The organism is Streptomyces sp. NPDC001393 (assembly GCF_053597455.1).
On sequence record NZ_JBSFIH010000008.1, the window covers coordinates 166288 to 223217 of the forward strand.

At 73.4% G+C, this 56930-nt stretch carries 48 protein-coding genes (2 of these 48 only partly in view); 24 read left to right on the forward strand and 24 right to left on the reverse strand.

Annotation, left to right across the window (positions count from 1 at the left end):
• On the reverse strand, window positions 1-267 hold the 5' end (the start) of the coding sequence (locus ACWC2T_RS12665) for a polysaccharide lyase 8 family protein (protein WP_450670346.1). 2151 nt of this gene lie to the left of the window's left edge; the window shows 267 of its 2418 coding nt (coding positions 1-267); it begins with the start codon at window positions 265-267; its stop codon lies off the left edge, out of view.
• Window positions 268-415: 148 nt separating this feature from the next.
• On the opposite strand from ACWC2T_RS12665, the gene ACWC2T_RS12670 reads away from it, so the two are divergent.
• On the forward strand, window positions 416-1072 hold the full coding sequence (locus ACWC2T_RS12670) for a peptidoglycan-binding domain-containing protein (RefSeq protein ID WP_450670347.1): 657 nt from the start codon (window positions 416-418) through the stop codon (window positions 1070-1072).
• A 180-nt stretch (window positions 1073-1252) separates the two neighbouring features.
• Entirely contained in the window at window positions 1253-1726 is a 474-nt protein-coding gene (locus ACWC2T_RS12675; RefSeq protein ID WP_450670409.1) for a flavin reductase family protein, read from the forward strand.
• A 282-nt stretch (window positions 1727-2008) separates the two neighbouring features.
• Here the strand turns inward: ACWC2T_RS12675 and ACWC2T_RS12680 are convergent, their stop codons facing one another.
• The 6 genes from ACWC2T_RS12680 to ACWC2T_RS12705 form a co-directional block, all read right to left on the reverse strand.
• Complete coding sequence (locus ACWC2T_RS12680) at window positions 2009-4432, reverse strand: SpoIIE family protein phosphatase (protein ID WP_450670348.1); 2424 nt, start codon at window positions 4430-4432, stop codon at window positions 2009-2011.
• A gap of 158 nt (window positions 4433-4590) precedes the next feature.
• Window positions 4591-4971, reverse strand: a complete 381-nt coding sequence (locus ACWC2T_RS12685; protein WP_450670349.1) for a hypothetical protein — start codon at window positions 4969-4971, stop codon at window positions 4591-4593.
• A 444-nt stretch (window positions 4972-5415) separates the two neighbouring features.
• The gene (locus ACWC2T_RS12690; RefSeq protein WP_450670350.1) at window positions 5416-6333 is read right to left on the reverse strand and encodes a MurR/RpiR family transcriptional regulator; all 918 of its coding nucleotides are present in this window, start codon (window positions 6331-6333) and stop codon (window positions 5416-5418) included.
• Between the two features lie 78 nt (window positions 6334-6411).
• Window positions 6412-8415: a phospholipid carrier-dependent glycosyltransferase gene (locus ACWC2T_RS12695; protein WP_450670351.1), complete on the reverse strand. Its 2004-nt coding sequence runs from the start codon at window positions 8413-8415 to the stop codon at window positions 6412-6414.
• A gap of 92 nt (window positions 8416-8507) precedes the next feature.
• Window positions 8508-10415: a phosphatase PAP2 family protein gene (locus tag ACWC2T_RS12700; RefSeq protein WP_450670352.1), complete on the reverse strand. Its 1908-nt coding sequence runs from the start codon at window positions 10413-10415 to the stop codon at window positions 8508-8510.
• Window positions 10416-10637: 222 nt separating this feature from the next.
• Complete coding sequence (locus ACWC2T_RS12705; RefSeq protein ID WP_450670353.1) at window positions 10638-11561, reverse strand: N-acetylglucosamine kinase; 924 nt, start codon at window positions 11559-11561, stop codon at window positions 10638-10640.
• 269 nt (window positions 11562-11830) lie between these two features.
• On the opposite strand from ACWC2T_RS12705, the gene ACWC2T_RS12710 reads away from it, so the two are divergent.
• The 5 genes from ACWC2T_RS12710 (at window position 11831) to ACWC2T_RS12730 (ending at window position 18515) form a co-directional block, all read left to right on the forward strand.
• Window positions 11831-12994 carry an ROK family protein gene (locus ACWC2T_RS12710; protein WP_450670354.1) on the forward strand — a complete coding sequence of 388 codons (1164 nt, stop codon included), beginning with the start codon at window positions 11831-11833 and terminating at the stop codon, window positions 12992-12994.
• A gap of 296 nt (window positions 12995-13290) precedes the next feature.
• Complete coding sequence (locus tag ACWC2T_RS12715) at window positions 13291-14622, forward strand: ABC transporter substrate-binding protein (protein WP_450670355.1); 1332 nt, start codon at window positions 13291-13293, stop codon at window positions 14620-14622.
• Window positions 14623-14803: 181 nt separating this feature from the next.
• The gene (locus tag ACWC2T_RS12720; protein WP_450670356.1) at window positions 14804-15781 is read left to right on the forward strand and encodes a carbohydrate ABC transporter permease; all 978 of its coding nucleotides are present in this window, start codon (window positions 14804-14806) and stop codon (window positions 15779-15781) included.
• Window positions 15782-15801: 20 nt separating this feature from the next.
• Window positions 15802-16680, forward strand: coding sequence for a carbohydrate ABC transporter permease (locus ACWC2T_RS12725; protein WP_450670357.1), 879 nt, complete (start codon window positions 15802-15804; stop codon window positions 16678-16680).
• A 5-nt stretch (window positions 16681-16685) separates the two neighbouring features.
• On the forward strand, window positions 16686-18515 hold the full coding sequence (locus ACWC2T_RS12730; RefSeq protein ID WP_450670358.1) for a hypothetical protein: 1830 nt from the start codon (window positions 16686-16688) through the stop codon (window positions 18513-18515).
• Window positions 18516-18521: 6 nt separating this feature from the next.
• On the opposite strand, the gene ACWC2T_RS12735 is transcribed toward ACWC2T_RS12730, so the two are convergent.
• Window positions 18522-19184, reverse strand: coding sequence for a nucleoside/nucleotide kinase family protein (locus ACWC2T_RS12735; protein ID WP_450670359.1), 663 nt, complete (start codon window positions 19182-19184; stop codon window positions 18522-18524).
• Between the two features lie 85 nt (window positions 19185-19269).
• On the opposite strand from ACWC2T_RS12735, the gene ACWC2T_RS12740 reads away from it, so the two are divergent.
• A complete protein-coding gene (locus ACWC2T_RS12740; protein WP_450670360.1) occupies window positions 19270-20010 on the forward strand; it encodes an HAD family hydrolase in 741 nt (246 codons plus the stop codon).
• The gene (locus ACWC2T_RS12745) at window positions 20007-22388 is read left to right on the forward strand and encodes a glycoside hydrolase family 65 protein (RefSeq protein WP_450670361.1); all 2382 of its coding nucleotides are present in this window, start codon (window positions 20007-20009) and stop codon (window positions 22386-22388) included. Before ACWC2T_RS12740 ends, ACWC2T_RS12745 begins: the two co-directional genes overlap by 4 nt.
• Window positions 22389-22557: 169 nt before the next feature.
• Here the strand turns inward: ACWC2T_RS12745 and ACWC2T_RS12750 are convergent, their stop codons facing one another.
• Entirely contained in the window at window positions 22558-23451 is an 894-nt protein-coding gene (locus ACWC2T_RS12750) for a M48 family metalloprotease (protein WP_450670362.1), read from the reverse strand.
• Window positions 23448-23831 (reverse strand): BlaI/MecI/CopY family transcriptional regulator, encoded by a 384-nt coding sequence (locus tag ACWC2T_RS12755; protein WP_450670363.1) that lies wholly within the window; start codon window positions 23829-23831, stop codon window positions 23448-23450. The genes ACWC2T_RS12750 and ACWC2T_RS12755 overlap by 4 nt, the downstream gene beginning before the upstream one ends.
• Window positions 23832-23997: 166 nt before the next feature.
• Between ACWC2T_RS12755 and ACWC2T_RS12760 the strand changes: the two genes are divergently transcribed.
• From ACWC2T_RS12760 to prcB, 3 genes are all read left to right on the forward strand, one after another.
• A complete protein-coding gene (locus ACWC2T_RS12760; protein ID WP_450670364.1) occupies window positions 23998-25485 on the forward strand; it encodes a hypothetical protein in 1488 nt (495 codons plus the stop codon).
• The gene (locus ACWC2T_RS12765; protein ID WP_450670365.1) at window positions 25482-26462 is read left to right on the forward strand and encodes a lysylphosphatidylglycerol synthase domain-containing protein; all 981 of its coding nucleotides are present in this window, start codon (window positions 25482-25484) and stop codon (window positions 26460-26462) included. The genes ACWC2T_RS12760 and ACWC2T_RS12765 overlap by 4 nt, the downstream gene beginning before the upstream one ends.
• Window positions 26463-26535: 73 nt before the next feature.
• The gene (prcB, locus tag ACWC2T_RS12770; RefSeq protein WP_450670366.1) at window positions 26536-27390 is read left to right on the forward strand and encodes a proteasome subunit beta; all 855 of its coding nucleotides are present in this window, start codon (window positions 26536-26538) and stop codon (window positions 27388-27390) included.
• 168 nt (window positions 27391-27558) lie between these two features.
• Here the strand turns inward: prcB and ACWC2T_RS12775 are convergent, their stop codons facing one another.
• Genes ACWC2T_RS12775 through ACWC2T_RS12790 form a run of 4 tightly spaced genes read right to left on the reverse strand, consistent with a single transcriptional unit; the run spans window position 27559 to window position 30209 of the window.
• Window positions 27559-28230, reverse strand: coding sequence for a response regulator transcription factor (locus ACWC2T_RS12775; protein ID WP_450670367.1), 672 nt, complete (start codon window positions 28228-28230; stop codon window positions 27559-27561).
• The gene (locus ACWC2T_RS12780; protein WP_450670368.1) at window positions 28184-28939 is read right to left on the reverse strand and encodes a phosphatase PAP2 family protein; all 756 of its coding nucleotides are present in this window, start codon (window positions 28937-28939) and stop codon (window positions 28184-28186) included. The genes ACWC2T_RS12775 and ACWC2T_RS12780 overlap by 47 nt, the downstream gene beginning before the upstream one ends.
• The gene (locus ACWC2T_RS12785) at window positions 28936-29547 is read right to left on the reverse strand and encodes a phosphatase PAP2 family protein (protein WP_450670369.1); all 612 of its coding nucleotides are present in this window, start codon (window positions 29545-29547) and stop codon (window positions 28936-28938) included. Before ACWC2T_RS12785 ends, ACWC2T_RS12780 begins: the two co-directional genes overlap by 4 nt.
• Window positions 29547-30209, reverse strand: a complete 663-nt coding sequence (locus tag ACWC2T_RS12790; RefSeq protein WP_450670370.1) for a DedA family protein — start codon at window positions 30207-30209, stop codon at window positions 29547-29549. The genes ACWC2T_RS12785 and ACWC2T_RS12790 overlap by 1 nt, the downstream gene beginning before the upstream one ends.
• 213 nt (window positions 30210-30422) lie before the next feature.
• Here ACWC2T_RS12790 and efeU point away from each other — a divergent pair, with 213 nt between their 5' ends.
• The 5 genes from efeU (at window position 30423) to ACWC2T_RS12815 (ending at window position 37342) form a co-directional block, all read left to right on the forward strand.
• Complete coding sequence (efeU, locus tag ACWC2T_RS12795) at window positions 30423-32453, forward strand: iron uptake transporter permease EfeU (RefSeq protein ID WP_450670371.1); 2031 nt, start codon at window positions 30423-30425, stop codon at window positions 32451-32453.
• Between the two features lie 56 nt (window positions 32454-32509).
• On the forward strand, window positions 32510-33781 hold the full coding sequence (gene efeB, locus ACWC2T_RS12800) for an iron uptake transporter deferrochelatase/peroxidase subunit (protein WP_450670372.1): 1272 nt from the start codon (window positions 32510-32512) through the stop codon (window positions 33779-33781).
• 101 nt (window positions 33782-33882) lie between these two features.
• Window positions 33883-35040 carry a HoxN/HupN/NixA family nickel/cobalt transporter gene (locus ACWC2T_RS12805; protein WP_450670373.1) on the forward strand — a complete coding sequence of 386 codons (1158 nt, stop codon included), beginning with the start codon at window positions 33883-33885 and terminating at the stop codon, window positions 35038-35040.
• Window positions 35041-35655: 615 nt separating this feature from the next.
• Window positions 35656-36159 (forward strand): nucleoside deaminase, encoded by a 504-nt coding sequence (locus ACWC2T_RS12810; protein WP_450670374.1) that lies wholly within the window; start codon window positions 35656-35658, stop codon window positions 36157-36159.
• 49 nt (window positions 36160-36208) lie between these two features.
• Window positions 36209-37342 carry a molybdopterin-dependent oxidoreductase gene (locus tag ACWC2T_RS12815; protein WP_450670375.1) on the forward strand — a complete coding sequence of 378 codons (1134 nt, stop codon included), beginning with the start codon at window positions 36209-36211 and terminating at the stop codon, window positions 37340-37342.
• Between the two features lie 113 nt (window positions 37343-37455).
• Here ACWC2T_RS12815 and ACWC2T_RS12820 read toward each other — a convergent pair whose 3' ends face one another.
• Window positions 37456-37662: a hypothetical protein gene (locus tag ACWC2T_RS12820; RefSeq protein ID WP_388625588.1), complete on the reverse strand. Its 207-nt coding sequence runs from the start codon at window positions 37660-37662 to the stop codon at window positions 37456-37458.
• Window positions 37663-37815: 153 nt separating this feature from the next.
• On the opposite strand from ACWC2T_RS12820, the gene ACWC2T_RS12825 reads away from it, so the two are divergent.
• Complete coding sequence (locus ACWC2T_RS12825) at window positions 37816-39666, forward strand: glycoside hydrolase family 15 protein (protein ID WP_450670376.1); 1851 nt, start codon at window positions 37816-37818, stop codon at window positions 39664-39666.
• 91 nt (window positions 39667-39757) lie between these two features.
• Complete coding sequence (locus ACWC2T_RS12830) at window positions 39758-39991, forward strand: hypothetical protein (protein WP_450670377.1); 234 nt, start codon at window positions 39758-39760, stop codon at window positions 39989-39991.
• 256 nt (window positions 39992-40247) lie between these two features.
• Here ACWC2T_RS12830 and ACWC2T_RS12835 read toward each other — a convergent pair whose 3' ends face one another.
• The 5 genes from ACWC2T_RS12835 to ACWC2T_RS12855 form a co-directional block, all read right to left on the reverse strand.
• Window positions 40248-42986: a SpoIIE family protein phosphatase gene (locus ACWC2T_RS12835; protein WP_450670378.1), complete on the reverse strand. Its 2739-nt coding sequence runs from the start codon at window positions 42984-42986 to the stop codon at window positions 40248-40250.
• Between the two features lie 82 nt (window positions 42987-43068).
• Window positions 43069-45579 (reverse strand): SpoIIE family protein phosphatase, encoded by a 2511-nt coding sequence (locus ACWC2T_RS12840; RefSeq protein ID WP_450670379.1) that lies wholly within the window; start codon window positions 45577-45579, stop codon window positions 43069-43071.
• A gap of 266 nt (window positions 45580-45845) precedes the next feature.
• Complete coding sequence (locus tag ACWC2T_RS12845) at window positions 45846-46559, reverse strand: 2-phosphosulfolactate phosphatase (protein ID WP_450670380.1); 714 nt, start codon at window positions 46557-46559, stop codon at window positions 45846-45848.
• A gap of 29 nt (window positions 46560-46588) precedes the next feature.
• Entirely contained in the window at window positions 46589-46876 is a 288-nt protein-coding gene (locus ACWC2T_RS12850) for a DUF1232 domain-containing protein (RefSeq protein WP_450670381.1), read from the reverse strand.
• Between the two features lie 2 nt (window positions 46877-46878).
• Window positions 46879-48126 (reverse strand): hypothetical protein, encoded by a 1248-nt coding sequence (locus tag ACWC2T_RS12855; protein ID WP_450670382.1) that lies wholly within the window; start codon window positions 48124-48126, stop codon window positions 46879-46881.
• Between the two features lie 335 nt (window positions 48127-48461).
• Here ACWC2T_RS12855 and ACWC2T_RS12860 point away from each other — a divergent pair, with 335 nt between their 5' ends.
• A complete protein-coding gene (locus ACWC2T_RS12860) occupies window positions 48462-48845 on the forward strand; it encodes a PadR family transcriptional regulator (RefSeq protein ID WP_450670410.1) in 384 nt (127 codons plus the stop codon).
• Complete coding sequence (locus ACWC2T_RS12865; protein ID WP_450670383.1) at window positions 48842-49843, forward strand: hypothetical protein; 1002 nt, start codon at window positions 48842-48844, stop codon at window positions 49841-49843. Before ACWC2T_RS12860 ends, ACWC2T_RS12865 begins: the two co-directional genes overlap by 4 nt.
• 274 nt (window positions 49844-50117) lie before the next feature.
• Here ACWC2T_RS12865 and ACWC2T_RS12870 read toward each other — a convergent pair whose 3' ends face one another.
• The gene (locus ACWC2T_RS12870; RefSeq protein WP_450670384.1) at window positions 50118-51482 is read right to left on the reverse strand and encodes an FAD-dependent oxidoreductase; all 1365 of its coding nucleotides are present in this window, start codon (window positions 51480-51482) and stop codon (window positions 50118-50120) included.
• 129 nt (window positions 51483-51611) lie between these two features.
• On the opposite strand from ACWC2T_RS12870, the gene ACWC2T_RS12875 reads away from it, so the two are divergent.
• A complete protein-coding gene (locus ACWC2T_RS12875) occupies window positions 51612-51740 on the forward strand; it encodes a hypothetical protein (protein ID WP_450670385.1) in 129 nt (42 codons plus the stop codon).
• Between the two features lie 33 nt (window positions 51741-51773).
• Here ACWC2T_RS12875 and ACWC2T_RS12880 read toward each other — a convergent pair whose 3' ends face one another.
• Window positions 51774-53408, reverse strand: coding sequence for an NlpC/P60 family protein (locus ACWC2T_RS12880; protein WP_450670386.1), 1635 nt, complete (start codon window positions 53406-53408; stop codon window positions 51774-51776).
• A 368-nt stretch (window positions 53409-53776) separates the two neighbouring features.
• Between ACWC2T_RS12880 and ACWC2T_RS12885 the strand changes: the two genes are divergently transcribed.
• Window positions 53777-55735 carry a DUF1996 domain-containing protein gene (locus tag ACWC2T_RS12885; RefSeq protein ID WP_450670411.1) on the forward strand — a complete coding sequence of 653 codons (1959 nt, stop codon included), beginning with the start codon at window positions 53777-53779 and terminating at the stop codon, window positions 55733-55735.
• Here ACWC2T_RS12885 and ACWC2T_RS12890 read toward each other — a convergent pair.
• Entirely contained in the window at window positions 55729-56463 is a 735-nt protein-coding gene (locus ACWC2T_RS12890; RefSeq protein WP_450670387.1) for a GNAT family N-acetyltransferase, read from the reverse strand. The genes ACWC2T_RS12885 and ACWC2T_RS12890 overlap by 7 nt on opposite strands.
• 36 nt (window positions 56464-56499) lie before the next feature.
• Window positions 56500-56745 carry a hypothetical protein gene (locus ACWC2T_RS12895; protein WP_450670388.1) on the reverse strand — a complete coding sequence of 82 codons (246 nt, stop codon included), beginning with the start codon at window positions 56743-56745 and terminating at the stop codon, window positions 56500-56502.
• 105 nt (window positions 56746-56850) lie between these two features.
• Here ACWC2T_RS12895 and ACWC2T_RS12900 point away from each other — a divergent pair, with 105 nt between their 5' ends.
• Window positions 56851-56930 carry the start of a flavodoxin family protein gene (locus ACWC2T_RS12900; RefSeq protein WP_450670389.1) on the forward strand. 379 nt of this gene lie beyond the right edge of the window, so 80 of the gene's 459 nt are visible here — the first part of the coding sequence; the start codon lies at window positions 56851-56853; its stop codon lies beyond the right edge, outside the window.

Consider the following 56930-nt stretch of genomic DNA (forward strand, 5'->3'; position numbering starts at 1 on the left):
GGCGTAGACCAGGTCGGGCCACAGGGAGCCGGGGGCGGGGGCCATCGTGGCCCGGTACCGGCCCGCCGTCGCGCCCAGGTCGGCGAGCCGGCTCCGGAACGGTTCGGCGGCGGGGTCGAAGCCCTCGCCGAGGATCAGGGTGCGCCACCTCGCCCGGAGCGTCGCGAACTCGTCCGACGCCGCGAACGCCCGGGTCCTGAGACCCAGGGCGACAGCGGTTCCCGAACAGACGGCCAGAAAACCACGGCGGGACCAAGGAGTCGTCATGACGGCGCTTTCTAGCACGCGCTTTCTCAAACGCTCAACACTCCTTTCGGAGTTGCGCGTTTCGATCGTTTCGGTGTGGCCGGTCGACCCTGAACGGTGCCACCCGCGTCGCCGTATCTCAGTGCGGGGACGACGGAAGGAGAGCCAGGTGCCGACACCGCCCGATCCTGAACGGCCGCGTCCCGGACCGGTCCTGGAACCCGTCCGGGTGCTGCGGCCCCGCCGCCTCGACGGACTGGCGGAGCTGATGCGCGAGATGGAGAGCGCCCCGGCGCGAGCGGCGCACGCCGACGAGGCGGAGACGCAGGAACTGCCGCCCGTGCCGCCGGCCCGCACTCCGCCGCACGCCGACGGCCGGCCCCGCGTCCTGCGCCGGACGGCCGTCGCCGGGGCCGTGGCCGCCGCGGCCCTCCTCGGGTTCGGCTGTGCGCTGCTCCTGCCCGGCCGCGAGCAGGCCGCGGCGACCGCGCCCGCGCACCGCCCGGCCGCGACCGCACCGCCCACCACCGCACCGGCACCCACCCCCACCACATCCCCCGCGCCCACCACTGCCACCGACCCCGACGGCCCCGGCACGCTCCGCCAGGGCGACACCGGCCCCGGCGTCACCGAACTGCAGAAACGGCTGCTCCGCATCCCGGACGTCTACCGCGACGGCTCCACCAGCGGCACCTACGACGCCGGCCTCACCGCGGCCGTGGCGCGGTTCCAGCTCTGGTACGGCATCAGCGGTGACGAGACCGGCGTCTACGGCGACGACACGCGCCGCGCGCTGGAGTCGCGGACCGGCCCGGGCGACGATTGATGAGAGGCACGCGGGGAACCCCGGGAGAGCGGCGCGGACCGTGCCCGGGGCTCCCTGTGCACGCCGAGGCCGGGCCGTAGCGGCGGACGGGAGCGCGGTGCCATGACGGACGTGGACAGTGCGGCGAGCGTGGCCGGAGCCGGCCCGGAGGAAGCCATGGACGGCCAGGTGGACGGCTCCATGGACGGCTTCTTCGAGCGGCTGAATCCCGACATGTGCGTGGTGACGGCCGTGGCCGACGGCGAGCGGGCCGGGTGTCTGGTCGGCTTCGCCTCGCAGTGCTCCATCCGGCCGCCCCGGTTCACGGTCTGGCTGTCCAAGGCCAACCACACCTACCGCGTCGCCCGGGCCGCACAACACCTCGCCGTCCATCTGCTCACCCGCGACCAACGGGACCTCGCGGAACTCCTCGGCGGCCAGACCGGCGACAGGATCGACAAGTTCGCGTGCCTGGACTGGGCGGAGGGCTACGGCGGCGCGGTGGTGCTGCGGAACACGGCGGCCTGGTTCGTCGGCACCATCCTCCACCGCACCGACGGCGGCGACCACGTCGGCTTCGTCCTGGACCCGGTGCAGTGGGGCGGGGGGCGCGGCGGGCCGCTGCTGCGCCTGTCCGACGCGGCCGGCATCCGCGCAGGTCACCCCGTGGACTGAACGGGTTCGAACACCGGGCAATGCCCTGACGAAAGGCATTGCCTGTGCGGTGGCCCGGGCCCATCATGGGCAGCCCCGCGGCCGAGTGCCGCGCGTCCCACCGCACCACGACCGAAGGCCACCCCGATGACCGCCTCCCGCATCCCGGGCCTGCTCGTGCCCGCCGTCTTCCTGTTGGCCCTGGTCGTCGGGGTGTGCTGGTACTTGCGGCACCGGAACGACGACTGATCCGCGGCCCCATCCCCGCGCACCGTCACCGGGCCCCGGTACCGCCGCCCGGCCCTAGCCGTCCCTGTCCGGCGCGTCCGTCCCGGTGGTCATGTCGTCCAGCGGCATCCTGATGTCCACCACGCACACGTCGTCCCGCCCCTCCTCCGCGAGCATCGTGGTGAGCAGTGCGTCCAGTGATCCGCAGTCGCCGCAGCCCTGGGCGCGCACCGCTTCGGCCAGCCGGTCCAGGCCTGCGTCGAGGCTCTCGCCGGGTCGCTCCACCAGGCCGTCGGTGTACAGCAGCAGCCGGTCCCCGGGCTCCAGACGGAGTTCCGCCGCCTCGAAGAGCGGAGCCGCGGTCGCGCCGAGCAGCATGCCGCCGGGCCGGTCGAGATAGCGCACCTCGCCGCGGCGCACCAGCAGCGGCGGCAGATGCCCGGCCTGCGCCCAGCCGAGGACGCGCCGGCCGGGGTGGTAGCGGGCGAGCACCACGGTGGCGGTGGCCTGGCTGTCGCGGGAGTGCAGCAGCAGGTAGTTGAGCCCCGCCAGTGCCTCGGTCAGCGAGGAGCCGGTGCTGACCATCCCCTTCGCGGTGAACCTGAGCTGGGCCATCGTGGCCACCGCGTCGACGCCGTGGCCCGCCACGTCCCCGACCACGAACAGCGCGTCGTCGTCAGGGAGTTCGACGGCGCTGAACCAGTCACCGCCCACATGGATGCCGGACTGCGCGGGCAGATACGCGACCTCGACACGCAGCCCCGACCGCCGCACCGGCTTGCTCGGCAGCGGCAGCAGCGCATGCTGCAGCCGGGCGGCCAGGGCCCGTTCGGCCTGCAGGACCCCGCGCTGCAGCAGCATCGCCCGCTCGCTCTCCACCAGCGCCAGTTCCGCGCTCCGCTGCCGGGTGAGGTCCTGGACGAAGCCGCGCACCTCGACGGCGGTGCCGTCCGGCGCCGTGACGGCCTCCGCCACCAGCCGCAGATGCCGGACACCCCCGGTCGCCGCGATGCGGAACGGCACGTCGAACGGCCGGGCGTGGCGGACCAGTTCGGCGATCGCGTGGGTGAGCGGGCCCGCGTCCTCCGGCAGCGCGAGGTCCGGGAGCCGTTCGAGAGCGAGCGGCTGCTCGGCGGCGGACCGGCCGAGCACGGCGTAGGTCTGCTCGGACCACGAGATCTCCCGGGTGATCAGGTTCCAGTTGGCCCAGCCGAGGTTGCCGAGCCGCTGCACATCGGCCAGGCGCCGCTCCTGCCGCTGTGCGGGGTCCTGCCGCAGCCAGGTGACCAGCAGGCCCTCGCCCATCGGGGCGGCCCGCACCGAGTAGGTGGCGGTCACGGGCACCTCGCCGGCCACCTCGTGGTGCACGAACGGTTCGCTCTCGAACGGCACGCCCGCCTCCAGCGCCCTCAGACAGCCGTGCCACAGCGCCTCGCCCGCGACGGACGGACAGCTCTCCAGGACCCCTCTGCCGACCATCTCCCGGCCGGACCGGCCGAACACGTCGACCGTCTCCGAGGTGGCGGCCTCGATGCGGTAGTCCTCCACCTCGCCGGAGGCGGCGCGCAGCGGAGTCAGCAGGATCGCCGCGCCCGGCAGCGCGTCGAACACCGCCTGCACGGTCCGGGAGTCGGCGTCACCGGGGCGTTCCCGGGGGGAGTCGAAGGCGCGCAGCCGGCCCGCGCAGAGCCGGGCGACCGCCAGCAGCAGGTCCCGCTCGCGCGGCTCGAACGACCCGGCGCGCCTGCGCAGCACGCCCAGGGCGACACGGGCTCTCTCGCCGTCGGGCACGGGCACCGGCAGCCAGGCCCTGCTGGGCCAGCGCTCCGGCGACTCCCCGATCATCAGGTACCGGTCGCGGTCCCCGGTGTGGTCCTCCAGCCACCGCGGCTCACCGGACCCCAGGGCTTCGAGCGGGGCCACTCCGCGGACCGGGGGGACGTACCGCCACTGGGCGGCGAGGGTCGTGTCGACCCCGGCATGCCCGACCAGTTCGAGCCCGCCCTCGGGCAGCCGCTCGTACAGCATCACCGCGTCGGCGTCGGTCTCGGGCGCGATGTGCTCCAGCAGACACCGGGCCAGCTCGTGCACGGTGCCCGCCCGGACCAGGTCCCGGCCGATGCGCCCGAGTGTCGTCGCGAGGTCTGCGGTGCCGGCGGGCGCGGCGTTCCAGGTGCCGGCGACCGGCGGTTCGGCGGGGGCCGCGGACGTGCCGGACGGTCGCTCGTTCGGCGGCAGCAGGGCACCGAGGGTGAGCCAGCACTGCTCGAGGAGCGTGCGGTTGCCGTCCCCGGCGCACTGCTGCAACTCCTCGTGCGCGGCTTCCGCGGTGCACCCTGTGACGGCCATCAGCACGCCCTTGGCCCGCTCCAGGACCGCCGAGGTCGCGGCGAGGTCCCGCAGCCGTTCCAGCTCGGCGCGCTGACGGGCCACGATCCTGGCCAGTGCGACAAGATCGTCGCCGGCGGGGTCCACCGGGTGCGCGCGCTCGCTCGTCACGCGACGAGCATGGCACACCGGGGCCGTTCGATCACTCGCCCGCCGGAGACGGTTTTCATACGACCTTCACACCGGCTTCGCGCGACGGTCCACACCGGCACCGTACGACCGTCCGGAAGCAGAGCGAGCCGTCGGCGGCCCGGTGCGGGCCCGGTGGATCAGCGGCCCGTGCCGCGTGCGGCCAGGGCCTCGCTGACCGCGCGCACGCTGCGGGCGATGTGCTGCAGCTGCATCACCTCGGCGGCGTACAGCTTGATCGTGTGCTCGATGACCGACTCGGGCAGGCCGAGCATCGGCAGCTCGGCCCGTGCGGTCTGCAGGGCCGTCCGGGCGACCCGTATCTCCTGCTGGACCTGCAGCTGGGCGTGCCGGGCGAGCAGGACGGGGTGGCGGATGAGGGCCGGATAGCTGGCGTAGCGCGCGGGGATCAGGTCGCGCAGCCACCTGGCCGCCGAGCGCTCCCAGTCGTACGAGCCCGGTTCCTTGACCTGGCAGGGCCAGTCGGGGCTGATACGCGTGCTGGTCAGAGGCATGATCATCGCTTCCGGTGTGCGGCGTCGTGAGGGTGGTCGACGGGGTGCGGGGCGGCCCCGGCCTAGGGGATGGCCGGGGCCGCCACGGGCGCGTCGCGCAGACGATGCGCCCCGGTACACCCCGCGCGCCGACGTGGGTAGGGGACGGCGGCGGGGGGTGTCCGTGCAGGGGCCCCGGGCGTCGGTGACCGGCGCTGCGCGGTGACGTGCGTACGCATGGGCGGTCCGTCGGCTTTCTCGGGGCGGTGTGCGAGCGGTGAGTCCGCTGGTGCGGAACGTGCCAGGAGTGGGCCGGGCGCGATCCGTGAGCAGTATTTATATATGCCGTCCGGTTTGCAAGACGTATGAAAACATTCATGCGTGATTTGTCGTGGATGATCCCCGTCCGTGGCTTGGGAGACCGCAGGATCTTCACCGCACCCGGGGCACGGGCGCACAAACGTGCCCGATTCAGTCCTTCAGGAAGAACTGGTGCTGGTCGGAGAGGTGCTCGTACTTCTCCAGGCGGGCCTGGGTGCGCTCCGGATCGGCGTCGGTCATGGCCTGCAGCAGCGCGGCGGCCATCACGCCCGGCGCGGCGTAGGAGTCGAACACCAGCCGTGAGCCGGTGCCGGTGGCGAAGGTGACGTCGGCCTCGTCGGCCACCGGCCCGAGGGCGAGGTCGGTCACCAGGGCGACCTTCAGACCGGCGCCGCGGGCCACCCGGACGGCCTGGAGCGTCTCCTGGGAGTGCCTGGGCATGGCAAAGGCCAGCACCCAGGTGCCGCCGGCCTCACGGCACTGCAGCAGCGCGTCGTAGGCCACGCTGCCGCCCCGGGTGACCAGCCGCACGTCGGGGTGGATGCGGCGGGCGGCGTAGCCGAAGTACTCGGCGAGCGACTCCGAGATGCGCAGGCCCAGCACCGTCAGCGGGGTGGAGCGGGACAGCTCGCGGCCGACGCGGATGATCTGGTCGGGGTTGGCGAAGTCGCGCCGCAGGTTCTCCAGGTTCTCGATCTCGGCGTCGACGGCCGCCTGCAGTTCGTTGGCCCGGTTCTCCTCGCCCGGCCCGCCGGCCAGGGTGCTCAGCGCGATCGCCTGCAGCCGCTCGCGCAGGGCGGGGTAGCCGCTGAAGCCGACGGCGCCGGCGAAGCGGGTGACCGAGGGCTGGCTGACCCCGACCCGGTCGGCCAGTTCGGTGATGGACAGGAACGCGGCCTCGGTGATGTGCTCGATCAGGTACTGGGCGATGCGCCGCTGCCCCGGCGACAGACGGGGGCCGTCGAAGAGTTCCCTGAGCTGCGAGGTCGGGGCGGCCTCGGCCGCGGGCACGGTCTTGCCGGACGTGATCGCTGATGCCTGTGCGCGTGCCTGCTGCGGCGAGGGCACCGGTCCGCCTCCTTTGTCTGCCACAAGCACTCAACATAGCTCACCCACCGTCAGGAACAGCGGGTTGAGCAGGAGGTTTCAGCGCCGGAAGAGGCTGATCGAATGGCCCACGTCACCGGCCGGCCGGCTGCTGCCGACCAGCTCGGCGAGCCGTCCGCGCGCCTTGGCGAGGGCGGAGTCGGACACCACCAGCAGTCCGTGCACCCGCTCCGGCGGCACCGTGCGCGGATCGGCGGCGTGGATGCCGTAGTACGACGGCACACCACTGCCCTTGTACACCAGCCACACCCGCTCGCCCTGGTGCCGCTGCCGGAGCCGGTCCGCGAGCCGGCCCAGGTCCTGTCCCCAGTCCACGTTGGAGTCGTGCAGCAGCCGGTGGGTGCGGGCGGGGCCGCCGAAGGCCTCGTTGGCGTACGGCAGGTAGTACGGGAAGGTCCGCAGCGAACTCAACCCCGTCAACAGCACCAGCGCGGCCGCCACGGCGGCCGTCCACCGCCGGCCGGGCCGGGGCACACAGGCCGCCGCCACCGCGAGGAACATCGGCACGAACAGCGCGTACCGCGTCCCGAAGTCCCGCGAGCCCGTCATGGCCGCCGCCAGCAGCACCCCGGGCGGCAGCAGCACATACGGCGCCGCCCGCCGCAGCCGCCGTACCGCCACGACCGCCACCGCACCCGCCGCGCCCAGCGCCAGCAGCCCGAGCGGCGTCTTCACCAGCAGGGCGACCGGCAGGTAGTACCAGCGCGAGCCGGTGTACAGGTGCCCGAACAGATACCCCTGCCACGGCTGGTCCTCCAGCCCGAACTGCACCCGCATGCCCGCCTGGTAGGCACCGGGCACCGGCAGCAGATCCACCAGCCGGCCGCGCAGCCCGTGCAGGGTCGGCACGGGTTCGGCGGGAGAGAACCGCAGGCCGGGGTCCACGACGAGATACGCGGCCCAGACGACGGCGACCGCGACCACCGCCACGACGACCGCGCCGCCCAGCGCCGACAGCGCCTTCCGGCGCCGGCCGCCGGGGGCACCCGCGAGGACGGACAGGAACCGTCGGGCCCGGCCTGAGCCGGCATGGGGCTCAGCGGGCGGACGGCTGCCGTGTTCCCGGCCGTGTCCTGTGCCCGAGCGGCCGGTCTGCGGTGCCTGCCCCTCTCGGCCGTCGCTCCGGTGCGGCCTGCTGTTGGTGTGCGGTGCCTCCTGCTCCCGGGCGGCGCCCGTGTCCGGTCGCGCGCCGACCGGGTGCATGTCCCGTTCCCTGTCGGTGTCCGCGTGCGGTCCGCCTCTCGGGTGCGTGTTCGCGTCCGGCCCATCCCCCGGCCGCAGCCCCGACCCCCGGCGCGCAGCCAGGACCGACAGTGCGGCCAGGCTCATCAGCACCGGAACCGCCGGCAGCGCGCTCATCTTCGTCGCCACGGCCGCGCCGAGAGCCGCCCCGGCGAGCGGCAGATACCGCCGGGGCCGGCGCCGTGCCCGCCACACCAGCCAGGCCGAGGTCAGGACGAATCCGGCCATCGGCACGTCCAGTGTGGCCAGGGAGCCGTGGGCGATCAGATCGGGCGAGAAGGTGTACAGCGCGAGCGCCACCAGACCGCCCACCGGACCCGTCAGGTCACGCGCGAACGCGAAGGCGACCAGCCCGAACAGCAGGGTCAGCACGATCACCGGCAGCCGCGCCCACACCATCACCCGCCAGGGGTCGTTGCCCGACTCGTAGAGCAGATGCCGGCCCACATCCCCCTGGGTGCCGGTGTACGAGGGGGCGTAGTGCGGGTCCGCCACCGCGACACCGGCCGCGATCAGCAGCTTGCCGAGCGGCGGGTGTTCGGGGTTGTAACGGATCCGGTGCTCGTGCAGATAGTCGGTCGCCGTCGCGACGTACACCGGCTCGTCGATGGTCGGCGTCTGCTGGACGGCCGTGGTGACCATCGCCGCGGCCATCTGGGCGAGCAACACCGCGGCCAGCAGGGGAACCAGCCATCGCCGGTGGCGACGCAGCCAGGCGTACGGGCGGCCGGGGGCCGGCCGTGCCAGCCCCTCGGCGGCAGCCGCACGGGTGAGGAGCAGGTGCTGTTCGCGCGCCATCATCCGCCCCGCGGTGGCACCGGCCGGGGCGCGGCGGGAACGGTCGTGGGCCGGATCATGGCCCTACTGTCGCACCGCTCACGCCGCCGCAGGCGTCACCGCTTCACGAGTCGTACCGACAGACCTTCTGCCGTGTACACGGGTACGGCCCGCAGCCGGTCGGAGTTCACCTCGATCCGGGTGAACCGGCCGCGCAGCCGGGGCGCGTCGAGGACCCACAGGGTGCTGCCCTCGGCCGGCGGCCGCTCGGGGTCGAGGTGCAGCGCCAGCACCGCGGAGCCGCCCAGCACGGCCAGGTGCTGCACCGTCAGCGGCGCCTTGCGGCCGGCCCGCAGGGTCACCTCCAGCGTGCCCGCCTCCTGCGCGTACGCGCCGCGCACCCGCAGCCGCCGGGCCACCCGCAGGGTGCCGCCCGCGACCCGCACGTCCCCGTGGCCGAGGGCGTCCTCGCCGCCGGCGACCAGTGTGCCCTCGGCCAGCACCGTCCCGCCCGTGTAGCGGTTGCGGCCGGCCAGCGTCAGCGAGCCGGTGCCGCGCTTGGTCAGGCCGCCGCGCCCGTCGATGTCGTTGCGCCAGGCGTCGGCCGCCGAGAAACCGCCCGCCGCCGCGTCCAGCGTGATCGAGACGTCTGCCTCGAAGGCGCCGTAACCGTCCGCCGCGGCGAACAGGTTGAGCCGCCCCCACTGCTCGAAGCCGTCGAGGAGGACGTACCCGGAGGGCAGTCCGGTGGTGCGCAGCACCTCGCGGCGCTGATCGACCGTCAGATACGGCAACCGGGTCTCCAGCAGCACCTCCGCGCCCTTCGGCACGGTCAGCGGCAGGTCGCGGCCCTGCCGGGTGAGGACGTACGTCAGCCGGGGCCGGACCGCGCGGGCATTGGCGTCCCGGTCGGCGTACGCGTCGGTGCCGCTGTGGGCGTAGGCGTACAGGGTGTCGGCGGTGGTGCCGGTCTGCGCGGTGAACCAGGCGAGGGCCTGGGCGCGGGCGGCGGCCTTCAGCTGCGCGTTGGCGGGGTCGGCGAGAGTGGCCGCGGCGAGGGCGGTGGCCATGATCCGGCCGCCGATGACGTCGACGGGGTGGTGCATGCCCGCCACGATCCGGGTGTGGCTCAGCTCGAAGGCGCGGGTCACCAGCTCCTGGAAGCGCTCGGGTACGGCGTAGGCGTAGGCCAGTGCCGCCAGGTGGAAGGCGTTGGTGTGGCCGCTCGGGAAGCCACCGTCGTCGGCCGGGGAGGTGCCGCGCTGGCGCAGCAGCTGCGGAGCCACGACCACGGGCGAGTCGTACACCGGGAAGCCGAACGCGCCCGTCCTCCCGGTGTCGACGACCTCGCTGTCCTCGGTCAGGCGCCAGGGGCGTGGGTACTGGTAGGCGTACTTGGCGGGGTTGCCGGAGGCGTACGGGCCGCGCACGGTGTCGACCAGTTCGGCGACCTTGCCGAGAGCCGCGTCGTGGGCGCCGGCGCCGAGCGCCGAGCCGGCCGGGGCGTCCGCGGGCACGGCGTCGCTGACGGTGGTCGCGGGTGTGCCGTCGGGCGCGCTCGTGATCGACGTGACCGCCTTCGCGCCCGTCCGGTAGAGGCCGGCGAGCGGGCCGAGGCCGGCGATCAGCGCGTAGCTCTGGTGCTGGCGGTCGTAGACGAAGGCCTCTTTCGCGGCTGCGTCGGTGCGCGTCCGCGTGACGTGGGCGCAGTACTCCATGTCGGCGCGCAGCACCTCGGGGCGCAGCGGGGTGCCGGTGTTCCAGGCAGAGCCGGTCTTCCACACCTGGGCGAAGCCGCCGAGGATGCGGACCACCGCGTTGGTCTCGGGCGTGAGGTTGGCGACGACGTTGGTCTTGTAGTCGTCCACGAACGCGGCCGGGGCGGTGGCGGCCTTCGCGTCGGCCGCCGGCAGCCACGCGGCGACGGCCGGCGCGGCGAGCACGCCCGCCGAAGCGGCCAGCGAGGTCTTGAGGAACCCGCGCCGGTTCGGCACGGAGGTGGGGTGCCCGGCAGGTGACGGCATGCCTGTGCCTCTCAGGAGTCGTCCACGGGGTGTCCGGCGGGATGTGCCGAGTTGTGCGATCCCGTGGAGAAGAAGGGGGAGGAAGTTGAACGGGTGAATATCTAGGGCTGCGGGGTGTCCCGCCGGGGAGGCCCCGGTGATCTCCGCGTGGTCGGCGGGTGAACGCGGGGCAGGTCGCTCACAGAAACGCCCTCGGCCGCACAGCGGAGAACGCTCACGCCGTCACCGGAGCGACCGCCCCCGGCCGCACGCCAGCGAACGCGCCAGCACCACCGCCCCGTCGACCGGCGGCACCCGCAGCGGCTGCGGGCGGGCCGACGGCAACGTCCTCGCGAGCGCGGCGGCGAACGCGTCGTACAGCAGTGGCTGGGCGAGGATCGTGCCGCCCGCGACGACCACGTCGTCGGCCGCCACGCCGCGCCGGGCGAGCAGTGCCACCAGCGCGGCCAGGGAGCGCCCGCCGGCGCCGATCACCTCGCGGGCGAGCACCGAGCCCGCCGCTGCGGCGGAGAAGACGGCCGGAGCGTGCCGGCCCCACGCCGCGGAGGGATCCGTGGCACCCTCCAACGCCGCACCCAGAGCGGGGACTTCGGGCACCCCGAACGCGTCGAGGAGCGCTGCCGCCAGCGCGTCGGGTGGCTCGCCGCGGTCGTGTGCGGCCCAGCAGGCGCGCGCCGCCTGACGGACCAGCCCGGCCGCGCCGCCCTCGTCGCCGAGGGCCGCGCCCCAGCCGCCGACCTGCACGCGGGTGCCGTCGGCGCACCGGCCCACCGCCACCGAGCCGGTGCCGGCGACCAGGCCGACGCCCTTGTCCAACCCGGCGGCGGGCACGAGGAGTTCGGCATCGCCCACGACCAGCGCGGGCGCGTCGAAGTGGAGGTGCAGGGCGAGGCGTATCTGCGCGCACTGGCGTGCGGTCTCGCAGGCGTGGCCGCCCACGACCAGCGCCGACGGGCGGGTGCCGGACGGCAGCGCGTCGGCGACCAGCCCGGCCAGCCAGGACGCGGCGGCCACCGGGTCGTGCGGCCGCCAGCCGCTGCTCGCGCGGACGTGGTCGGCGACGGGGCCGTCCTCGGCCACGGCGCGCAGCTGCGTCTTGGTGCCGCCCACGTCGATGCCGACCAGGACGGGAGTGGAGTCCTGCACGGAACCTCTTTCGTCGGTGCTCCGGCTGACGACGGTGGGCGAACCGTGCCTGGGAAAGGGGTGGTTGGAGCGGTCGGGAAGCCCCGGGACGGGCCTCGGGCGGAGTGCGGCAGGCGAGTACCGTGAAGTTCGTTAGGAAATTAACTAACCAAGTACAGTGCGTCAAGAGGCGTCGCGCTCCGGCCGTCGGGACGACCGGGCCTTCCGGCGTGACGCCGGGCGACCCATCGCCGTGTCGGGCTGGGTGAGCCCTGCCGAGAGAGCGGTCCATGACCTGTGGGAGAACCGTGGAACACGACGTGGTGACGGCGCCCCGGCTGTCCGAGAGCGCGAGCGCCGTCTTCGCCGTGCTCGCCCGGGCGGGCAGCGCGACCCGGCCGCAACTGGCGGGCCTCGCCGGTCTGTCCAAGCCGACGGTGTCCTCCGCCGTCGCCGAACTGGAGAGCGCCCGGCTCGCCGCCCTGTCCGGCACCGCCTCCAGCGGCACCGGCCGCACCGCCGCCGTCTACCGGCTCGGACCGGACGCCGGTGCCGTCCTCGCCGTCGACCTGGGCCCCGACCGCACCCGGGTACGGGGCTGCGCCCTGGACGGGACCCTGCTGGCCGAGGCCACCGGCTCCCGGGCCGACGCCGCCGACGCCGTACGCGAGGCGCTCGGCGCGCTGCCCGCCGGCACCCCGCTGCGCACCGTCGTCGTCGCCGTCGGCGATGTCACCGCACGGGCGGCGGACGGCGGCGGGATGCGCCCGGCGACCGACAAGGCGGGACCGGTCTTCGACGCCATGGCCGTCGCCCTGCCACCGTCAGTCCCCGTCCACCTGGAGAACAACGTCAACTGCGCCGCTCTCGCCGAACTTCACGAGGGCGCCGCGCGGGGCCGCGGCACCTTCGGCTACCTCCGCGTCGGCGTGGGCGTCGGCCTCGGCATCGTCGTCGACGGCCGGGTGCTGCGCGGGGCGAACGGCGCCGCCGGTGAACTGGCCCGGCTGCCCTACCCCTGGGACGACGGCCGTGAGCCGCGCCTGGAGGCGCTGGAGGAGTACATGGGCGCCGCGTCGCTGCTGCGGCGCGCCGCCGAGGCCTGGCGGGACACCGACGGCCCGTGCCCGGCGGGCACCGAGCGGCTGTTCGCCCTCGCCGGCCAGGGGATCGCCCCGGCCCGGGCCGTCGTCGCCCGCCACGCCGCCGACGTGGGCCGGCTCGCCGCCGCCGTGGCCGCCGTGCTCGACCCGGGGCTGATCGTGCTGGGCGGCAGCACCGGCGCGGACCCGCAGCTGTTGCCCGGGGTGCGGGCCGAACTGGCGCGGCTGAGCTGGCCCACCGAGGTGGTCAGCAGCACGGTCGGCGAGCTGGGCACCGTCGTGGGTGCGGCCCGGCTCGCGGTCGCCCGCGGTGTCCGAACCGTGACCGAGGCCGCGCGAAGGAAGGATTGACGGCCTCCGGCTCGTTCTGCCAATGTCCGGACAAGCGCTTTCTAGGTCGGTCGGGACACCGGCTTGGGGTGGCATCCGGGCCGTACGCGACGTACGGCGCGGCGCACGAGGGCGTGCTCGTGCGACACCGGCCCTCATGCGGCCGGGGATCCCACCCGCAGCAGGCGGCGCGGCCGGGCGAGGCCGCCCCCGGGAAGGCGCACGTTCCCGAGCAGCGCCCCCGTGCCGCAGCCGCCGCGCAACCGCGCCACGGTCGCCGGCCCGGAATTCCGTCACGCACCTCCAGGGAGGACCCGGTGGGTCACCAGATCTCGCGCAGAACCCTCTTCCGCACCGCGAGCGGGCTCGCCGTCGCAGGCGCCCTCGGCCCCGCCCTCACCGCCTGCGCCGGCGGCACCGGGGCGGGCACCACCAGCAGCAGGCTGACCATGACCTGGTGGGGCAGCGACGAGCGGCACGCGGCCTACAAGAAGGCGCTGGCCTCCTTCCAGCAGAAGAACCCGAAGATCAAGATCCAGGAGACCTACTCCGGATACGACGGCTACTTCAACAAGTTCGACACCCAGATCGCCGGCGGCAGTACCCCCGACCTGCTGCAGATGGACACCGCGCTGGTCGCCCAGTACGCCCGCAAGGGAGTCCTCGCCCCGCTCGACGACTACGTCGGCAAGTCCCTGGACCTCACCGGCTTCTCCAGGACGCTGCTCGCCGCCGGCACCGTCGACGGCAAGCTGTACGGCGTCCCGTCGGGCATCGGCGTCAGCCAGCTCACCGTGAACCGCAGCGGGCTGGAGCGGCTGGGCCTGAAGTTCCCGGACGCCGAATGGACCTGGGCCGACCTGAAGAAGATCTCCGCCGACGTCAACAAGAAGAGCGGCGGCAGGCTCTTCGGCGTCGACGACGGTGGCGGCGGCACCCTCAACGCCTTCGAGATCTTCGCCCGTGAGCACGGCCAGAACCTGTTCTCGGACGACGGCAAGAAGCTCGGCTTCACCTCGGACACCCTCCAGGCGTGGTGGGAGTACTGGGCCGAGATGCGCAGGATCAACGCCTGCCCGGCGGCCGCCGTCACCTCCGCGGCGCACAACGACCTCACCAAGAACGCCGTGGTCATCGGCAAGGCGCTGATCACCTTCGACACCGGCGTCTACGGCGCGGGCGGCTCGATCACCGACGCCACCCTGGACTTCCTGCCCACCCCGCAGGGCGACTGGTCCGGCGCCCGCGAGGGCAACTACCTCAACGGCGGAGTGCTGCTCAGCGCCACCAGGTCCAGCAAGCGGGTGGCCGACTCCGTGCGGATCATGTCCTTCTTCGCCCAGGACGCGACGGCCATCAAGGACATGCAGCTGTACCGCGGCATCCCACCGACGGAGAAGGCGCGCAACCTCATCTCCGCGGGTCTGGACGACACCGACAAGCGGGACATGGCGAACGCCGACTACATCTCCAAGCGGGTCTCCAAGGCCACCAACGCACTGGCCGCCCCGCCACCCCCGCCGGCCGCCGCCACCCAGATCTGGGACCTGCTGTTCCAGTCGAATCTCGCCATCGCCTTCGGCAAGACGACGCTCAAGGCGCAGCTCGGCAAGTTCTTCGACCAGGCGGCAGGGATTCTGACCGCCTGAGCGCTCTGCTGGGAGCACGGTGATGACCCCGCGGGCAGGTGGGGGCTGGCCGCGCCCCGCGGCGGAGCCGCAATCCGACACAGCCCCGCGCCCCTTGGGGCGCGGCACGCACCGGCACTTCACCAGGGCCGCCCAGCCGCACCGCACCACCGAACACCGGGAGAGGGCCAGGGAGATGAGTATGACCACCGCGCAGACCGACGGGGTCGCCACGGCGCCGTCGGCTCCGGCGACCCCGTCCGACCAGCGGGAACGCGACCGCATGCGGCGCCGCCTCGCCAGACGGCGGGGCGGGGGCTGGTGGCCGTACCTCTTTCTGGCCCCCTGGTTCGTGGGCCTGTTCGGCCTCACGGTCTACCCGATGCTGGACTCGCTGTACCTGTCCTTCACCAAGTTCGACCTGCTCACGGCCCCCCAGTGGATCGGCGTCGACAACTACCGGAAGATGTTCACCGACGACCCGGTCTTCTGGGACTCGGTCCACGCCACGCTCCTGTACGTCGTCGTCTCCGTCCCGCTGAAGCTGGCGTTCGCGCTCGGCGTGGCGATGCTGCTCAACCGCCCGCTGAAGGGCATCGGCCTGTACCGGGCCGCCTTCTACCTGCCCTCCCTGCTCGGCGGCGCGGTCGCCGTGGCCATCGTGTGGCGGCAGGTCTTCGGCGGCGACGGCCTGTTCAACGACTTCCTGGGCTGGTTCGGCATCAAGGGCCAGGACTGGGTCTCCAGCCCCGACAGCGCGCTCTACACCATCGTGCTGCTGGCCGTCTGGCAGTTCGGCACCCCCATGGTCATCTTCCTGGCGGGCCTGAAGCAGCTGCCCAAGGACGTCTACGAGGCGGCCGCCATCGACGGCGCCGGGCCCGTCACCCGGTTCTTCAGGATCACCCTGCCGCTGCTCACCCCGATCGTGTTCTTCAACGTCGTCCTGCAGATCATCGACGCGTTCAAGACGTTCACGCCCGCCTTCGTCATCAGCAACGGCACCGGCGGACCGCTCAACTCGACCATGCTGTACTCCCTTTACCTGTACAAGAAGGGTTTCGCAGACCTCCAGATGGGCTATGCCTCGGCGCTGGCCTGGGTGCTGTTCCTGGTCATCGCGGGCTTCACGGCGGTCAACTTCGTCGCCGGCCGCTACTGGGTCCACTACGACGACTGAGCGAGGAGCCCATTTTGATCATGTCCGCCATCACGCCGAGCGTTTCGCCGCTCAAGAAGCTCCGCTCGCTCACCGGGCCCCGCCGCATCCTCCTGCACACCCTGCTCATCGGTGTCGCGATCGTCATGCTCTACCCGCTGCTGTGGATGCTCAGCAGCTCCCTCAAGCCCGACACACAGATCTTCACCCACCCCGGACTGATCCCCGGCACGCTGCGTCCGGAGAACTACGCCGAGGGCTGGAGCGGCTCCGGAAACTCCTTCTCGCTCTACATCACCAACTCGCTGATCGTCACGATCGGCGCGGTGATCGGAAACGTCGTCTCCTGCTCGCTGGCCGCCTACGCCTTCGCCCGCTTCGAGTTCCGCGGCAAGAAGATCTGGTTCGGCCTGATGCTCGGCACGCTCATGCTGCCCATGCAGGCCACGCTGATCCCGCAGTACACGATCTTCTACAACCTGACCTGGATCAACACCTTCCTGCCGCTGATCGTCCCGAAGTTCCTCGCCACGGACGCCTTCTTCATCTTCCTGATGGTGCAGTTCATCCGCTCCATCCCGCGCGAGCTGGACCAGGCCGCGATGATGGACGGCGCCAACCCGCTGCAGATCTACTGGAAGATCATCCTGCCGCTGATGCGGCCCGCCCTGGTCACCACCACGATCTTCACCTTCATCTGGACCTACGACGACTTCCTCAGCCAGCTCGTCTACCTGCAGCAGAACGCCCGCTTCACCGTCCCCCTCGGCCTCACCCTCTTCCTCGACCAGACCAGCGGCTCCTCCTACGGCGCGATGTTTGCCATGTCGACACTCGCGCTCGTCCCGACGCTCATCTGCTTCCTCGTCTTCCAGAGGAGACTGGTGGAAGGCCTGGCGACCACCGGAATGAAGGGCTGAACGGCGTGCACCTGCCCCACCAGCGCGGCCCGCTGCACGACCTGCCGGACACCCCGCAGGCGTACGACGCCGTCCTCGCCGACGTCACCGAGCAGGCTCTCGCCCGGATGACCCCCGAGGGCAACCTCGAACACCCCGACGCCCACGACGACATCGGCGACACCTCCCTCGGCATCACCTCCCTGCTCGCCCTCGCCTGGCAGCGCCGCAAGGACCCCCGGCCGGCGGAGGCGGTCCGCCGCTCCCTCGCCTTCCATCTGCGCGAGCGCGTGTACACCGGCGACAACCCGGGCTACCCGAATCTCCGGATCACCAACTCGGGCCTGCCGTACGCCCGTTACGTCCTCGAATCCGGTGCCCACCCGATCGGCGACTGGCCCAGCACGGTCTGGGCGCTGCTCCAGGCGGTCAACGTCCTCGACACGGCCGACGGCCTCCTGGACGACGGCCGGCGCGCGGAGCTGATGGAGCTGGCGCACGGCTACTGGCGGTGGCTCACCGAGGCCACCTTCTTCAACCCGCAGGAGGCCGGCAACCAGGCCATCGGCTGTGTGGTCGGCGGCCTGATGCTGGCCCGCCATCTCCCGGCAGCACAGGGCGAGTCGGTCCGGGCGCGCGCCTTGGCCCTGTACGCCGACGAGATCCGCGCCCACCGCGTCCGCGACCGGGGCGCGCTGCTGCCCCCCGAGCACGGCGGCGCCTACGACAACAACTACGGCCCGATTTCTCTGTCCTTCCTGGCCCAGGCCCACTGGGTCAGCGGGGAGGAGATCTTCGCCGAGGACGGCGACACCCTCGCCCGTTACATCGACGCCCGGTTGACGTCCGGCGGCTACGACAACGGCGGGCCCCGCTACAGCGAACAGCACTCCGGCTTCGAATCCGTCCTGGGACTACGGTACTTCGGGGCGCGCATCGGCGCCGACCTGGGCCGCTACCGGGGCGACACCCGCTGGGGCAGGCACGCGGTCGGGGCCGACGGCGGAATCGACGGGCACTTCGCCTTCATGCTGGTCTGGCAGATCCAGGATCCCACCCGCTGGCACCGCACGCCGTCGACGGCTCCCGCCCGGCACCAACTGCGCCTCGACACGGTCTCGGTCGCCTTCGACAGCCGGATGACGCCCTCGCTCATCGAGGCGGGCGGCACCTACTATCTGCCCGCGGCCGTGCACCGACAGCACGGGTTCGGGCCGGTCACCGACGGCTTCCTGCTGTGCCGCCCGATGGGAGAGGTCCGGGTCCGGGACGTCCGCGCCGCCGGGCTCGCGGCGAAGCTGGTGACCAAGCCGGTCGTCGGCCGCGACCACGTCCTGCGCCATGTGCGCTCGCTGTACGTCACCGACGGCACGCGCCTGTGGGTGACGGTCGCGGTGGAGCGGCTCGACGGGGCGCCCTACCTGCTGTCCGGGCTGCCGTACGCCGCCGACGACGGCGACCGGGTGCGCCGCAGCGCCGGGGGCGAGGTCGCCTCGGCGGGCGGCCTGCGCCTCACCCATCCCACGGCCTCGGGCTCCGACCACTTCGACGCCCGCGGTGAACTCACCCAGGAGCAGGCCGCGTTCGCGCTCGCCGCCGACCCGCGCGGCTACGGCAACCCCGACGAGGGCTGGCGCCACCTGGTCTCCTCCAGCGCCCTGGAGGCCGAACCGGCACCGGGCGCGCCGGAGGGCCTGCACGTGTTCGCCGTGCGGTACGGGCCGGGCGGAGCGTTCGAGCCGATGTTCGAGGGCGGCGTGGACGGGCTCACCGTACGCACGGAGGCGTTCACGGCGGTCGTCGGCGCGGTGGCGGGCGACCGCCGGGGGGAGCCGTCCCTCACCCTCCGGCGCTGAGCGTCCTCAGCGCTCGGGGAGCACTGGTGCCGGCAGCGCGCCGGCCGGCACCACCAGGTCCGCCCGCCCCCGCGTCGTGGCCACCAGGTCGGCGTTGCGCTGGTCCGTGCCTCCTACCCAGGCCACGGCCGTCTCGTGGTCCTTGCCGAACTCCTCGTGCCGGGCGACCAGCCGGCGGATCCGCTCGTCCTCGGCCGTCTCGCAGAACCACACCTCGTCCAGGCACGGCCGCACGCGCGCCCACGACCCCTCCGTCAGCAGAAGGTAGTTGCCCTCGGTCACCACCAGCCGCGCAGTCGGCGGCACCGGGATCGCGCCGGCGATGGGCTGCTCCAGCACCCGCTCGAACCCGGGCGCGTACACCACGTCGTCCGTGTCCTCGCGCAGCCGCCGCAGCAGCGCCGCGTACCCGGCCGCGTCGAAGGTGTCCGGCGCGCCCTTGCGGTCCCGGCGGCCGAGCCGGTCCAGTTCGGTGTCGGCGAGGTGGAAACCGTCCATGGGCACGTGTGCGGCCCAGGGCGGCCCGTCGGCGTTCAGGGTGCGCACCAGGTGCTCGGCGAGCGTGGTCTTGCCCGCCCCGGGGCTGCCCGCGATGCCCAGCAGGGCACGCCGGCCGTCCCGGACGAGGCCACGGGCGCGGTCGAGGAGGTCGTCGAAGGTCAGCGGCACACAGCAGAGTGTGTCACCAGGAGTTCGCGCGGTGTGTGGCGTGTGCCACTCACTGGACGGCCCCGCATGGGGAACAGTGCTGGGTATGACTCAGCTCGGTCTGCCCGACGGAATCCAGGCCTGTCTCTTCGACCTCGACGGGGTCGTCACCAAGACGGCCGTCGTGCACGCGGCGGCCTGGAAGGAGACGTTCGACGCGTTCCTGCGGGACTACGCGGGGGAGCGGGGGCGGCCCTTCGACGCGGTCGCCGACTACGACGAGTACGTCGACGGCCGCCCCCGCGCCGACGGCGTCCGTGCCTTCCTCGACTCGCGCGGCATCCACCTGCCCGAGGGCACCCCCGAGGACCCACCGGACGCCCGCACCGTGCACGGCCTCGGCAACCGCAAGAACGTCCTGCTGCTGGAGCGGATCCGCACCGGCGGCGTCGAGGCCTACGAGGGCACCCTGCGCTATCTGGAGGCCGTGCGCGCCGAGGGGCTGCGCACCGCGATCGTCTCCTCCAGCGCCAACTGCCAGGACGTACTGCGCTCCGTCGGCGCCGAGCACTTCTTCGACGTACGCATCGACGGTGTCGTGGCCGCCGAACGGCACCTGCCGGGCAAACCGCACCCCGACACCTTTCTCGCCGCCGCCCACGACCTGGGCGTCGAGCCGTCCCGGGCCGCCGTCTTCGAGGACGCGCTGGCCGGCATGGAAGCCGGCCGCGCCGGCGGCTTCGGATACGTCGTGGGCCTGGACCGCGTGGGCCAGGCCCACGCCCTGTACGCGCACGGCGCGAGCATCGTGGTGAAGGATCTCGCCGAGCTGGGAGGCAAGCAGTGATCACCGACCGGTCGTACAGCGTGGAGCCGTGGGCCGTACGGGAGACCGCCCTCGATCTCGACGTGCTCGCCCAGAGCGAGTCGGTGTTCGCGCTGTCCAACGGGCACGTCGGCTGGCGCGGCAACCTCGACGAGGGCGAACCGCACGGCCTGCCCGGCAGCTACCTCAACGGCGTGCACGAGGTGCACCCGCTGCCGTACGCGGAGGCCGGCTACGGCTACCCGGAGTCGGGCCAGACGGTCATCAACGTCACCAACGGCAAGATCCTCAGGCTGCTGGTGGACGACGAGCCGTTCGACCTGCGCTACGGCCGGCTCGTCGCCCACGAGCGGGTCCTCGATCTGCGCCGCGGGGTGCTGGAGCGGACCTGCGAGTGGACCTCGCCGGCGGGCTCCACGGTCCGGGTGCGCTCGACCCGGCTGGTGTCCCTGACCCAGCGCGCGGTGGCCGCGATCGCCTACGAGGTTCAGGCCGTCGGGTGCCGCAGCCGGGTGGTGATCCAGTCCGAGCTCGTCGCCAACGAGACCCTGCCCGGGTCGAACGGCGACCCGCGCGCGGCCATGGCGCTGCAGTCGCCGCTGGAGCAGGAGGACCACTTCGCCTCCGGCGGCCGGCTGCGGCTGGTGCACCGCACCCGGCGCAGCGGCCTCAGGGTGGCCGTGGCAGCCGACCACGTCGTCAGCGGTCCCGAGCGCACCACCACCCGCAGCGAGAGCGGCACCGACGTGGCCCGGCTGACGGTCACCTCCGTGCTGGAGCCCGGGCAGCGCCTACGGGTGGAGAAGCTGGTCGCGCACGGCTGGTCCGGTGCCCGTTCGCTGCCCGCGATGGCCGACCAGGTCGACGCCGCGCTCGCCGCTGCCGCGCACGACGGCTGGCAGGGCCTGCTGGCGGACCAGCGGGCCTGCCTGGACGACTTCTGGTCCCGCGCCGACGTCGAGGCGGAGGGCGACGAGCAGGTCCAACAGGCCGTCCGCTTCGCCCTGTTCCACGTCCTGCAGGCCGGGGCCCGCGCCGAGCAGCGCGCCATCCCGGCGAAGGGCCTGACCGGCTCCGGCTACGACGGGCACGCCTTCTGGGACACCGAGATGTTCGTGCTGCCCGTGCTCACCCACACCGCGCCCGCGGCGGTCGCCGAGGCGCTGCGCTGGCGGTACAACACCCTGGACGAGGCCCGCGAACGCGCGGCCCAACTGGGGCTCGGCGGAGCCGCGTTCCCCTGGCGGACCATCGCGGGCCCGGAGGGCTCGGCGTACTGGCCGGCCGGCACCGCCGCCTTCCATGTGAACGCCGGCATAGCCGACGCGGTGGTCCGGTACGTCGAGGCCACCGGCGACACGCGCTTCGAGCGCGAGGTGGGCGTGGAACTGCTGGTGGAGACGGCTCGGTTGTGGCGCTCGCTGGGCCACCACGACGCCCACGGGGTCTTCCACATCGACGGCGTCACCGGCCCCGACGAGTACAGCGCGATCGCCGACGACAACACCTACACCAACCTCATGGCCCGGCAGAACCTGCGCTCTGCGGCCGACGCCGCCGAACGCCATCCGCGCGAGGCGGCACGGCTCGGCGTGGACGAGGAGGAGAGCGCGGCCTGGCGGGACGCCGCCGAGGCCATGCACGTCCCCTACAACGACGAACTCCGCGTCCACGAGCAGCACGCCGGGTTCACCCGCTACCAGCGCTGGGACTTCGCCGGCACCCGCCCCGACCAGTACCCGCTGCTGCTGCACTTCCCCTACTTCGACCTCTACCGCAAGCAGGTCGTCAAACAGGCCGACCTGGTGCTGGCCATGTACACCTGCGCGGACTTCTTCGAGAAGGGGTACGGCGAGAAGGGCGCAGAGGGGGCGGAGGGCGCGGAGCAGGTCGCCCGGAACTTCGCCTACTACGAGCCGCTGACCGTGCGGGACTCCTCCCTGTCCGCGTGCTGCCAGGCCGTGATCGCCGCCCAGACCGGCCATCCGGACCTCGCCTGGGCCTACACCACCGAGGCGGCGCTGATGGATCTGCAGGACCTGGAGCACAACACCCGCGACGGGCTGCACATCGCCTCCCTGGCCGGTACCTGGATGGCGCTGGTGGCGGGCTTCGGCGGGATGCGCCGCGACGGCGAGCGCCTGCGGTTCGCGCCACGGCTGCCCGAGCGGCTGAGCCGGCTCGCCTTCCACGTGGAGTTCCGCGGCCGGCGGCTGCGCGTGGACATCGGCGCGGACAAGGCGACGTACGCGCTGCTGGACGGGCCGCCGCTGGGCCTGCGGCACCATGGTGAGCCGCTCACCGTGAGCACGGACGAGCCCGCGGTGCGGGCGGTGCCGCCGGCCGGCCGCCGACCGACGCCGGATCAGCCGCTGCACCGGGTACCGAACGGGGGTTGACAGTCGCAATTGTGCGTGCCGGGACGTGTCGTCGGGCGTCCGCGGCGCCGTCGTGGCTGGTCGCGCCCACGCGGCGGAGCCGCATGTCGATACCGCCCCGCGCCCCTTGAGGGGCGCTGCCGTGCCGTCGACCGGTCGGGCGCCGGTCTGCCCGGCCAACGTGGTCGCCTCAGTCCAGCACTCCCGACAGCTGCCGCAGCAAGTCGCCCGTCGCGTCCGCGGCCAGCAGTGCGGCGAGGGTGCCGAGGAGGAGGACGGCCGCGGCGGCGGGCCACAGCAGTGGAGGCGGGCTCGTCTGCAGCGCCGTGATCCGCCGGGTGACGGCGCGGTCGGTGAAGTGCAGGGCGCAGGCGGTGCGGGCAGGGCCGGCGGTGAGCGCGGCCCGGGCCAGCGCCCGGGCGGTGGTGCGCCGGTCGCCGACCGTGGCCGCCGCCTGCTCGTCGGCCCACCGCTCCACGAGGAAACCCACGGCCTTGCGCACCGGAGCGAGCAGCGGGTCGGCCGCGGCCGCGAGCGTCGCCGCCGTGACCAACGGCCCGTGCCGGTGGGCGAGATGGGCACGCTCGTGCGCGAGGAGCACCCGGCGCTCGGCGGGCTCGAGCGCGCGCAGCATCGCCGAGGTCACCAGGATCCGGCCCGGCCGGCCGGGGATCGCGAACGCCTGCGGCACCTCGGAGGCGGCGACGATCAGCTCGGTGTCCGCCGGGTGTCCCGCGCACAGCCGGCGCAGGGCCCGCCGGGTGCGACGCTCGGCGCGGACGGCCCGGTACACCCGTACGGCGATCACCGCCAGCGCCAGGCAGGCGGCGAGGCCGATCGCCCCGGGCACCGGATCCGCCACCGGATGCCCGTCCTCCCGCGCCTCGCGGATCACCGGCGGCGCATCGCCGAGGAGCGCTGCGGCCAGCAGGACCAGTGACCAGGTGGTGGCCGCGGCCGTCAGCACGGCCGCCGAGGTGAGCACGCGCGCGGCGAGCGCCGGAGCGACCCGGCGGGCGATCAGCGGGCCGGCCACCGACAGCAGCAGGGACAGCACCGGCGGGGTGTACACGTCGAACCTCATGCGCCGCCTCCGGCGAGCAGTTCGCGCAGCGCCCGCTCCTCCTCGGGGCTCAGCCCGGTCACGAACTGCTGGAGCGCGGCGATCGGATCCGGGCCCCGGTCCAGGGCCTCGTGCATCGCCTCGGCGGTCAGCTCGGCCGCGTTCTTCGCGGGGCGGTACGCGCCGCGCCGCCCGTCGGCGTCCCGGAGCACCAGCCCTTTGTCGTACAGGCGTTTGAGGATGGTGTGCACCGTGTTGTAGGCGAGCGCCCCGTCGATCTCGGCCTGTATCTCGGCCGGCGTCAGGGGCCGCTCGGTGGCCCAGAGCGTGGCCAGTACCTCGCTCTCCAGCGCACCGGCGCTGCGCCGCTCCGCCCTGCCGCGGGACCCTGTGCCAGCCATGGCCCAACCTTACAGCGCGTAGTGCCGTCGGCCGGATGGCCCCGTCCGTCCGGCATGCGGCAGTTATTCGGGGTAGTTTGGCGGTGTTTTCCCCGACTCCCGTTCGCGACCCTACAGGTTGTAGGGTGACCTGGTCCCCACACGCCGCGGGGGCAGAGGGGTGATGATGGCCGGCAGCGCGCACGCCACACTCGCCGGGCTCCGGCGCTCCCGCTCGTCGCGCACGTCCGGCGGCATCCGGCCGGTCCCCACGTCCGCCCCGCTCGCGGCCGTCGCCGCCGCCTTCACCCTGGCCCAACTGCTCCTGGTCCGGCCCGGTATGGGCCTCGGCTGGGACGAGACGGTGTACGTCAGCCAGGTCAGTCCCCAGGCACCCGCCGCCTTCTTCAGCGCACCCCGGGCCCGGGGCGTCCCCCTGCTGGTCGCGCCCGTCGCCTCCTGGTCCACCTCCACGGCACTGCTGCGGACCTACCTCGCCCTCCTGTCCGGCCTCGCCCTCTACCTGGCCCTGCGCGCCTGGCGCGGCCTGTTCCCGGTCCGGGTGCTCGCCCTCGCCGGCGCCCTCTTCGCCTCCCTGTGGGTCACCCTGTTCTACGGCCCGCAGGCCATGCCCAACTACTGGGTCGCCGTCGGCGCCCTGGCCGCCGTCGCCTGCTTCCTGCGGGCCCGCGCCGACCGCACCGACCGCGGCGCCCTGTGGGGCCTGGCGGCGAGTGCCGCGCTGATGGCCCTGATGCGGCCCACGGACGCCGTCTGGGCGGTGCTGCCACTCCTCGCCGTCGGCCTGGCACGCCGCCACTGGCGCCCCCTCGCGGTGCTGCTCGCCGGGCTCGCGGCCGGCGCCGCCGAGTGGGTGGCCGAGGCGTACGCCGACTACGGCGGCCTGCTGCACCGGCTGTCCGAGGGCTCCGCGATCCAGGGCGGCCTCGGCTGGCATCTCGCCGTCGTCGACCAGCTGCGCAGCCTCGGCGGCCGGGCGCTGTGCCGGCCCTGCACCGGTGCCGTCCCGCACCCCGTGGTCACCGTCTGGTGGTTCGTCCTGCCGCTGCTCGCCGTGCTCGGGCTCGTCGTCGCCGTCCGCGCCCGGCGTACGACGGCCACGCTGCTGCCCCTCGCCTGCGCGGCCACCGCCGCCTTCCCGTACCTGTTCATGATCGGCTACGCCGCCCCGCGCTTCCTGCTGCCGGCCTACGCCCTGCTCGCACTCCCGGTCGCAGGCGCGCTGGCGTACCTGGTCACGGCGCCGCGCCGGCCCTGGCGGCCGGTCGTCGCCACACTGCTCTGCCTCGGACTTGCCGCCCACCTCGCGGTGCAGCTGGCCGTCCTGGAGAACACGGTCGACAACACCACCGAGGACCGCCGGGGCTGGTCCCGCACCGCCGCAGCGCTGCACCGGCTCGGCGTCCGCCCGCCCTGCCTGCTCACCGGGGACGGGGCCGTCCCCGTGGCGTTCTACACCGGCTGCTCCTCGGCTGCGACGGCCGGGCACAACGCCAACAGCACCCAGGAGACCATCGGCGGGACCGCCCGGCGGATCCCGGTCGCCGCGCTGGTGCCCGACGGCACCCGGCCGCCGGAATACGCCCGCGACTGGCCGTCGGAACCGCTCGGCGGACAGCGGCTGTACTACTCCGTACCCGGGGGAGGCCGATGACCGCCCCGCTCCGCACCGAGGGACGGCCGCTGGAGTCCCCGCCGGAAATCGCCCTGTCCCCGGGCCGCCGGCACGCCTATTGGCACGCCGGCGTCCTGCTGGCCGTCCTGCTCGGCGGGCTGTACCTGGCCCGCCGGCACTGGCCCGCGCTGGAGAGCGGAGCCGGGCGGCTGGCCGGAGCCGACCAGGGCTGGCTGCTGGTCGGGGCGACGGCGGCCCTCGGCACCTGGGCCGCCTCGGCGCTCGCCCAGCAGGGCGCGGTGCTCCGGCGGCTGCCCGGATCCCGGCTGGTCGCCGCCCAGTTCGCCGCCTCCGCCGCCAACCATCTGCTGCCCGCCGGACTCGGCGCGGGCGCGGTGAACCTCAGGTTCCTGATGCGCTGCGGACTGCCCGCCGGCCGCTCGGCCAGCGCCCTCGCCGTCAAGGCCACCGCCGGTGCCACGGTCCGCCTGGCACTGATCGCGCTGCTCGTCCCGGCCTGCCCGGGACTGCTGCGTGCGCCGCATCCCACCCCGACGACCCTCGCCGTCGCCCTGGGCGGACTCGTGCTGCTCGCGGCCCTGCCGGTCACCCCCTGGTGGGCGCGCTGCCGCGGGGCCCTCACGGCCGTCCTGGCCGACATCCGCGCCCTGCACACCTGCCCCGCGCGAGCGGCCGCCCTGTGGGGCGGTTCCCTCGCCTTCGCCGCGCTGCACTCGCTCGTCCTCATCGCCGTCGCCCAGGCGGTCGAACTGCCGCTGCCCCCGCTCCAGGTGGCCCTGCTGTACCTCGCCGCCAGCAGCGCCGCCGCCCTGCTTCCCACCCCGGGCGGTCTCGGCTCCCTGGACGCGGCGCTCGCGCTCGCCCTCACCGTCTCCGGCGCCCCCGGCGCGGCCGCCGCCTCCGCCGTGCTCGGGTACCGGCTGCTGACCGTGTGGCTGCCCCTGCTGCCGGGGCTGCTGGTGCTCGGGGTGCTGGTGCGGCGCAAGGCGCTGTGAGAACGGGGAGTTTCCCGCACGCCCGCCGCAGGTAGGAGTCGGGTGTCGCATGCCGCACAGGAGGGGGAGAGCCATGCCGGGGAACGACACAGCGGGCTTGCCGGGCGAGGCGTTCTTCACGCCGGGGACGTCGTCCTTCACAGAGTTCCTGGCTGCGCACCGCCCCGGGCTGCTGCCCATGGCGCCCGTGCTGCCCGCCGGGACGCGGATGGCTCCCGACCGGTTCCCGCACGGCACCACCGTGCTCGCCCTCACCTACCGCGACGGCGTGCTGATCGCCGGCGACCGCCGCGCCACCATGGGCAACCTGATCGCCCAGCGCGACCTGGAGAAGGTGCACCCCGCCGACGACCACACAGCCGTCGCCTTCGCCGGCACCGTCGGCCTCGCCGTCGACATGGTGCGGCTCTACCAGGTCGAACTCACGCACTTCGAGAAGATCGAGGGCACCCCCATGACCCTGGCCGGCAAGGCGACCCGGCTCGCGGCCATGATCCGGGACAACCTCGCCCAGGCCATACAGGGCCTCGCCGTCGTCCCGCTGCTCGCCGGGTACGACCTCACCGCGCCCGACGGCGGCCGCGGCCGCATCTTCGGCTTCGACGCGGCCGGCGGCCTCTACGAGAAGCATGACTTCTACGCCGAGGGCTCCGGCTCTCCGTACGCCCGCGGCGCCCTGAAGAAGCTGTACCGGCCGGGTCTCTCCCGGCGCGAGGCCGTCCTCGCCGCACTCCAGGCGCTCTACGACGCGGCGGACGACGACTCGGCCACCGGCGGCCCCGATGTGAACCGCCGCATCTTCCCCGTCGTCTGCGTGATCACGGCGGACGGCTTCGAGCGGCTCCCGGAGTCGGAGACCGGCGAACTCAGCCACGAGACGGTCCGGCTGCGCACCGCCCGCCCGGACGGCCCGCACGCCGCGCCCTGACCCGGCGCCGCGCCGGGGCGCGGGCAGCGATCGGCCAGGGTGACGCGGGCCGGTCGGCCGTGCGGCGGTGATCCGTACGACGGGTGGGTCAGTACGACGAGGGAGAGCCGGCCGCGCAGGAGGGCGTGGCGCGAGGCGCTCGGGGTGATCGCGTGTGGTGCGGCGGCCTCATGTCAGACGGTGGCCGATCCCGCGTGCGGTGGCGATCGTCCGCTCGCTGCCCGCGGCGCGCAGCTTGCGGCGCAGCCGGGTCAGATACTGGTCCAGGGTGTTGTCGCTGACCTGTGCCCCCTCCGGCCAGCCCGCACGCACCAGTTCGCGGCGGCGCACCAGCTCCCCGCCGGCCGCGCTGAGTGCCGCCAGCAGCCGGAACTCCGTCGGTGTGAGATCGACGCGCCTGCCGGACACGGTGGCGCTGTGCCGTACGGCGTCCAGCACCAGTTCCTCTTCCTCCGCGGTGGCCGACGCCGCCGGCGGTGCGGCCCGGCGCAGGGCGGCGCGCAGCCGGGCGGCCAGCTCGGCGAGGTGGAACGGCTTGGGCAGGTAGTCGTCCCCGCCGGCCGAGAACCCGGACAGGCGGTCCGTCAGTCCGTGCCGCGCGGTCAGGAAGACGACCGGGGCGAGGAAGCCGTTGGCCCGCATCGCCTGGCAGACGTCGCGGCCGTCGGCGTCGGGCAGGCCGACGTCCAGCACGACGGCGGACACGTCAGGTGTCGCCAGCCGCAGGGCGGTGGCGCCGTCGCCGGCACAGACCGTGTCGAACTCCTCGTCCTGCAGACCACGGCGCAGCACGTCACGCAGGGCGTGATCGTCCTCGACGATGAGGATCCTGGGGCGCATGTCTCTCCACCGGCCCGTCGGCCGCGTTGTTCGAGTGGGGTGTGCCGGGCTCAGGGGCACGGGGGACATATCGACCGGGCAGCCACCGGGCCACCGCGCAGACGAACACGCCGAGCCAGCCGACGGCGAGCAGCCAGCCGCCGACCACGTCGGTGAACCAGTGCACGCCCAGGAAGACACGGGTCAGCCCGACCCCCGCCCCCCAGCATGCGACCAGCAGACACAGCACGGTCCTGCCGCGCGGGGCGCGCAGGTACAGCGCCACCATCAGCAGGCCCGCCGTCAGCGCGGACGTGGTGGTGTGACCGGAGGGGAAGGACCAGCCGGAGGCGTGGGCCTGCCAGTAGTGGTGCGGCGGCCGGGCCCTGGCGACCAGCTCCATCACGCCGTACCGCACCGCCTGGCCCGCGCCCAGGCAGACCACGCCGAGCGGCACGGCCACCAGCCGCTGCCGCCAGGTGCGGCCCGCGATCAGCCCGGCCAGGATCACCAGGACGTACGGCACGACGCCCGTGCCTGTGTCGGTCAGGCCGCGGGCCAGCGTCAGCGCGAGCGGCGGGCGGTGCCCGGCGGACCACGACAGCAGGCCCCGGTCCACGCCGAGGGGTCCGGCCTGGTCGCTCACCACCACAGCGGCCAGTGCGGCGAACGCCATCCAGGCGCCGAGGGCCACCGTGCCCGCCGGCTCCGCGACCTTCCCGGGCTTCATGCGGTGCCCGCGACCAGCAGCGGGCGCAGCCGGGTCGCCGACAGCCGCCCCGCGAGGCAGGTCGGCCAGCGGCGCAGGACGATCATGGACAGGAAGCCGACCAGCCCGCCGAGCGCCGCCCCCGCGACGACGTCGTGCGGATAGTGCACCCCGACCCACACCCGGGAGGCCGCCATGGCGAGGGCGCACACCGAGGCGACCGCGCCCAGCCGCCGGGAGACGAAGAACAGGGCGACCGCCGCGGCCCAGGCGATCGCGGTGTGATTGCTCGGGAACGCCCAGTCGCCCCGCGCCGGACACGCCTCCAGCGTGCGGAACGCCAGGTGGCGGCACGGCCGGTCCTCGGCGACCAGCGGTTTCACGGCGCTGTTCACGGCGAACGCCACCAGCACCGCCACGGGCACGGTCAGCGCGGTCATGGCCGCGGTCGCCCCGTCCCGGCGGGCCCGCCACCAGCCCACCACCATGAGCAGTGCGAACACCGCCAGTCCGTACGCCGACCACATGGCGATCGCTGCGTCCAGCCAGCCGGGGGAGCGGTGCGCCAGGTCCACCACGTCGGTGTACAGCGGCCCGTCGACCGACGAGCCCGACAGGGCGGACAGCATCAGCTCGCCTCCTCCTTGGCCGCCCTGCGGGAGCGCAGCACCTCGGCCGCGAGCGGGAGGAGGGACACGACGACGATCAGCGCGATCACCGGCAGCAGATACTTGTCGATGTTCGGGATCGAGGAGCCCAGCGCGTATCCGGCGAGCGTGACACCGAGGCTCCACACGAGCCCGCCCGCCACCTGCCAGAGGGTGAACGTCCGGGACGGGACCTCGAGCGCGCCGGCCAGCGGGTTCAGTACCGTGCGCACCACGGGGATGAAGCGGGCCAGCACGATCGCCTTCGCGTGTCCGTACCGCTCCAGCATTTCCTCGGCGCGCTGCGCGCCCTCGCGCAGCTTCGCCGACCGGCTGCGGGCCAGCAGCGCGCCGCCCGCCTTCCGCCCGATCAGGAACCCGCACTGGGCGCCGGCCAGCGCGCCGACGGCCGCCGCGACGAGCAGCGGGCCGAGCGAGAGGTGCACCCCGCTGTCGGACCTGCCCGTGCACAGCAGCCCGGCGGTGAACAGCAGGGAGTCTCCGGGCAGGAAGAACCCGATCAGCAGGCCCGTCTCGGCGAAGAGCACGACGCCGACGCCGAGCACGCCGAAGGCGGCGAGCAGCGAGTGGGCGTCGAGCACGTTGACCGCGAGCTGCGACGCCAGGTGTGGGGGAGTGGCCATCGCCGTACGCCCTTTCCCTCGACTTGCCTCGACAAGGTTTGACTACACATTTGTAGACGTTCCAACGGACTGTAGACGAACGGAGAGTGGCGAACGTTCCCGGACTTTACTTTCCCGTTGCCGGTTTATGACCAGTCGACTACATGATCGTGGTCATGATGGTCCGCGAAGGTAAGGTATGCCTTCACTAACTAACAGGGAGGGCAGCAGGGCATGTGGGACGACGCGTTTCCGAGTTTCCTGATCGGACTCAGGGAGGGGCTCGAAGCCGGACTGATCGTCTCCATTCTCGTCGCCACCCTGGTCAGGGCCGAAGCGCGGTCGCGGCTGCCCCAGGTGTGGACCGGCGTCCTGGCCGCCGTCGCCGTGGCCATGAGCTTCGGCGCGGTGCTCACGTTCACCGCCGCGTCCATGCCGCAGACCGCGCAGGAGGCGTTCGGCGGCATCCTCAGCGTGATCGCCGTCGCGTTCGTCACCGCCATGGTCTTCTGGATGCGCCGCTCGGCCCGCAGTCTCTCCGGCGAGCTGAAGGAGAAGGTGACCGGCGCCCTCGCCATGGGCTCCGGGGTCCTGATCCTGACCTCCTTCCTCGCGGTCGGCCGTGAGGGCCTGGAGACGGCCCTCTTCCTGTGGACCACCGCGCAGGCGGCCGGCGAGTCGGCCGGACCGCTGACCGGCGCCGCCATCGGCCTCGCCCTTGCGGTAGGCCTGTGCTGGGGCCTGTACCGGCGCGTGCTGAAGATCAACCTGACGAAGTTCTTCACCGCCACCGGCGCCGTGCTGATCGTCATCGCGGCCGGCGTCCTCGGTTACGGCCTGCGTGACCTGCAGGAGGGCGGCGTGCTGCCCGGCAAGGCCGCCTATGCGGTCGACCTCGCGAGCAGCGTCGACGCCGGCTCCTGGTACAGCACCCTCGTCCAGGGCGTGTTCAATCTCACCCCGACCATGACCTGGCTCCAGGTGGTGGCCTACGTCGCCTACCTGGTCGTCGTGATGACGCTGTTCGTGCGCGGTGTGCGGACCACCGCCCCGAAGCCGGCGAAGGAACGCCCCGAGCCGCAGCCGAAGGCCGGCCGGCCCGAGCGGCGCCGCCCGGTCTGGGTGGTGCCCGCCGCCGTGGTCGCCGTACCCGCCGTGATCGCCGGACTCGTCGTCGCCCTCTCCCGGCCCAAGCCCGCCGGTGACCAGACCGTCGCCGTCTCCGAGACCGAGTGCGGCAAGGGCTTCACCGCGCCCAAGCCCGGCCGGCAGTCCTTCCAGATGCACAACACCGGCGGCAAGACCTCCGAGGTGTACCTCATCGACCCGTCGACCAGCGCGGTCTACGGCGAGATCGAGGGCCTCGCCCCCGGTACCACCCGCGACCTCGTCGCCACCGTCGCCGGCGGCACCTACGCCTGGCGCTGCGTCCCCACCGGCGGCAAGGCCGTCACCTCCAAGGCGGTCACCGTCAGCGGCGGCGGCGCGGCCAAGCCGGTCGTCCCCGTCTCCGAGCAGGACCTCGCCGCACCGCTGACGGCGTACAAGGCCTACGTCGGCCAGGGCCTGGCCACCCTCGTCGGTCAGACCAGGACCCTCGCCGACGACATCCGGGGCAACCACCTGGACAAGGCCCGCACCGACTGGCTCACCGCCCACCTGACCTACTCCTCGCTAGGCGCTGCCTACGGCACCTTCGAGGACTTCGACAAGAAGATCAACGGCCGGGCCGACGGGCTGACCAACGGTGTGAACGACAAGAACTTCAGCGGCTTCCACCGCATCGAGTACGGCCTGTGGCACGGTCAGTCGGCCAAGGACCTGACCGGCCCCGCCCAGCAGCTCGCCACCGACTCCGCCGGACTGCAGAAGGCGTTCCCGAGCCAGGACTTCGACCCCGGCGACCTGCCGCTGCGCACGCACGAGATCCTGGAGAACACCCTCCAGTTCGAGCTGACCGGCGACACCGACGAGGGCAGCGGCACGAACCTCGCCACCGCCGACGCCAACCTGGCCGGCACCCGCGAGCTGCTCACCGTCCTCAAGCCGCTGCTCACCAGCCGCGCCCCGAAGCTGCTCCCGACGGTCGACGCGGACATCGCCCGCGTGCAGAAACTCCTGGACGCCGCCCACGACGGCACCCACTGGACCCCCGTCGACCAGCTCGCCCAGGCCGACCGGCAGCGGCTGAACGGCGCCACCGGCCAGCTGCTGGAAGACCTCGCCCCCATCCCGGACCTGCTCGAGATCCGGAAGTCCGCCTGATGACCGACGCCCGCCCGACGATGTCCGCCCACCCACACCCCGAAGGGAACCCTGCGATGTCCACTGCCGAACCGTCGGCCTGCCCGGTCGGCCCCGCCCGCCGCTCCTTCGTGCGGACCGCGCTGGGCGCCGGTGCCGCCGGAGCGGTCCTGGCTGGCGGCGGCTTCGCCCTCGGCGAGAGCGGCGGCACGGCCCAGGCGCAGACCACCGGCCCGGACGGCACGGCGAAGGTCCCCTTCCACGGCGCCCACCAGGCCGGCATCATCACCCCGGCACCGGCCGCCGCCACCTTCGTCTCCCTGGACGTCATCGCCGACGACCGCAAGGGCCTGACCGACCTGCTGCGGACCATCACCGAGCGGGCCCGCTTCCTCACCTCCGGAGGCACCCCCACCGACCTGGGCGTCGGCGCGCCGCCCTCCGACAACGGCATCCTCGGCCCCGAGGTGCCCTCCGACGCCCTCACCGTCACCGTCGGCGTCGGCGCCTCCCTCTTCGACGACCGCTACGGCCTCGCCAAGGTCCGGCCCGCCCGGCTCACCCCGATGCGGACCTTCCCCAACGACAACCTGAAGGCCGCCGAGTGCCATGGCGACCTGTCCCTGCAGATCTGCGCCCAGAGCACGGACACCGTGCTGCACGCGCTGCGCGACATAGCCCGGCACACCCGGGGCGCCATGCAGATCAAGTGGCGCATCGACGGCTTCCAGAACGCCCCACGCCCCACCGGCGCCCAGCGCAACCTGCTCGGCTTCAAGGACGGCATCGCCAATCCGGACGTCACCTCCGCGCGCGAGACGGACAAGCTGATCTGGGTCGGCGACGGCCAGGGCGAGCCGGCCTGGACCAAGGGCGGCAGCTACCAGGTCATCCGGATCATCCGGATGCTGGTCGAGTTCTGGGACCGGGTCTCGCTCACCGAGCAGGAGAAAATGTTCGGCCGCCGCAAGGACACCGGCGCCCCGCTCGACGGCGCCAAGGAGACCGACATCCCCCAGTACGCCAAGGACCCGCACGGCACCGCGATCCCGCTCGACGCCCACATCCGCCTCGCCAACCCGCGCAAGGCCGAGACCGACGGCTCCCGGATCCTGCGCCGCGGCTACAACTACGACCGGGGCGTGGACAACGTCGGCAACCTCGACATGGGCCTGGTCTTCTGCTGCTACAACCAGGACGTCAAGCGCCAGTTCGAGGCCGTGCAGACCCGGCTGATCGACGAGCCCCTGGTGGACTACATCTCCCCGACGGGCGGCGGCTACTTCTTCGCCCTGCCCGGCGTCCGGGACACCGAGGACTGGCTGGGCCGGGGCATGCTCTCCGCCTGACGGCTCCGGGGGCCTTATTGCACATTGGTTGCAAGTACGGTTGTATAGCGCACGGCTGCGCTGTGCAGCCGTACCCGCACCACAGAAGGATGCCCCTCCCGATGACGGCCGCCCCTGGTTCCGCTCCGTCCCTCCCCGCCCAGGCCGACGCCAAGCGCTCGGCCTGGCAGCGTGTCCGCGGCTCCATGACGCGTCAGGAATGGACCCGGGTCGGCGGAATGGCCGCGTTCGTGCTCGCCCTGCACATCATCGGCTGGGGCCTGCTGATCGGCGTCATCGCTCCGCAGCACCTCAGCGTGGGAACCCAGTCCTTCGGCATCGGCATCGGTGTCACCGCCTACACCCTCGGCATGCGGCACGCCTTCGACGCCGACCACATCGCGGCGATCGACAACACCACCCGCAAGCTGATGGGCGAGGGACAGCGCCCGCTCTCGGTCGGCTTCTGGTTCTCCCTCGGTCACTCCAGCATCGTCTTCGGCCTCTCGCTGCTGCTCTCGCTCGGCTTGAAGACCCTGGCCGGACCGGTCCGCGACGACAACTCACACCTGCACCAGGTCACCGGCCTGATCGGTACGACGGTCTCCGGCACCTTCCTCTACCTCATCGCCGGCATCAACCTCGTGATCCTGGCCGGCATCTGGAAGGTCTTCCGGCAGATGCGCTCCGGCGCCTACGACGAGGCCGCGCTGGAGACGCAGCTGAACAACCGCGGCTTCATGAACCGCCTGCTGGGCCGGGTCACCGGCTCGATCAGCAAGCCGTGGCAGATGTACCCGCTGGGCCTGCTGTTCGGCCTCGGCTTCGACACCGCGACGGAGATCGCCCTGCTGGTCCTCGCCGGCTCCGGCGCCGCCTCGGGCCTGCCCTGGTACGCGATCCTCTGCCTGCCCGTCCTCTTCGCGGCCGGCATGTCCCTGCTGGACACCATCGACGGCTCGTTCATGAACTTCGCCTACGAGTGGGCGTTCTCCAAGCCGGTCCGCAAGGTCTACTACAACCTCACCATCACCGGGCTGTCCGTCGCCGTCGCCCTCATCATCGGCACCGTCGAACTCCTCGGCCTCCTCGCCGACAAGCTCGACCTGCACGGCGCCTTCTGGGACTGGGTCTCCGGCCTCGACCTCAACACCGTCGGGTTCGTCATCGTCGGCCTGTTCTTCGCCACCTGGGCGATCGCCCTGCTGGTGTGGAAGGCGGGCCGCATCGAGGAGAAGTGGACGGAAGGCCTGGCCACGGCCGAGCAGTCCGGCTCCTGACCTTTCCCCAGGTCAGAAGCCGCCCCGCAGGCACAGCAGCCCGAGCACCAGCGGCACGGCTCCGCCGACAGGACGTCCGCCCGGTCGAGACCCGCATGAGGGCTGCTCCCCGCCCGAACTCCCTCTCGCCGTCACCAAGCGGGGCAACACCTTGCGCGGGGCCGCCGGAGCGACGGTCCGCCGGGCATGCCGTAGGAGTTTCCTCACGCCGAGAACGTGGCCGGTTCTTGTAGGACTCTCCAAAGATCGTGTGGCGTCCGGTGGCTGCTTTCATGCCTTCCACGCCTGGCTGACTCTACCCCGTTGACTGTGTACTCCTCGTACAAGCTGCAACGACGCACAGCGAGTGGCAGCAGATGGGACTGACATCCGGTCACACAGGGGGGAAATCTTGGCTGAGACGCTGTCCGGTCGGCGCACCGCTCACCATCTCCGCCACCCCGGCCGTCGAGAACGCCGTCCGCAACGCCACCGGCCTGAACCTCACCCACACGCCGGTCCCGCCGGAACAGCTCTACGACGTCCGACCACGCCCCCCTGACCGGCTGCCCGTGCACCGTCCCGCCGGGCGGCGACACCCCGCACCACCCACCCCACCTCCCCGAAGGAGCGATCATGACCACGCACGCCCAGGAAGCGAACATCCAGGACTCCGAGCGCGCCTGGATGGAAAAGGCGATCATCCTGGCCACCACCAGCGTGACCAACGGCGGCGGCCCGTTCGGCGCCCTGGTCGCCAAGGACGGCGAGGTCGTCGCCACCGGCAACAACCAGGTCACCTCCACCCTGGACCCCGTCGCGCACGCCGAGGTCAGCGCGATGCGCGCCGCCTGCAAGAGGCTGAACACCTTCTCCCTCGAAGGCTGCGTCCTGATCACCTCATGTGAGCCATGCCCGATGTGCCTGTCCGCCGCCCTGTGGGCCCGGGTCGACCGGCTCGTCTACTCCGCCGACCGACACGACGCCGCGGTGGCCGGCTTCGACGACCGCAAGTTCTACGACCTGTTCGAGAAGAGGCCCCACTCGGCGTGGCCCATGGCGGTCGAGCACCTGGACCTGCCCAACCGCACCCAGCCGTTCGACACGTGGCTGGCCAAGGCCGACCGCATCGCCTATTGATCAGCGGCGCTCTTGTCGCCGGCCGGTGTGCCGGGAGCACAATGACGGCATGGGTCAGCGACCCGGCGACGTGAGCGCCCCCGCCCGGCTGGCCGGCCCAGGCGAGGGGATCGGCGCCGACGAACTCGCGCTGGCCACCCGCAACCACGGTCTGCCCCTGGAGGCGCTCCGGCACGACGTCACCCCGCCCGGGCTGCACTACGTCCTCACGCACTACGACATCCCGTACGTGCCGGACGCCGGTGCCTGGCGGCTGACCGTCGACGGCCGGGTGCGCACCCCGCTCGACCTGTCCCTCGCCGACCTGCTGTCCTTCCCGCAGGTCACTACCCGGGTCACGCTGGAGTGCGCGGGCAACGGCCGGGCCCTGCTCACCCCCCGGCCGGTCAGCCAGCCGTGGCTGGTAGAGGCGGTCGGCACCGCCGACTGGACCGGAGTGCCGCTCGGGCTGCTGCTCGCCGAGGCCGGCGCGGATCCGGCGGCCGTGGACGTCGTCTTCACCGGAGCCGACCACGGAGTCGAGCGGGGGGTCGAGCAGGACTACCAGCGCGCCCTGCCCCTGGCCGTCGCCGCCGGCGACGATCCCCGGGTGCTGATCGCCACCGAGATGAACGGCGCGCCGCTGCCCCCGCAGCACGGCCGGCCGCTCCGCCTGATCGTGCCCGGCTGGTACGGCATGGCGCACGTGAAATGGCTGCGCTCGGTCACCGTCACCGACGTGCCGTTCACGGGATTCCAGCACTCGGTCGCCTACCGGATCCGGCGCGCCGCCGACGACGAGGGCGAGCCGGTCACACGGATCGCGCCGCGCGCGCTGTGCGTCCCCCCGGGGTTCCCCGACTTCATGTCCCGGACACGGGTGGTACGGCCGGGGCCGGTGAGGCTCTTCGGTCGTGCCTGGTCCGGCCGGGGGCCCGTTTCCTCGGTGGACGTCAGCACGGATGGCGGCGCCTCCTGGGCGTCAGCCCACCTCGACCCGGTCACGAACGGGCACCGGTGGGCTTGGCAGGCGTGGCAGCTCACGTGGGCCGCGTCGCCCGGCGAGTATGCCGTGGGCGCACGCGCAACCGACGCCGACGGTCATGCCCAGCCGCTCGACCAGCGCTGGAACCGTGGCGGCTTGGCCAACAACGCGGTGCGCTGGCAACGGGTGGTGTGTGCCGCCGACGCGTCTTCGCCGTAGGGGTTTGCGCCGTCCGGCGGGCGCGGGTCGTCTGTGACCGCTCGCGCCCCGCGCCCCTGGGGACGGCCGTTCTGCCCCCGTTGAAACGTAGCCCCCTGCTTCCCCGGACCGCCCTACGGCATCAGCCTCTCGATGGCTGTCGGGCCCTCCTTCTCCATCTTGCGCCGTGCCCAGTCGAGGTTCTTCGGTGTGACGTCCCTGCCCGCCGCCATCACCAGGTCCTCCGGGGTGACATCCCTGGAGGGAGCGGAGTGGAGCAGGGCGTCCGGGGTGCAGTGGTCGTCGGACGACCGGGATTCGTCGGGTGTGATCGTCGACATGATGCCTCCTCCTCGGTCCGGATGACCGCATCCGTGCCGGTGCCGCCGAACGGGGCACACTCTCACCATTCCCCGCAGCGCCTTCCCACGCCACCCGAGAGCACACGCTCCTAAGCTGGAAAACACCTCGCACCGCTCACCGGGAGGCCGCAGATGGCCGAGACCCCGATTCCCGAGGACGGCCGGACCCGTCCCCGCTACCTGCCCATCGCCGAGCACGGACTCATCGGCGACCTGCGCAGTGTGGCCCTGGTCGGCACAAACGGCACGATCGACTGGTACTGCTGTCCGTCCTTCGACGCCCCCAGCGTGTTCGCGGCCATCCTCGACGCCGAGCGCGGCGGCTGCTTCGAGCTGGCCGCCGCCGTACCCGCGCGCACCAAGCAGTTCTACTTCCCCGACACCAACGTACTGATCACCCGGTTCTTCACCGAGGACGGCGTCGGTGAGGTGCAGGACTTCATGCCGGTCACCTCCGACACCGCGGCCGGCGAGGGCGAGGCGGGCCGGCACCGGCTGATCCGGCGCGTGGTCTGCGTGCGCGGCACCGTCCCGTTCCGGGTGCTGGTCGCCCCCCGGTTCGACTACGGCGCGGCCCCACACACCCTGCGCACCACCGGCGGCACCGTCGTCTTCGAGTCCGCCGAGCGGTCCCTGGCACTGATCTCCACGGTCGACCTGGAGTGCGACGACCGGGACGCGCGCGCCGACTTCAAGCTCGGCGAGGGGGAGTCGGCGGTGTTCGCCCTCGACCAGGTGGGCGACGCGGTGGCCCCCCGCGGCTGCGCCCACGCCGAGGCCGAGCACCAGTTCAACGCCACGGTCGCCTACTGGCGGCGCTGGCTGCACCAGTCCCGCTACCGGGGCCGCTGGCGCGAGATGGTGCACCGCTCCGCCCTGACCCTGAAGCTGCTGACCTACGCGCCCACCGGAGCCATCGTCGCCGCCCCCACCACCAGCCTGCCCGAGCAGGTGGGCGGCGAGCGCAACTGGGACTACCGGTACGTGTGGGTGCGGGACGCCGCCTTCGCCGTGTACGCGCTGCTGCGGCTCGGTTTCGCCGGGGAGGCCGAGGCCTTCATGCGCTTCCTGACCACGCACGTCAGCCCCTGCGACACTGACAGCTCGGCGCCGCCGCTGCAGATCATGTACGGCATCGACGGCCGCCCCGACCTGCCCGAGCGCGATCTGCCGCACCTGGAGGGCCATCTGGGCTCCGCCCCGGTCCGGGTCGGCAACGCCGCCGCGGACCAGCTCCAGCTGGACATATACGGGGCCCTGATCGACTCGATCTACCTGTACGACAAGTGGGCGCAGCCGATCTCCAGCGGCCAGTGGGACGACGTGTGCAAGCTGGTCGACTGGGTGTGCGCCCACTGGGACCAGCCCGACGAGGGCGTCTGGGAGACCCGCGGCGGCCGGAAGAACTTCCTGTACTCGCGGCTGATGTGCTGGGTGGCCATCGAGCGGGCCATCCGCCTCGCCAACCACCGCGGCCTGCCCGCCGAGCTGCCCCGCTGGCGGCAGGCCCGCGACGCGATCTACCGGCGCATCATGGACCGCGGCTGGTCCGAGCGGCGCGGCGCCTTCGTGCAGTACGAGGGCGGCGACGTGCTGGACGCCTCGCTGCTGATGATGCCGCTCGCCAAGTTCGTCGCACCCACCGACCCCAAGTGGCTGTCCACCCTGGACGCCCTCACCGAGGACCTGGTCTCCGACTCCCTCGTCTACCGCTACGACCCACAGGCCAGCCCCGACGGACTGCGCGGCGACGAGGGCACCTTCTCGATCTGCTCCTTCTGGTACGTCGAGGCGCTGGTGCGGGCCGGCCGGCTCGACGATGCCCGGCTGGCCTTCGAGAAGATGCTCACGTACGCCAACCACCTCGGCCTGTACGCCGAGGAGATCGGCCGTACCGGCGAGCAACAGGGGAACTTCCCGCAGGCGTTCACGCACCTGTCCCTGATCAGCGCCGCGTTCAATCTGGACCGCGCCCTCGGCTGACCGTCGGGGCGGTGTGTCCGCAGGTCGTGCGGGTACCCGGAGGTCTCCGGAAGGAGAACGACGCAGGGTCGGAAGAAGGAGGAGACCCCGTATGACCAGCTCCACTGAGACAGGTGGCATCACCGGTACGCGCGACAAGAACTACGACCTCATCTGGTACGTCGAGGCGTGCCTGGACAACGCCCTCCGCCTGGAGACGTACATCCACGACGCCGAACGCGACAACGACCGCGAGCTGATCGACCTGTTCCACAAGGCTCAGGCGGACAGCCGCAAGGGCGCCGAGATGGGCAAGCAGCTCCTGCGCGAGCGGCTGAGCGGCTGAGCGCCTGAGGGCCGCCCCCGCTCGGGCGAACCGGGAAGTCGCGACGGGCCCGGCGGACCGCACGCGCGCCCGGTCGCCGCGCAGCCAGGTGCCTCGCACGGCCCCGGCGAACGCGGCGAACCGAGCGTCGTCACCCGCCGGGCCCTCGCCGTCCCCGGACCGACCGCTAGGCCACCGCTAGGCCCTGTCGTCACATTCCCGCCCTCCGGGCGGACGGCGGGAATGTGACGACAGGACCTAGGAGGCAGGACCAAGGTCAGGGCAGTGACTGCTCCGCCCAGATGATCTTGCCGTGGGGGGTGTAGCGGGTGCCCCAGCGCTCGGCGAGCTGTGCGACCAGGAACAGGCCCCGGCCGCCCTCGTCCGTGGTCGCCGCATACCGCAGATGCGGCGAGGTCGTGCTGGTGTCGGACACCTCGCAGATCAGCGTGCGGTCGCGCAGCAGCCGTACCCCGATCGGACCGCGCCCGTAGCGGATGGCGTTGGTGACCAGCTCGCTCAGGATCAGCTCCGTGGTGAAGCCCAGCTCCTCCAGGTCCCAGTCGGCGAGCCGCCGGGTCACCGCGGACCGCACCTCGGACACCGCCGCCGGGTCGGACGGCACCTGCCACTCGGCGACCCGGTCGCCGCCCAGCACCCGGGTCCGGGCGACGATCAGCGCGACGTCGTCGCTGGGCCGGGCCGGCAGCCGGTCCAGCACGGCGCGGCAGGTCTCCTCCGGCGAGCCGTCCGGCGTGCCCCGCAGGGCGTCGCTCAGCAGCTCGAGACCGACGTCGATGTCCCGTTCCCGGTCCTCCACCAGCCCGTCGGTGTACAGCACCAGCCGGCTGCCCTCCGCCAGCTCCAGTTCGGCCGTCTCGAACGGCAGCCCGCCCAGACCCAGCGGCGGTCCGGCTGGCACCTCCGGGAACTCCACGCCGCCCTCCGGCGGCACCAGCGCGGGCGGCGGATGGCCGGCCCGGGCGATGCTGCACCGCCGCGACACGGGGTCGTACACCGCGTACAGGCAGGTCGCGCCGGCGATCGCCGCGGAGCCGTCCGCGGCGGTCTCGTCCTGGTCGATCCGACCCACCAACTCGTCCAGCAGGCCGAGGAGTTCGTCGGGCGGCAGATCCAGCGCGGAGAAGTTGTGCACCGCCGTGCGCAGCCGGCCCATGGTGGCCGCCGCGTGCAGCCCGTGCCCCACCACGTCCCCCACCACCAGCGCCACCCGGCCCCCGGACAGCGGCAGCACGTCGAACCAGTCGCCGCCCACCCCGGCCTGCGCGGGCAGATAGCGGTAGGCGATCTCCAGCGCGCCCTGCTCCGGCAGCGAGCGCGGCAGCAGACTGCGCTGGAGAGTGACTGCCATGCTGTGTTCACGCGTGTACCGGCGGGCGTTGTCGATGGACACCGCCGCCCGCGCGACCAGCTCCTCGGCGAGCGCCAGCTCCTCGGAGTCGAACGGCTGCGGCTTCTCCGAACGCCAGAAGTTCGCCACGCCCAGCACCAGGTTGCCCGCCCTGAGCGGCACGGTGATCAGCGAGTGGATGCCGTACTCCAGGACCTGGCCGGTGCGTTCCGGGTGCTGCGCGCGCCAGCCCGACGCCTCGCGCAGGACGGGCACCAGGACCGACTGCCCGGTGGTCAGGCTGCGCGCCTGCGGCGAGGTGGCCACGAACCGGATCCGCTCGCCCACCGGGTACAGCGGGGAGTCCTTGCGGACGCCGGCGCAGGCGGCGCGGCGCAGCGCGGTGCCCGGCTTGGGCTCCTCGCCGTGCAGGACGGCGTCGAACAAGTCCACGGTCGCGAAGTCCGCGAACCGGGGCACCGCCAGCCCGGCCAGTTCCTCGGCGGTACGGGCCACGTCCAGGCTGGTGCCGATGCCCACCCCGGCGTCGTACAGCATGTTCAGCCGCTCGCGCGCCACCTCCGCCCGGCCCGACAGGGCGCGCAGCTCGGTGGAGTCGCGCAGCGTGGTGACACTGCCGGCCGGGCCGCCGCGCACATCGGTGGGCCGCTGGTTGATCGCCAGCAGCCGGTCCTTGACCAGGTGCACCTCGTCCGTGGCCACCCGGCCCGAGGCCAGCAGCGCCGCCGTCTCGTCGTCCAGGCCCAGCTCCAGCACGCTGCGCCGCTCGGCGTCCTGCGGCAGGTCCAGCAGCCGCTGCGCCTCGTCGTTGGCGAGCAGCAGCCGGCCACCGTCGCCGACGATCAGCACACCCTCCCGGACCGCGTGCAGCACCGCGTCGTGGTGCTCGTACATCCGGGTCATCTCGTGCGGCCCGAGGCCGTGGGTCTGGCGCAGCAGCCGTCTGCTGACCAGGGCCGTGCCCGCGGTGGCCAGCGCGAGCGCCGCCGCTGCCGCCGCGAGCAGCAGGGGCAGCTGCTGGTTGGCGGCCCCGCCCACGTGCGCGGTGGTGATGCCCGACGACACCAGGCCCACCACCTTGCCGGACGGATCCTTCACCGGCACCACGACCTGGACCAGCGGACCTATCGTGCCGTTGACGTGCTCGACCACCGTGCCCCCGGCCACCGCCGGGCCGATGGTGCCGACGAACTTCTTGCCGATGCGGTCGGGTTTGGGGTGCGTGTAGCGGATGCCGTCGGTGTTCATCACGACGACGAAGTCCACACCGGTTGCCTTGCGCGTGGCCTCTGCCTTCGGCTGGAGGATCGCCGTCGGGTCCGCAGTGCGCAGCGCGGCCGCGGTGCCCGGCGCGTTCGCGAACGACTGAGCGACGGCGATGGAACGGTTCTGGGCCTCCAGATCCGTGTCGCGCCGCACCTGGAGCACCTGCGCCACCACCGCCGAGACGACCAGCAGCAGCACGATCACCACTTGGAGGACGAACACCTGTCCGGCGACGCTGCGCCCGGTCACCACCGACCGCAGGGCCCCGGGCCTGCCGCCGTTCCCGCCCGGACCCCGCGGCCCGGGGCCCGCCGATGCGCGCGGGGACTCGGAAGGACGGGGCCGCCGAGTCGCGCTCCGGCCGGACAGTCGCACCATGTGCCCATGTCTACACTGCCGGGCCCGCTGCGGCGAGACCGTCACCCGGGTGACTGCGGCCGATCGGTGCACCGCCATGCGCTCACCGGTGGCGTACGGGAGCCGAACGGCGGGCGGCGAGCAGTAGCGCGACGTCGTCGGGGCGGTTGGTGGCGTGCCGGGCCTCGGCCGTGAGCCGGTCGGCGACCCCGGTCAGGGACCGCCCGGCCCGGCGCCCGGCGGCGGCCCCCGCCCTGGCGAGCGCCAGCCGCAGCGCCTCGATACCGTCGTCGATGTCCGCGCCCGGCCGCTCCACCAGCCCGTCCGTGTACAGGGCGAGGATCGCGTCCGGCTCCAGCAGCAGTTCGGCCACCGGGTAGCGGGCCTGCGGATCCACCCCCAGGACGACATCGCCCGGGATGTCCAGCAGCCGGGTCCGTCCGTCGGGGGAGCGCAGCAGCGGCGGCGGATGTCCCGCCCGGGCGATCCGGGCACGGCCGGTGGCGGGGTCCAGCCGCAGATAGCAGCAGCTGGCGAACTGACCCGGGTCGAGGTCGATCAGCAGGTGGTTGGTGCCGCTCAGCACCTCGTCGGGCGGCCGGTCGCCCAGCGCGAACGCGCGCACGGCACTGCGCAGCTGCCCCATGGTGGCCGCGGCCTGCACCCCGTGCCCCTGCACATCGCCGATCACCAGGGCCAGCCCGTCGCCCGCCTCGACCACGTCGTACCAGTCGCCGCCCACGTCCATGCCCTGCGTACCCGGCAGATACCTGCCCGCCGTCTCCACCTGCGGATGCACCGACAGCCGGCGGGGCAGCAGCGCCTGCTGCAGGCCGCGGGCCAGGGCCGCCTCGCTGTCGTAGCGCTGCGCCCGCTCCATGGCGTGCGCGATCAGCCCGGCGAGCGCGGTGAGCACCGTGCGCTCCTCGGTGCTGAAGCCGCGCGAGCGGTCGAAGCCGAGGATGCACGAGCCGACCGGCCGGCCGGAGGCGATCAGCGGCAGGAAGGCCCGGGCGCCCTCGTCGGCGTCCAGCGGCATGCCCGGATACGCGGCCGCCATCTGCTGCATGGACTCGAAGAACAGCGGCCGGCCCGTGGTCAGGCACTCCACGCCCGGCAGCCGGGCGTCGAGGCCGACGCCCTCGAACGGATCGAGGAACCCCTTCGGGAAGCCGCTCTCCCAGGCGAGATAGAAGTGCCGTTCCTGGAGCAGGTAGATGGCGAGGCACCCGCCGCCGAATGCGGGCAGCAGTTCGCGCACCACCACCGCCGACACCTGCCGGGCGGTCACCGCGTCCGTCAGCGCGATGGCCAGGGCGATCGGCCGGTACAGCGGCGCCATCGCGCCGCCCGCCGCCACCGTGTCCTCCAGCACGTGCTCCTCCACGGCCGGCCCGACCGGTGCGTCCATGCGGCTGGCCGGGACGAGCGTGCAGGTCAGCAGGTCCTCGCCGCAATGCACCGAGACGGCGAGCCAGTCGTCGGCACCGGGCTCGCCGTCTCCCCCGACCGGGCGGCGCACATGGAAGTGCACCGGATCCGGGGACAGCAGCGCACCGCGCAGATGGTCGTCGTACGGCGCACCGGCCAGCCACGGCATCGCCTCCCACAGGGGACGGCCGAGCAGCCACTCCCGGTCCCGGCCGGCGAGCCGGGCCGCGGCCCCGTTGGCGTACACGATCAGCCCCAGCCGGTCCAGGCAGAACACGCCCTGCGGCAGCAGGTCGGCCGCGCCGTCCGCGCAGGTGGCGGGCCCGGGGGCGATCACCACGCCGCCCACCTGCTCCGTGGCCCCGCCCTCGGCGGTCGGCCAGACGTCCAGCAGCCGCGGCGTGCCGTCCGGCGCCCGCAGGCTCAGCGGTGCGGCGGGCGGTTTCCCGGTGGCGGCGTCGCGCAGCGCGGCCAGGACCAGGTGCGCGTCGTGCGGAGCCAGCGCGTCGGCGAGCGCCCTGTCGGTGCCCTCGAAGTCACCGGGGGACAGCCCGAGAAGGGCGTGCAGCCGGTCGTCCGCGCGGACGGCGCGGGTCACGGGATCCCAGCCGAACCGCGCCACGGCGGCCTGCGCGGGCCGGGTCGCGGGCGGCCGAACGCACAGGGGCTCGCCGTCCCAGATCACCCTGCCCGGGTCGCCGTCGGCGAGCCCCAGCAACTCGGCGCCCAGGCCTTCGGCGAGCCGGTCGAGCAGCTCGCGGTCCAGCAGCTCGTCCGCGGTGTCCGTCACCGCCGGGCGCAGCACCGTGAGCACCCCCAGCGGCTCGCTCCCGCCCGGCACCGGCACGTGCACCGACCCGAACGGGAAGGGCAGGCCGGCCGCGAACTGCGGATACCGGCGCACCGTCTCGGCGGCGTTCGCCAGCACCACGGGTACGCCGAGGCGGTAGGCGTCGGCGACGGGGAAGGGGCGATGGACGTGCAGGCGCCACCAGGGCCGGAACAGCGGGCCGGGCAGCCCCGCGAGCGCCGCCAGGCGCAGCAGGCCCGGGGTGCCGGAGCGCAGATACACGGCCGCCACCCGGCCGCCGGCCGCACCGAGCGCGCCGGTCGAGGTGTCGGCGAGCAGCGCGGCCAGCCGGGCCCGCGTACGGACCGCCTGCTCGCCACCGCTCCCAGTCATCGCCCCTACCTCGTCCCGTGCGGCTGCGGGTGGATGACACAGCAAGAATGCGCCCGGAGGACCGTGCGATGCACGTGGGAGGAGCGGGAAAACGAGGAGGGAGCCAGCAGCCGGGCGCGGAGGGCGGCGTTCCGCCGGGGGCGGGGGTATCGTCCGCCGCTGCCTTCACGTCGGTCGGCGGCGCGTTTCGCTCCCGTCCGCTCCCGATGCCGGTCCCAGGGGGCCTCGCCGGGGTTCGGCTCGTCACGGCGACGGCGTGCTCGGTGTCACCCTTGCGCTCGGCCTGGCTCCGGGGTCGCTGCCGCCACCGGACGCAGCTCCAGATGACCGGCGACCCGGGCGGCCGCCATGGCGAACGGGAAGGTGTCCGCCTCCAGGCACATCGTCATGTCCTCGGGATGGACGCCGGCCCACCCGCGCCGCACGCCGTCGGTGAGCCGCGCGGCGCCGTCGGAGCGCCGGGCCCGTTCGAGGTAGGGGGCGGGATCCGTGTCGGCGGCGCGGACGCGGTCCGCGATGTACTCGGCGCAGGCGAGATCCTCCTCGGCCCGGCCGCCGTCCCCGGTGACGACGAAGGTCACGGTCTGCGGCCGCGCCCGGCGCAGCACCTCGGCGGTCGCGCCGGCCACCACGAAGCTCGCGCACAGCAGCAGCCCGGCGTCCGCCACGGCGAGCGCCCCGGCCGTCCCGGCGGTGGTCTTCTGCACGACCGTACGGCCCCGCACGTCCAGCGAACGCAGCATCGCGGGTGAGTTGGCCAGGTCGAACCCGGGCACCGGCTCGCCGTCCTGGAAGGCGAGCCAGCCCGGGTGACGGGCCTTCAGCTCCAGGGCCTCCTGCTGCGTACCGGCGAAGACGATCCGCTCGGTACCGCGCCGGAACGCCCAGGCGGCCACGGTGAACGCCCGCATGACATCGACGACCACGGCCACGTCGGGGGCCTTCGGCGTACCGGGTATACCGGTGAACTCGGTCTGCATCGCTCCATGATGGGGCCGGCGGCGGCCGTTCAGGGCTCGGCCGGACCGGGCGGCAGCGGCCGGGCGGCGCGCAGGCTGCGCAGCGCGAGCAGCAGGACGGCGATGTCGTCCAGGTAGACGGGGTCGGGCAACAGGTCGGTGGGGAGCAGCAGATAGGCCACCGCGCCCCAGAACACCCAGCGCGGGCCCGTCGGCAGCCCGGCCCGCCGCAGCGCGCGCCGGGCGCGCACCAGCCGTACCAGCACAGCGAGGGCGACGGCGAGCAGCACCGCCGCGACGGCGGCGCCGATCACCAGCAGGGCAGTGGTGGAATCCATCCCTACGACGACCGGTCCGTGCCCTCGGCGGCCTCCGTGCCGCCGTTCGCCGCGGCGGGCTCGGCCGTCGCCGGTGCGTCCGGCATGTCGTGCGCCGGGCCGTTCGCCGGGCCCGCCGCCGGGTCCTGCGGGGTGGGCGTCGACTGGCCCCGGCCCTTGGCCGTGAACCTCAGCCGCTCGAACGTCCGGGTCAGCTGGTGCAGCGCACCCGGTGTCCGGGACGCGGGCCGCTGCGGCGGAAGGGCGGGCCCGGGGACGTCACGGTAGGCCGCCAGCGCCTCCAGGGCCTGCTCGGCGGCCTCCTTGTACAGGTCACGGGACCTGGTCATCGCCTCCAGCGCCTCGGCGTACCGGGCGGCCAGCCGCCGTTCCCGCTCCAGCTCCTCCTGCAGGGTCATCAGGGTCCAGTGGTCCCTCAGGTCGGTCAGCGCCTCCTCGACCTCCCGCGGCAGCGGCCGGGGCAGGGCGGCGAAGTGCCGCAGGGCCGCGAAGAGTTCGGCGGGCTCGGAACCGTCCAGGAAGACGCTGCGGACGGTGTGCCCGCCGCCGTCGTAGCCCGCCGGAGCCGGGTCCGGGGGCAGCAGCACCGCGCCGCCGCGCGGCACCTCGACGCCGAGGTCCTTCAGCGCCCAGTTGACGGCACGGAACTGGTGCGGCGCGGCCCGGTGCTCCACCACCCGGTGCCTGAGACCCGGGGGCAGCAGCCGGGCCAGTGGCAGTTTGCCCTGCTCGTCCGGGGTCATCGCCTCGTGCACGACGACATTGAGGCACCACGCCTCGCCCGCCGCGTCCCGCAGCCTGCGCCGCATCTCCTTGTCGTCCGCGGGCAGCGCGTTGACCTGCCGCAGGCGCAGTCCGGGCACCGTGGCGTGGTGGTCCCAGGAGCCGTCCTCGCCCACGGCGCCCTCGGGCCAGAACAGCGTCGCCGGCGAGGGCCACGTCTCGTCCCACGGGCGCTCCGCCTCCGCGACGAGCCGCCACTCGTGCCCCGGGCGCCGCCCCTCCGGCGCCATGAGGGCGAGCCGGGCCCGCACGGTCACCGTGCCGGCGACCCGCCAGCGCGCCTCGAACACACGCCGGGCCGGATCCCCGGGCACGGGGGGTTCCGTGAAGTCGTCGATGTCACCGCTCTCCTTGTGCCGGCGCAGCGTGCGACGGACGATCTCCTCGGGGGCGGGACCGGTGTGGCGGCCACGGGCCGCCCACAGGGTCTGCGGGACGTTGGCGCGGTCGGTGGTGGAGTTCGACATGAGCCAATCTGCTGATGGGGGCGGGTGTGGCTCCCAGTATCACCGCTCGGCGGGCCAGTACGTCGTCCGGGGCCCTCGGGCGGCGCGTGGCGGCGACCGCACGCCCCCGCGCACGGGACGCGCGGCGTACACCCGGGGCGCGCGGGGCACGCGTCGGGCGGCCGTCGTTCACACGTGTTCGCCTCCCCGTACGCCCTCCACAATGGTCCGGCGAACGGGGCCCGCCCATCCATCCGCTTAGGGGCGGGCCCCGTTCTCGCTGCTGGGGGACATCGGTGACAACGCTCGATATATATCGGGAGCCGATATATCATGGTCGCATGACAGCGAAGAGCATGACCCGGGCGGCGTTCTTCGTCCTCACGGCGCTCGCCGACCAGCCTCGGCACGGCTACGGCATCCTGCAGGAGGTGGCGGAACTGTCCGACGGCGAGGTGCAGTTGCGGGTCGGCACGCTGTACGGGGTGCTGGACCGGCTCACCGCGGACGGGCTGATCGTGCTGGACCGGGAAGAGGTCCAGCAGGGCCGGCTGCGGCGCTACTACCGGCTCACCGACGACGGCGTGGCCGCCCTGGACGCGGAGGCCGGGCGGATGGCCGCCGGTGCCGGGGCGGCCAAGCGGCGCATCGCCGAGGGCCGCCGCGCCGGCGCCCGCCCCGCGGCCCCTGCCGGGCTCGAACCCCCCTCCGCACCCGGACTCGCGGGAGGCTACGCATGACCACGCTGCTGGAGGCCCGCTACCGCACCGTGCTGCGCCTGCTCCCCGCCTACTACCGGCGGGAGCGGGAGGAGGAGATGGTCGAGACGTACCTGGAGGACCTCGACCGCGACACCCAGGACCAGAGCCGGCCCACGCTCGGCGAGGTGGCGAGCATCGCCGCCCTGGCGGTGCGCAGCCGGCTCGGCGCCGCCGGGGCGCCCCGGCGCTACGTCCTGCTCGGATCGGGCGCACGGCTCTTCGCGCTGGCCGCCGTCCTGCTCCTGGCCGCCTCCGCGATCGTCGAACCGGTCCTGCAGCTGACCTGGTGGTTCACCCGGGGCGGCGCGGAACGGCGGCTGTTCCTGGCGGACTTCACCGACCACGGGCTCCTCGCCGCGACCGTCGCCGTCGCCCGGTGGATCCTGCCGCTCGGCTGGACCGTCGCCTTCTTCGCCCTCCTCTACGACCGCCGTCGCCTCGCCCGTATCGGCGCCCTGGTGGCCGCGGTGCCCACCCTGTGGCCGCTGGTCCGATCGCTGACGGGGGCGACGGTCATCGCGGAGCCGGCGTTCGTCGTGACGCTGGCGCTTCTCGCGTGGCTGCCCGCCCTCGCCCTGTGCGCCGCCCACCACCGCGACGCACCCCCGGCCCGGCTGCCCGCCGGCACCCCCGGTCTGGTCCTCATGGCGACGTGCGTGGTGACGGGCGCGTCCCTGGTGTTCGTGCCCACCGCCGACGACCTGGTGTGGGGACCCGCCAACTGCTTCGTCGTCGGTGCCCTGGGCCGGCTGCTGTGGAGCGCCCGTCGCGGGGCGAGCGCCGCGCCCGGCGGCGCCCTCGCCCTCGCCGCGCTCGGCCTGCTCCTGCTGGCCGCGCGTGTCGCCGCCGTCTACCCGTGGCTCCGGGTGCCCGGGGACGGCACGTACACCGGCGGCGGCCTCGCCCAGACGGCCGCGCTCGCCCTGCTCACCGTGCTCCTGGCGGTGTCCGGCCGCCGCGAACTCGCGGCACGCTGAGTCGCTCGCGGTTTCGTACCCGGCCAGACACGGGTGCCGTCCCGCAGTGGCGGGCGGCAACGGGCCCGCGTGGGCGGGGTTTTCGCTCACGCGGGGACGCGGGCGGGGCTTTCGCTCACGCGGGGACGGGGTCGGAGGCCGTGCCCGCCGCCGACACCGGCGGGCCGACACTGGCGGGCGGGTCCGTGCCCGGCGTGGTACGGCGTGCCTGCGCGACACGCCGAGGGGCCGGTGCCTCGGCGCCGGCCCCTGGCTGCCTTGCGGAGTCCCGGGCTTACGCCCCGCTCTCCCGGAGCATGTCCTCGCGCTCGACGATCTTCACGCGCTCACGGCCCTGCGGCTCGCCCAGGGCGCGCTCGGCGGCGTCCAGCTTGTACCAGCCCTCCCAGGTGGTGAAGCGGACCTCGCGCTCGGCGAGGAACGCGTCCACCGCCTCCGGGGCGGGCGAGGCCGGGGTGTGCAGCCGGCCGTTCGCGTAGTCGTCGAGCAGGTTGGCGACGGTCTCGTTGGCGTCGCCCTTCGTGTGGCCGATGAGGCCGACGGGGCCGCGCCGGATCCAGCCGGTGACGTAGGTGGACTGCAGATGCGTGCCGCCCTCCTCGATGACCCGGCCGCCCTCGTCCGGGATCGTGCCCGAGTCGATGTCCCAGGGCAGCTTGGGCAGCTTCTCGGAGAGGTAGCCGACCGCGCGGTAGACCGCGGTGACGTCCCAGTCCTTGAACTCGCCGGTGCCCTTGACATTGCCGGTGCCGTCGAGGGCGGTGCGCTCGGTGCGCAGGCCCACGACCCTGCCGTCCGCGCCGAGGATCTCCGCGGGGGACTCGAAGAAGTGCAGGAACAGCTTGTGCGGCCGGTCGCCGACGTCCCGGATCGCCCAGTTCTCCAGGGTCTTGGCGACCATGTCGGCCTGCTTGTTGCCGCGCCGGGTCTCGATCGAGCCCTCGTCGTAGTCGATGTCCTCGGGGTCGACGACGACCTCGATGTTCGGCGAGTGGTCCAGCTCGCGCAGCTCCATCGGGCTGAACTTGGCCTGGGCGGGCCCACGCCGGCCGAAGACGTGGATCTCCACGGCCTTGTTGGCCTTCAGGCCGTCGTAGACGTTCGGCGGGATCTCGGTCGGCAGCAGTTCGTCGGCCGTCTTGGCGAGGATGCGGGCCACGTCCAGGGCGACGTTGCCGACGCCGAGTACGGCGACCTTCTCGGCGTCCAGGGGCCAGGTGCGGGAGACGTCCGGGTGGCCGTCGTACCACGAGACGAAGTCGGCGGCGCCGTAGGAGCCGTCCAGGGCTGTGCCGGGGATCGGCAGGTCGCGGTCGGCCATCGCGCCGGTGGAGAAGATCACCGCGTCGTAGAAGGCGCGCAGGTCGTCCAGGCTGATGTCGGTCGGGTAGTCGACGTTGCCGAACAGACGGATCTGCGGCTTGTCGAGGACCTGGTGCAGGGCGGTGATGATGCCCTTGATGCGCGGGTGGTCGGGGGCGACGCCGTACCGGATCAGGCCGAACGGGGCGGGCATCCGCTCGAAGAGGTCGATGGAGACGCCGGGGTCGGCGGCCACCTCGGACTTGAGCAGGGCGTCGGCGGCGTAGATCCCGGCGGGGCCGGCTCCGACGATGGCTACCCGCAGGGGGCGCGGCATGATCAGGTTCCCTTCGAGCGTGAATGGGCGACTCGATCGGGAAGCCTAAACTAAGGCACACCTAAGTTGGTACGCGGGTCCAGTCTATGACCTCATAAGTGGATCTTATGACATCTCCAGCGTCGTCTTATGGCCAGCGTCACCCTATGGCCCAGTGTCAGCCGCAGCATCCACGAACTGGGCCTGACCTACCGCCCGTTGGAGGAGACCCTGCTCGACCACTACGACAGCCGGCGCGCACGGCGGCGCCGCGGCTGACCCCGGTCCCGGGCGTCCCCGCCCACGGACCGCTCATGCGGGCCGCACGATCCGGTGGATCGCCGACTCCCCGGCGCCGTAGATCGACTCCTCGCGTATCGACGAGCCCGGACCCGGCGCGTGCACCATCATGCCGCCGCCGACATGGAGGCCGACGTGTCGGTCGTCGTCGAAGAAGAGGACCAGATCGCCGGGCTCGATCCCGGCGAGGGTGACCGGCGGACCGGCGAGCGCCTGGTGGTACGCGGCCCGCGGCAGCGGGACCCCAGCGGCCCTCCAGGCGGCCTGGGTGAGGCCACCGCAGTCGTACGAGTCCGGCCCGGTCGCCCCCCACACGCACGGCTTCCCGATCTGCGCCCGGGCGAACGCGATGGCCTTGGCGGCCCGCGCGGCGCGGGGCGACTCGGGGTGGGTGGTGAGGGCAGCGGGGTCGGCCGCGGGGGCCGGGGTGGGGGTGGGTGGGGCGTCCACGGTCGGCATCGCGGTCGCCGTCGCTCCGGGGGTCGCCCATTGTGGCTGCTGCCACTGGCTCATTGCGGGGTCCGGGAAGGGGGGCTGGACGGGCGCCGCGGGCGGTACGGCCGTAACCGGCGCGGCTGTCACGGGCGCGGATGGAGTGGCCGTAACCGACGCCGGCGGTGCGACCGCCATGTAGTCCGCCGGTGCTACCGCACCGTACTCAGCGTACTCAGGCACCGCGACCGCACTGTGCTCCGGCGGTGTCCCCGGCATGGGCGCGGCTTGAGCGGCTGCGGCGGCCGTGGTCAGTCGGGCGGTGTACCGGGTGACCACGTCGCTCGCTGCGGCCAGCTTGCGCTGGTTGTTCGCCTTGGAGGTGGCGGGGGAGGGACGGCCGGGCGCGTTGGGGCCGGGCAGTGTCCTCGGTTCCTGGACCGGGGTGCCCGGTGCGCCGGGCGGGGCGACCACCGGGAGGACGGCGGTTTCGGCGGGACCGGCGCCGGCGGGTGACGCAGTAGCGAGCCCAGCCGGAGACACCGGACCGAGACCGGTCGGTTCCACCGGTCCGAGGCCGGCGGGCCCCACCGGATCAAGACCGGCCGGTACCCCCAGCGTGTTGGCCGTCACCAGGGCTGACGCGCCCGGCAGTGCCAGGCCCGCCGGGCCCGCGCCGTCCGTCCCTGTTCCGTCGAGGGCGGGCAACTCTGCGACCGCGCCCGGCAGTTCAGGGCGTCGCGGCCCGGGCAGTGCCGCGCGTCCGCTCTGCCGCGCGGCCAGGGCCAGACTCTCCGGATCCGTCGCCCGGCCGGCCGTCAGCTCGGCCACCGTGCGGGCGGCGGCACGCTCCAGGGCCTCCGCCCGTCGAGCGGAGGGGCCCACGCCGAGGGCGTCCGGTGCGCCGCCCGTACGGCCGCGGGAGCGCCCCGCCGCCGGGCGGTCGGGCAGCCGGTCGGCGGGCAGCACGGCGGGGACGGTCGGGCCGAGCTTGGCGCGTGCCCCGTCGAACCACTGCCGGGCGATCTCGTCAAGAGCGGGATCGGGCCGCCGCGCCGAGCGCTTGGTCAGGGGGACGCCTCGTGAGCGCGTCACCGAGGCCATGGCCCGGGTCGCGTTGTAGTTCCCGGTCGCGTTCTCGGCCTGGTCGTAGAGGGAGTCGATCCGCTGCCGAACCTCGTCCCGCGCAACCGCGTCGCGGCTCTCCGGCGCCATGGAAGACACGCTCCTTCCTTGCCCCGTAGGGCAGTTGGGCCGTTGCGTCCGGCACGTCGAGGGCCGGGCGGCCTCGCGTCAACCTAGCCAACGTGTGTACCTCGTGTGAAGGTTGAGGCGTGAAATGTCCGATACGTATTTGTGATGTTCGTGTTGCCGTTCGAAAGGGAAGAGGCGAGTTCCGCATTTTCCTGTGAGATCCCGGTGAATCCGCGATCCGGTTGAACACATCGGTGTCGCCCTCCGTATGGGGCCGGGGAGCTCCATGCCCGACCGGCGCACACACCACACAGGGGACGACCGTGGCACGCAACAAGCGCAGACGCCCGACCGGCGCACGACGCGCGACCTTCGCAGCGATCGCCCTGATGCTGGGCGGAGGCGGCCTCCTCGCGGCCAACGTCTACGCCTCGGCGACCGAAGGCTGGGGCGACGGATCCGGAGTGAACGGAACCGGACATGTGTTGTCCGCCGGCATGGCGACCATCGACTGCCCTGACATCGGCAGCCGGCTGACCGCCGTACCGGACGCCGCCCGTCCCGACGTGGACCGTGAACTCGCCCTGCTCGACCGGCAGACGGCCGAGGCCTATCAGCAGCTCCAGCAGTCCGGGCAGGCCGGTGGGCAGGACGCCGGCTCGGTCGACGACACGATCATGAACCCGCTCAAGGAACAGCGGGCCGCGGCGATCGGCCGGATCACCGACGCCATCGACCGGGCGGGGGAGCGCCCGCAGGGCCTGGACGCCCTGGCCGCCTGCACCCTGCGCCCCGGCGGCGACGGCGCGGGCGACGGCGCCCTGCTCACCGCCACCCCGACCTCGGGTGCCCGGCCGAGCGGCGCGGGCCAGGGCGGCAACGGGCCCGTCGCCTCCGACTACGCGGACATCACCTCCGTACCGCCCGCTGCACCGAACCCGCCGCAGCAGGCCGACGCCTCGCGCGGCAGCTTCGCCTCCGACTGCGGTGTCAACGCGAACGGCCTGTTCAACTCCGACAACGTCATCGTCGCCCCCGGCGTGTCCAACGGCGCCCACCACTTCCACGACTACGTCGGCAACCAGGGCAACAACGCCTTCGCGAGCGACGACGACCTGGCGAAGGCCGGCACGAGTTGCGCGGACCAGGGCGACCGGTCCACCTATTACTGGCCGGTGCTGCGCCTGCAGAACGGCACACAGGAACGGGATGCCGGATCCCCGGGCGGTGGCACGGAGGGCAACGCGGGCCAGATCGTCACACCCGCGCGGGTCACGCTGACCTTCACGGGCAACCCGCGCGGCAAGGTCACCGCCATGCCGCGGTTCCTGCGCATCATCACCGGCGACGCCAAGGCCTTCGTCAACGGGCCCGGCAACGCCAACGCGTCCTGGAGCTGCACCGGTCACGAGGACCGGCAGCTGAAGGACAAGTACCCGCTGTGCCCGCCGGGCAGCGACGTGGTGCGCACCTTCCGGTTCCAGAGCTGCTGGGACGGCCGCAACATCGACAGCGCCAACCACCGCACCCACGTGGCCTTCACCGCCCCCGACGGCTCCTGCCCGGCCGGCTTCCGCGCCATTCCGCAGCTGGAGGAGCGCATCGTCTACGACGTCAAGGCGCCGAGCCTCCAGGACGGCGGCCGTACGGTCCCGCTCTTCGCGGTCGACTCCTTCCCCGAGCAACTCCACAAACCCGTCACCGACCACGGTGACTTCATCAACGTCTTCGACGAGGACCTGATGCGGCAGATGGTCGACTGCATCAACTCCGGCCGCACCTGCGGCCCCGACGGCGACACTTCGGGTACGACGGCGTCGCCCACGGCGAGTTCCGGCTCCGGTGTGACGGCCGCCCCGGGCTCCGGTACGACGGAGCTGCCCGGCGCCACCGCCACCTCCACGGCCACCTACGCTCCGACCCCCTCGGCCGCACGGACCAGCGAGGCACCGAGGACCGACGCGACGACGACACCGGCCCGCACCACCGCACCGGCCCGTACCACCGCACCGACCGACACTCCCGGGCAGCACCACAGCACCGCCCGGCACCGCACCGGCAAGCAGGGCGAGCCCACCGAGCCGGCGCCGCCCACGCCCACGTCCGCACCCGCCCATTCGGCACCGGCCAAGGCCGCACCTGCTCACTCCGCACCCGCTCAGTCCCCATCTGCCCGGCCCACCGACGCCGGATCCGCCCCGCCGGCCCCCGCGCAGCCCCAGCCGCAGGGCGTGCAGCAGGGCGCACTCGCGGAGACCGGCGCGCACCTGTGGCCGGCCGCGCTCGGCATGCTGCTCGCCCTGTCGGGTCTGATCATGCTGCTGCGGGCCAGGCGCCTCCGCTACTGACGGCCGCGCCCCACGTCGTCGCGCGCAGGAGCTTGCAGAGACGCTCTTCCCGTCACCGTGCGCCGACCTCGCGCACCCGCGAGCGGTTTGCCGTAGACCGTGGAGCTGCTCCGGACCGTCATGCCCAGGCTCTCGTACAGGGAGAGCGCGCCGGTGCCGGAGTGCGTCCGCAGGGTGCAGGCCGGCCTGCCGAGACGGTGGAAGGTGTGGAACGCCTCGCGCAGCAGGGTGCGGGCGATGCCCCGGCCGCGGTGGTCGCGTCGCACCGCGACGCGCGCGACGTATCCCTCGTGGCCCGGAACGTCCAGTGACAGCACGGCACCGACCAGCTGGCCGTCGGCGAAGGCCAGCGGTGACGCCGCCGGCCGGAACGTGCCGCGCTCGACCGTCTGCCGCGCCCATTCCGCGTGGCTCTTCCGCCGTGGCTGCCACTCGTCGAACGCGTCCTCGGTGAGCTGGTACGCGGCCTGTTCGTCGCCGTGCCGGAACGGTCGTACGGCGATGCCCGCGGGCGGATCCGGTTCCTCCGGTTCGCGTGGCAGCGCGATCTCCAGCAGCCACTCGGTGACCAGCCGGGAGTATCCACCGGCCAGCAGGAGCGCGGTCGCGGCGCGGTCGGCGTCGGGGACCGTCTGAGCGAGCCGGTCGCCGTCCGCTCGCCGGGCCCTGGTCTCGCTCCAGGCGAGCAGCGCACCGCCGAGGCCCCGGCCCCGGTGACCGGGGTGCACATGAACCCTGGCCCGCTGCCCCTTCACCCAGCCGTATCAGGCCGGCGCACCCGTGGCGTCGTACACGAGCAGCGTGTCGTGCTCCGGCCGCAGGCCGGGCAGTGTGAGCTCGGCGGTGATCCGGTCGGCCGCGGTCTCGGCGCGGCCGTGCACCTCGCGTTCGTACGCGGCGACCAGGCGGTGGACCGCGTCCGCATCGGCGGTGGTGGCCGGCCGCCACCGGTAGCCGGCCGGCAGCCCCTCCGGGCGGAGCCCGGCCCCGAGTGCGTCCACGCCCGTCACGGCAGCCCCTCCCCGTCGCTCCCCGTGCACAGCCCCTACCCCGCCGCGCGGCCCGCCACGCCCGCCGTTTGCGAGGCGCCGAGGGGGCACGGCAGGGTGCGGGGTGTGCCTACCTTGCTGATCGTCCATCACACCCCGTCGCCCAACTGCCAAACCCTGTTCGAGGCCGTCGTCTCCGGCGCCAC

Bases quoted from the DNA above. Each gene is read 5' to 3' on its own strand.
- ACWC2T_RS12675 (WP_450670409.1), top strand. From the start codon at position 1,253: ATGGACGGCTTCTTCGAGCGGCTGAATCCCGACATGTGCGTGGTGACG.
- ACWC2T_RS12685 (WP_450670349.1), bottom strand. From the start codon at position 4,971: ATGATCATGCCTCTGACCAGCACGCGTATCAGCCCCGACTGGCCCTGC.
- ACWC2T_RS12695 (WP_450670351.1), bottom strand. From the start codon at position 8,415: ATGATGGCGCGCGAACAGCACCTGCTCCTCACCCGTGCGGCTGCCGCC.
- ACWC2T_RS12700 (WP_450670352.1), bottom strand. From the start codon at position 10,415: ATGCCGTCACCTGCCGGGCACCCCACCTCCGTGCCGAACCGGCGCGGG.
- ACWC2T_RS12710 (WP_450670354.1), top strand. From the start codon at position 11,831: ATGACCTGTGGGAGAACCGTGGAACACGACGTGGTGACGGCGCCCCGG.
- ACWC2T_RS12720 (WP_450670356.1), top strand. From the start codon at position 14,804: ATGACCACCGCGCAGACCGACGGGGTCGCCACGGCGCCGTCGGCTCCG.
- ACWC2T_RS12725 (WP_450670357.1), top strand. From the start codon at position 15,802: ATGTCCGCCATCACGCCGAGCGTTTCGCCGCTCAAGAAGCTCCGCTCG.
- ACWC2T_RS12740 (WP_450670360.1), top strand. From the start codon at position 19,270: ATGACTCAGCTCGGTCTGCCCGACGGAATCCAGGCCTGTCTCTTCGAC.
- ACWC2T_RS12750 (WP_450670362.1), bottom strand. From the start codon at position 23,451: ATGAGGTTCGACGTGTACACCCCGCCGGTGCTGTCCCTGCTGCTGTCG.
- ACWC2T_RS12755 (WP_450670363.1), bottom strand. From the start codon at position 23,831: ATGGCTGGCACAGGGTCCCGCGGCAGGGCGGAGCGGCGCAGCGCCGGT.
- ACWC2T_RS12760 (WP_450670364.1), top strand. From the start codon at position 23,998: ATGGCCGGCAGCGCGCACGCCACACTCGCCGGGCTCCGGCGCTCCCGC.
- ACWC2T_RS12765 (WP_450670365.1), top strand. From the start codon at position 25,482: ATGACCGCCCCGCTCCGCACCGAGGGACGGCCGCTGGAGTCCCCGCCG.
- prcB (WP_450670366.1), top strand. From the start codon at position 26,536: ATGCCGGGGAACGACACAGCGGGCTTGCCGGGCGAGGCGTTCTTCACG.
- ACWC2T_RS12775 (WP_450670367.1), bottom strand. From the start codon at position 28,230: ATGCGCCCCAGGATCCTCATCGTCGAGGACGATCACGCCCTGCGTGAC.
- ACWC2T_RS12780 (WP_450670368.1), bottom strand. From the start codon at position 28,939: ATGAAGCCCGGGAAGGTCGCGGAGCCGGCGGGCACGGTGGCCCTCGGC.
- ACWC2T_RS12785 (WP_450670369.1), bottom strand. From the start codon at position 29,547: ATGCTGTCCGCCCTGTCGGGCTCGTCGGTCGACGGGCCGCTGTACACC.
- ACWC2T_RS12790 (WP_450670370.1), bottom strand. From the start codon at position 30,209: ATGGCCACTCCCCCACACCTGGCGTCGCAGCTCGCGGTCAACGTGCTC.
- efeU (WP_450670371.1), top strand. From the start codon at position 30,423: ATGTGGGACGACGCGTTTCCGAGTTTCCTGATCGGACTCAGGGAGGGG.
- efeB (WP_450670372.1), top strand. From the start codon at position 32,510: ATGTCCACTGCCGAACCGTCGGCCTGCCCGGTCGGCCCCGCCCGCCGC.
- ACWC2T_RS12805 (WP_450670373.1), top strand. From the start codon at position 33,883: ATGACGGCCGCCCCTGGTTCCGCTCCGTCCCTCCCCGCCCAGGCCGAC.
- ACWC2T_RS12810 (WP_450670374.1), top strand. From the start codon at position 35,656: ATGACCACGCACGCCCAGGAAGCGAACATCCAGGACTCCGAGCGCGCC.
- ACWC2T_RS12815 (WP_450670375.1), top strand. From the start codon at position 36,209: ATGGGTCAGCGACCCGGCGACGTGAGCGCCCCCGCCCGGCTGGCCGGC.
- ACWC2T_RS12820 (WP_388625588.1), bottom strand. From the start codon at position 37,662: ATGTCGACGATCACACCCGACGAATCCCGGTCGTCCGACGACCACTGC.
- ACWC2T_RS12825 (WP_450670376.1), top strand. From the start codon at position 37,816: ATGGCCGAGACCCCGATTCCCGAGGACGGCCGGACCCGTCCCCGCTAC.
- ACWC2T_RS12830 (WP_450670377.1), top strand. From the start codon at position 39,758: ATGACCAGCTCCACTGAGACAGGTGGCATCACCGGTACGCGCGACAAG.
- ACWC2T_RS12835 (WP_450670378.1), bottom strand. From the start codon at position 42,986: ATGGTGCGACTGTCCGGCCGGAGCGCGACTCGGCGGCCCCGTCCTTCC.
- ACWC2T_RS12840 (WP_450670379.1), bottom strand. From the start codon at position 45,579: ATGACTGGGAGCGGTGGCGAGCAGGCGGTCCGTACGCGGGCCCGGCTG.
- ACWC2T_RS12845 (WP_450670380.1), bottom strand. From the start codon at position 46,559: ATGCAGACCGAGTTCACCGGTATACCCGGTACGCCGAAGGCCCCCGAC.
- ACWC2T_RS12850 (WP_450670381.1), bottom strand. From the start codon at position 46,876: ATGGATTCCACCACTGCCCTGCTGGTGATCGGCGCCGCCGTCGCGGCG.
- ACWC2T_RS12855 (WP_450670382.1), bottom strand. From the start codon at position 48,126: ATGTCGAACTCCACCACCGACCGCGCCAACGTCCCGCAGACCCTGTGG.
- ACWC2T_RS12860 (WP_450670410.1), top strand. From the start codon at position 48,462: ATGACCCGGGCGGCGTTCTTCGTCCTCACGGCGCTCGCCGACCAGCCT.
- ACWC2T_RS12865 (WP_450670383.1), top strand. From the start codon at position 48,842: ATGACCACGCTGCTGGAGGCCCGCTACCGCACCGTGCTGCGCCTGCTC.
- ACWC2T_RS12870 (WP_450670384.1), bottom strand. From the start codon at position 51,482: ATGCCGCGCCCCCTGCGGGTAGCCATCGTCGGAGCCGGCCCCGCCGGG.
- ACWC2T_RS12875 (WP_450670385.1), top strand. From the start codon at position 51,612: ATGGCCAGCGTCACCCTATGGCCCAGTGTCAGCCGCAGCATCCACGAA.
- ACWC2T_RS12880 (WP_450670386.1), bottom strand. From the start codon at position 53,408: ATGGCGCCGGAGAGCCGCGACGCGGTTGCGCGGGACGAGGTTCGGCAG.
- ACWC2T_RS12885 (WP_450670411.1), top strand. From the start codon at position 53,777: ATGCTGGGCGGAGGCGGCCTCCTCGCGGCCAACGTCTACGCCTCGGCG.